Here is a 57112-nt window from a genome sequence, read left to right on the forward strand (position 1 = left end):
TTCTGGAACCGCACGCTCGGCGCGCAGCTGCTGTGCCAGGAGCTGGTGTGGTTTTTCCAGTAGCCGGGCGACAGGCCCTGGCATACCACCTGCTGCGAGCCGGGCCTGCTCAGGTTGCCCGACGCATTGCCCGACGGCGAGGTGCAGATCTCGCACGCCATGCCGGGCTGGCTTTTTACGGTCAGGATGGCGCCAACTGCCGCCGCGCCCCGGGTGGCAAAGCGGCGGCGCGCGGCGCCGGCGAATGCCGGTGTGGCGCTGCCGGCCTGGTCGGCCATGCTGGGGGCTGCGGGTGGCAGCTGAGGGGTATGCTGGTCCCCGTCGTGCTGGTCTTGGTTAGCCACGTCTGTATCCTCGGTGAGCGGTTGGCCTGCGGCCATTATCTGGTGTTGGGTAGAAACTAAGCAATAAGTGTTCCCGCGTCCGGAGGGGAACTCGGCATTGATAATAATCAAAGGCTTAGCGCATATTTTCGCCAGCCTCGCGGCCCTGCAATCAGTCTAGCCCAAAAACTGTAAGAATTCTCGACATTGTCTCACGACAACGCCGAGAAGGTGATCAGAAGTAGCTTTCCGGCACCACCAGCACGTCGCCCGGGCGCATCGGCAGATTGGCCGAGATGTCGCCGTCCTTGAGCAAGTCGTTGAGTCGCACGTTCAACTTCTGTTGCTTGCCGTCCACAGTGCGCAGGATGATGGCGCGGTTCCCGGCCGCGAAATCGGTGACGCCGCCCACGGCGATCAGCACATCGAGCAGCGACATGTCGCGGCGGTAAGGCAGGGCCTGCGGGCGGGCGGCCTGGCCGATCACCTTGATCTGCTCGCTGTACACGCCCACGAAGCCGGTCACGATGACCGTCACCACCGGCTGCTGGATGAATTTGGACAGCGCTTTTTCTATGTCGCGCGCCAGTTCGGTCGAGGTCTTGCCGCTGGCCTGCAGGTCTTCCACCAGCGGGGTGGTGATCTTGCCGTCGGGCCGCACCGGCACGCCCTGCGACACTTCCGGATTACGCCACACGACGATGCTCAGGTTGTCGCCGGGGCCGATCAGGTAGTCGGTGGCGGGCGGCGCTTCCTGCGGCAGTACCTGCTTGGTGGCGCAGCCGCCGAGGGCCAGGGCGGACAGCGCCAGGGCGCCGCAGGCCAGCCATTTCATCATGGGAGTGTTCACGTGCATTTCCTCTTATTTGGTAAAAATTCTTTTAGGCAAGATGCATGGCATTTTATGTAGCATTTTTGCATGCCTATTCTATACCAGCCCCTGCGGCAGTAGCCGCAGCGGGGGCAATATTTTTCTCAGGGCACTTTTCTCTGCAACAGTTCCTGCACGTAGCGCGACGGGATGGCGTAGGTGATGCCGCTGGGGCTGGTGATCGCGGTTTCCTTCAAGCCCTTGATGAATACCATGTTGATGATGCCGACCACGCTGCCGTCGGCCGGGTCGTACAGCGGGCTCCCGCTGTTGCCGGGATAGGCGGTGCCGTCCAGTTGCAAGATGTTGAACGGCGCGCGTTGCAGCGCAGCAACGGCGCGCGCGTCAAGCTGGCGCGAATTGGCCGAGGGCAGGATGATGGGGGTAATGGCCGACAGCATGGCGCGGTGGGTCACCGGATGCAGGCCGAGCACCATGCCCAGCGGGAAGCCGGTGAATGCCAGTTCGCGCCCTTCGCGCAGGCCGGCCGAGTCGCCCAGCTTGAGCGCCGGCAGCGGCGCGCCGCTCAGCCGCAAGTGGGCCAGGTCGTGTTCCTTGTCGACCGCCACCACGGTGGCCGGCCGGAAACTGAAGGCCGTGCCTTCGCCGGCGACCAGCACGCCGAGGGTTTCCTTCTGCTCGCTGTCAGTGAGTTCGGGCACCACGTGGGCATTGGTGATCACGCTCAGGCCGTCGCCCAGCACCACGCCGGTGCCGTTGAAGACTGCGGCCGGACTGCGCAGGCGCTGGTAGCTGCCCACGCCGACCACCGAAGGCTTGACGGCTGCGATCACGCCGCTCAGGTCGGCGGCTGCGGCGCCTGCCGAAAGCGTGCCCAGCAGCGTGAACAGCACGCCGCTGATGATGCTGCAAAGTAATTGTAGTGACGGGCGGAAACGCATAGTGGTCGATGTAGTCGCGGCGCAACAAAGATAGCAGATTTTTGCGGCAACTAGCTGTCTTTCGCACAACAAATATCGGCCAGCTTGTGTCACAATTATGCTTGCCTCTTTGGAAATACTTATTTCATCGGGTTAAATACACAAAGCTGTCTGTCTGCTGCCACACCAGGGGGCGGATGGGGCGCTATTTAGTAGTAACATGGCCTGCAAACTCATGTATCATAGTTGCGATTTGATGCATTTTAAGCAAGTCCGGTGCGCGCACCACCTCACAGACGAGATAGACGATTATGGCGGAATTACAGGCACTGCTCTTAACCTTTCTAAAAGCCATCGGCAAGTACCGGTGGTACGCCGTGGCAATCTCCTGGGTGGTGGCTATCGTCGGCTGGGCCGTGGTGTACCGGCTGCCCGACGATTACCAGGCATCGGCGCGCGTGTACGTGGACACGCAAAGTATCTTGCGGCCCTTGCTGTCGGGCATGACCAGCGTGCCCAATGTGGAGCAGCAAGTGCAGTTCATGCGCCGCACGCTGATCAGCCGTCCCAACGTTGAAAAAGTCATGCGCAGCGTGGACCTGGACATCAAAACCAAGACCGTGCAGGAGCACGAGAAGCTGGTGGATGAGCTGACCTCGCAGATCAAGGTCAGCGGCACCGAGCGCGACGACATCTACACCATCTCCTACAACAATCCCGATCCCAAGCTGGGCAAGCAGATCGTGCAGGCGCTGCTGACCCTGTTCGTGGAAGGCAGCTTCGGCGGCAAGAAGCTGGAGTCGGACAAGGCGGTGCAGTTCATCGAGGACCAGATCAAGAGCTACGAGGACAAGCTGGCCGCCGGCGAGAATGCGCTGAAGGACTTCAAGATCCAGAACATGGGCCTGCTGCCGCGCCAGGGCGCGGACTACAGCAGCACCCTGGCCGACATGAGCGACAAGCTCAACGCGGCGCGCCTGGAACTGGCCGAGGCCGAACAGGCCCGCAACGCCATCAAGCGCCAGATGGGCGGCGAAGAGCCGGCCCCGCTGACGCAGGCCCAGCAGGCGCCGGACGAGGGCATCAATCCCGAACTCGACGGCCGCATCCAGGCCACTGAAAAGAACCTGGACGCGCTGCGCCTGCAGTACACGGAAGAGCATCCGGACATCATCTCCAACAAGCGCCTGCTGGCGCAGTTGCAGCAGCGCAAGAAGGAAGAAGCCAAGAAGCGCGTGCGCAGCGCCGACCCCGGCGTCAACTACAGCCCCATGATGCAGCAGATGAACGTGGCGCTGTCGGTGGAAGAGGCGCGCGTGGCCTCGCTCAAGGCGCGCGTGGATGAATACAATATGCGCCTGGCCCGCCTGCGCAGCCAGAGCACGGCCGCGCCGGAAGTGGAAGCCCAGCTGGCGCAGCTGAACCGCGACTACCAGATCAACAAGGAAAACTACGCCAAGCTGGTGGAGCGCCGCGAAGCGGCCCGCCTGTCCGGCGACCTGACCTCGGCCACCGACATGCTGAGCTTCCGCGTGATCGATCCGCCCACCGCCTCGACCGCGCCGATCGGCCCCAACCGCCCGCGCCTGATGTCCATGGTGTTCGGCGCGGCGCTGCTGCTGGGCCTGGGCGTGGCATTGCTGATGAGCCAGATCCGCCCGACCTTCGTCAGCCAGGCGGCGCTGCGCAGCGCCACCGGCATTCCCATCCTGGGCACCATCAGCATGAACTGGACCGACCAGCAAAAGGTGCGCCGCCGGCGCCGCCTGTATGCCTTCAGCGCTGCGGTGGCAGTGCTGTTTACCGCCTACGGCGGCGTCATGGCGGCCTTGCTGCTGAAACCTATCTGATAGATCCACGGGGAATCCGATGAGCATTATTGAACGCGCGGCCAGCCGCATAGAGCACCCGAAGGACGCGCCCGCCGCCGAGAGCGCCGCGCCGGCCACCGTCCCGGCCGCAGCGGCTGAAGCCGTGCCGCTGGTGGTGGAAGCCGTCGCCGCCGCCCACGCTGCCGCCGCCACTGCGGCGCCTGCCAGCGCCCCCGCGATCGACGCCGCCGCCGCGCACGCGGAAGCCGTGGCGGCCGCCATGGCCGCCGCGCCGCACGCCGGCGCGTATTCTGCCGCCCCTGCAGTCCCCGGCGCCGCCCCTGCTGCGCCGGCTCCGGTGGAAGCCGAACTGGCCGACCTTGCCGCCGCCATGGCCGCCATGGCCGCCACGCCCGGCGCCACTGCGCCTGCCGTTGCTGCTGCACCCGCCGCTGCAGCGGCTGGGGAATCCGCCGCCGCATCCGCCGGGCCTGCTGCCTCTGCTGCGCCCGCCGTGGCCGATGGCGCGCCGCGCCGCGGCCCGCGCCGCGTGGAACTGGACCTGAAGCACATGCAGGACATCGGCTTGGTCACGGCCGCCGGCGGCCGCACCACCCTGGTCGAGGATTTCCGCGTCATCAAGCGCCCGCTGATCAAGCGCGCCTTCGGTCCGCGTCCGGCCGGCGAAAAGCCGGGCAACCTGATCATGATCACCAGCTCCTTGCCGGGCGAGGGCAAGACTTTCTGCTCGATCAACCTGGCCATGAGCATTGCCATGGAGCTGGACCACACCGTGCTGCTGGTGGACGCCGACGTGGCGCGCCCGTCCGTGCTGCGCACGCTCGGCCTGCCGGTCCAGCGCGGTCTGATGGACTTGCTGCTGGACGACAAGGTCGACATGGCCGACGTCATGCTGCGCACCAACGTCGACACGCTGACCCTGCTGCCGGCCGGCACCAGCAACCCGCGCGCCACCGAGCTGCTGGCCAGCCAGACCATGACCTCGCTGGTCTACGAAATCGCCAACCGCTACCCGGACCGTATCGTCATCTTCGATTCGCCGCCGCTGCTGCTCACCAGCGAAGCGCACGTGCTGGCCGGCCACATGGGCCAGATCGTGGTGGTGGTGGAAGCCGAGCGCACCACGCAGCACGCGGTCAAGGAAGCGCTGAGCCAGCTGGAAGGCTTGAGCAACGTCAACCTGATCTACAACAAGACCCGCGAATTCCCCGGCACCGAAACGTATGACTATCACTATGGGTAAACCGCGCCGCAAGGGCTTGGCGGTGGCGGTTGGCCTGGCAGCGCTGTCGTTGGCGCAGCCCAGCCGTGCCGATTGGAGATTCACCCCCAACCTCAGCCTGCGCGAAACCTGGACCGATAACGTCATGCTGGCCGAGGACGGCAAGGAGCAGAGCCAGTTCATCACTGAACTGACGCCGGGCTTCGTGCTGCTGAACCAGGGCCCGCGCATCGATTTCCGCGCCAGCTACAACAAGCATCTCTACAAGTACGCCGACGAGAGCCTGCGCGGCCCGAACGGCCAGGCAGCCAACAGCGGCCAGCAAACCCTGCAGGCCGACCTGAAGGCCAAGCTGATCACCGACACGCTGTTCCTCGACAGCAATGCCACCATCAGCGAGCAGGGCGTGTCCGCCTTCGGCCCGACAGTGGCCGGCGCCCCGGCCAATCCCTACGCGCCCGGCGTGAGCAGCGAGATCAAGACCTGGCGCGTGAGCCCCTATCTGCTGCACCGCTTCGGCGCGCAGGCCAACGCCGAACTGCGCTATGCGCACGACAAGGTCAGCTCCGACCGCAGCGACTTCGGCACCAGCACCAGCGACCTGATGACGCTGAACCTGGCCAGCGGCAACGCTTACCGCCTGATCGGCTGGAACCTGTATTACGCGCGCCAGAACCTGGACGACTCGATCGCGCAAAGCTCAAGCAGCCAGAACCTGATGGGCACGCTGAATTACCTGTATTCGCCGCAGCTGACGCTGACGGTGACGGCCGGCTACGACAAATACGACTACCAGTCGCTGAGCGGCGTGACCAAGGGCAAGAACTGGTCGGTGGGCGGCAGCTGGCGCCCCAGCGGGCGCACCAGCCTGCAGCTCAACGTGGGCAAGCGCTACTTCGGCGACAGCTATTTCCTGGCCGCCATGCACCGCACCCGCACCAGCATCTGGACCCTGAACTACAGCGACGCCGTCACCACCACCCGCTCGCAGTTCCAGCTACCGTCGGCGGTGAACACCTTCGCGCTGCTGGACCAGCTGTTCCAGGCGCAGATCCCGGACGCGGCGGCGCGCCGCCAGGCGGTGGAAGCCTACATCATTGCCGCCGGCCTGCCGCCCTCGCTGGCCAACAGCATCAACTACCTGAGCAACCGCTACATGCTGCAGAAGCAGCTGCAGGCGAGCGCTGCGTTCAACAGCGCGCGCGGCACCCTGGTGCTGGCGCTGGTGAATTCACGCCGCAACGGCCTGTCGCTGACCGACGTGGACGCCGGCCTGCTGGGCGGCAGCAGCAATACGCTGAACGACAACACGCGCCAGAGCAGCGCCACCGCCACGCTGAACTGGCGGCTGTCGCCGCGCACCAGCGTCAACCTGACGGGCAGCGTGAACCGGTCCGAGTCGCTGTCGCAGGACCGTACCGATAACAACCGCTCGGTCCGGCTGAGCATGACGCGCCAGTTCGCCCGCCAGGTGAACGGCAGTGTTGAGCTGCGCCGGGTCAAGGGCGTGACCGCAGTCGCCGGGCGCGACTACACCGAGAACGCCGTGTCGGCGTCCGTGAGCAAGCAGTTCTAGTGGAGTCTGGCAAGGATGTACGAAAGCTACTACGGCCTTAGCGCCAAACCGTTCCGGCTGCGCCCGGACCCGCATTTCTTCTTCGGCAGCAAGGGCCACAAGCGGGCCATGGCTTACCTGGAGTATGGCCTGTCGCAGGGCGAGGGCTTTATTGTCATCACCGGCGAAGTGGGGGCGGGCAAGACCACGCTGGTGCGCAACATGCTCAACACGCTGTCCTCGCAGCAGATCGTGGCGGCCCACATCGTCAACACCGCGCTCAATTCGGAAGACACGCTGCGCATGGTGCTGTCGGCCTTCGGCCTGCCCAGCGAGGACGCCAGCAAGAGCACCCTGCTGACGCGCCTGGAAGCTTTCCTGCGCGCCTGCGACCAGCAGGGCCGCCGCGCGCTGCTGGTGGTGGACGAGGCGCAGAACCTCACGCCGCGCACGGTGGAAGAGCTGCGCATGCTGTCGAACTTCCAGACCGACGACAAGTCGCTGCTGCAGACCTTCCTGCTGGGCCAGCCCGAATTCCGCGCCACCCTGCACAGCCCGGACATGCAGCAGCTGCGCCAGCGCGTGATCGCCACCTACCACCTGGGCCCGATGGACGCGCAGGAAACCCAGGCCTACATCGAGCACCGCCTGCACACCGTGGGCTGGAACAACGACCCGGCCTTCACGCCGGAGGCGCATGCGGCCATCTACGCCTTCAGCGGCGGCATCCCGCGCATGACCAACGCGCTGTGCGACCGCCTGCTGCTGATGGGCTTCCTGGAAGAGCTGCACGAATTCAGCGGCGCCCACGTGGAAGAAGTGATCAAGGACATCGCCAGCGAGTTCCAGGCGCCGCCGGAACCGGCCAAGGTGCAGGTGGACGAGGCCGACATGGCCGTGGTCAACGCGGCCTACCCGGACGGCATGGACGAACGCATGATGCGCCTGGAGCGCTCGATGGGATCGGTGCTCAACATCCTCAAGAAAATCGTCGCCGCGCCGGCCTCGCAAGGCAGCCTGGGCAACCTGGGCAGCCCCAACACGCCGGCCGGCAATGCGGCCGCGCAGGACAACAACGAATGAGCGCCTTCCGCATCCTCTGCGTGGTGGGAGCGCGCCCCAATTTCATGAAGATGGCGCCCATCATGGCGGCGCTGTCGGCGCTGCGCCCGCAGGTCGAGGTGAAGCTGGTGCACACCGGCCAGCACTACGACGTGGCCATGAACCACCAGTACTTCGAGGCGCTCGGCATCCCGTCGCCGGAAATCAACCTGGAAGTCGGTTCCGGCAGCCACGCGCAGCAGACCGCCGAGGTGATGAAGAAATTCGAGCCCGCGCTGGACGAAGTGCAGCCGACCGCCGTGCTGGTGGTGGGCGACGTCAATTCCACCATCGCCTGCGCGCTGGTGGCGGCCAAGAAGGGCGTGCCGGTGATCCACGTGGAAGCTGGCCTGCGCAGCTTCGACCGCGCCATGCCGGAAGAAATCAATCGCGTGCTGACCGACCAGATCTCGGACCTGCTGTTTACCACCGAGGAAAGCGGCGAGGAAAACCTGCTGCGCGAAGGCGTGGCGGCGCACCGCATCCAGTTCGTCGGCAACGTGATGATCGATACCCTGGTGCGCAACCTGCCGCGCGCCGTTCCCGCGGCCGCCATCGTGGCCGACGCCGGCCGGCCCGGCCTGGCCGACGGCGCCGAAGGCTACGCCGTGCTGACCCTGCACCGTCCCTCCAATGTGGACGATCCGGCCGTGCTGCGCACCCTGCTGGAGACGGCGGCCACGATTGCGCAGCGCACGCCGGTGATCTTCCCGCTGCATCCGCGCACGCGCGGCATGATAGAGAAGGCCGGCCTGAACCACCTGGTGGAAACGGACAAGGTGCTGCTGCTGCCGCCCATGGGCTACCTGGAGATGCTGGGCCTGATGAAGCAGGCGCGCGTGGTGCTGACCGATTCGGGCGGCATCCAGGAAGAGACCACTGCGCTGGGCGTGCCCTGTATTACCCTGCGCAACAACACCGAGCGTCCGATCACGGTGGACCAGGGCACCAACACCATCGCCGGGCAGGACCCCGGCAAGATCCTCGCCATCTACGAGGAAGTGATGGCAGGCGGCGGCAAGGCCGGCCGCGTGCCGCGCTTCTGGGACGGCCAGGCCGCCGTGCGTATCGCCGCCGCGCTGCAAGCGTGGATGCAGAACGGATGCAAAACATCATGACAGCCCCAATCCCGACCCGCGCCCCCATCCGCAACGCCATGACCATCGACGTGGAAGACTACTTCCAGGTCTCCGCCTTTGCGCCCTACATCGCGCGCGACAGCTGGCCGGACCGCGAATGCCGCGTGGAAGCCAATATCGACCGCATCCTGGCCATCCTGGAAGCGGGCAATGTGCACGCCACCTTCTTCACGCTGGGCTGGATCGCCGAGCGCTACCCGGCCATGGTCAAGCGCATCGTGGCCGGCGGCCACGAGCTGGCCAGCCACGGCTACGGCCACCTGCGCGCCTCCGACCAGGACCGCGCCGCCTTCATGCAGGATATCAGCAGCAGCAAGGCCATCCTGGAAGACCTGGGCGGCCAGGCCGTGCTGGGCTACCGCGCGCCCAGCTTCTCCATCGGCCACGCCAACCTGTGGGCGCTGGACGCCCTGAGCGAGGCCGGCTACCGCTACAGTTCCAGCATCTACCCGGTGCAGCACGACCACTACGGCATGCCGGACGCGCCGCGCTTCGCCTGGCACCCGGACAATGCCGGCGGCCTGCTGGAAGTGCCCATCACCACCGTGCGCATGGGCGCGCGCAACCTGCCGGCCGGCGGCGGCGGCTACTTCCGCCTGCTGCCGTATTCGCTGTCGCGCTGGATGATGCGCAAGGTGAACCAGGACGACGGCCAGCCCGCCATCTTCTACTTCCACCCCTGGGAGATCGACCCCGGCCAGCCGCGGCCCGACGGCATCAACCTGAAGACGCGCTTCCGCCACTACGTCAACCTGGCCAGGATGGACGGCCGCATCCAGGCCCTCACGCGCGATTTCGCGTGGGACCGCATGGACCGCATTTTCCTGGGCAAGGCATGAGCTCCGTGATCGACGCGGCGCCCGCCGTGGCCACCCTCAAGCTGCTCACCCCGGCCGACTACGGCCGCTGGGACGCCTTCGTGCGCGCCACGCCGCACGCCACCTTCTTCCACCTGAGCGCCTGGCAGACCCTGATCCAGCGCTGCTACGGCCACAAGACCTGGTTCTACTACGTGGAGCAGGACGGCGAGATCCAGGGCATCCTGGGCCTGTGCCAGATCAAGAGCCGCCTGTTCGGCCACTCGCTCAGCTCCCTGCCGTTCTGCGTGCACGGCGGCGTGGTGGCGCTGAACGACCACGCGCGCGCCATGCTGGACGCGGCGGCCGGCAAGCTGGCCGATGAACTGGGCGCGGGCCACCTGGAATACCGCAACATCGAACCGACCGGCAAGCCGGGCTGGCACGTGAAGGACTTGTACGTTACCTTCCGCAAGGCCATCAGCGCCGACCACGAGGAAAACATGAATGCCATCCCGCGCAAGCAGCGCGCGATGGTACGCAAGGGCATCAAGTGCGGGCTCACGGCGGAAATCGACCAGACCGTGGACCGCTTCTTCCACATCTACGCCACCAGCGTGCTGCGCCTGGGCACGCCGGTGTTCCCGAAGAAGTACTTCGCGCTGATCAAGGAGCTGTTCGGCGAGCAGTGCGAAATCCGCATCATCGTCAAGGACGGCGAGCCGGTGGCCGGCGTGATGAGCTTCTTCTGGCGCGACGAGGTGCTGCCTTACTACGGCGGCAGCATGCCCATCGCGCGCGAAGTGGCCGGCAACGACTTCATGTACTGGAACCTGATGGAGGCGTCGGTGGAGCGCGGCGTGCGCGTGTTCGACTTCGGCCGCAGCAAGCTCGGTACCGGCGCCTACGACTTCAAGAAGAACTGGGGCTTCAGCGCCACGCCGCTGGCCTATGAATACCAGATGCACGCGGCCAGCGAACTGCCGGACAACAATCCGCTGAACCCGAAGTACCAGCTGTTCATCAAGCTGTGGAAGAAGCTGCCGCTGCCGCTGGCCAATCTGCTTGGACCGCATATCGTCCGCAGCCTGGGATAGCGCCATGGACAACCTGCTCCTGCTGGTGCACCGGATACCGTACCCGCCCAACAAAGGCGACAAGATCCGCTCCTACCATTTGCTCAAGCACCTGGCGGAGCACTACCGCGTGCACCTGGCCACCTTCGTCGACGACGAGGACGACTGGCAGCACGTGCCGCGCCTGGAAGCGCTGACCGCCAGCGCGCACTTCGCGCCGCTGCATCCGAAGAAGGCACGCGTGCGCAGTCTGGGCGCGCTGCTGGGCAACCGTTCACTGTCGCTGGACTACTACCGCGACGCCGGCCTGCGGCGCTGGGTGGACGACACCGTGCAGCGCGAAGGCATCAGCCGCATCGTGGTGTTCTCCTCGGCCATGGCGCAATACGCCGAGGCTTATCCGGACGCCACCCGCGTGGTCGATTTCGTCGACGTCGATTCCGACAAGTGGCGCCAGTACGCCGAGAAAAAGTCCTGGCCCGTGAGCATGCTGTACGCGCACGAGGCGCGCCAGCTGCTGGCCTACGAGCGCCGCGTGGCGCGCGAGTGCGATGCGGCGCTGTTCGTGTCCGAACCGGAGGCCAACCTGTTCCGCAAGCTGGCGCCCGAGAGCGCGGCGCGCACTGGCCACTTCAGCAACGGCGTCGACACGGTGTACTTCGCGCCCGGCGCCGCCTACGATCATCCCTACGCGGCCGGCGAGCAGGCGCTGGTGTTTACCGGCGCCATGGACTACTGGCCGAACGTGGACGCCGTCACCTGGTTCGCGCAGGAAGTCCTGCCGGCCGTGCGTGCGCGCCATCCGCGCGCCGTGTTCTACATCGTCGGCGCGCGGCCCGCGTCCGAGGTGCAGGAACTGGCAGCGCTGCCCGGCGTGGTGGTCACCGGCACGGTGCCGGACGTGCGGCCCTATGTGGCGCACGCCGCGCTGTGCGTGGCGCCGCTGCGCATCGCGCGCGGCATCCAGAACAAGGTATTGGAAGCGATGGCGATGGCGCGCACGGTGGTGGTGTCGCCGCAGGCGCTGGAGGGCATCCAGGCCGAACCGGGCCGCGAGCTGCTGCTGGCGGCCGATGCGCCGGCCTTCATCGCCGCCGTAAACGGCGCGCTGGACCGGCCCGATGCCGCCATCGGCCGCGCCGCGCGCGCCACGGTGGAACTTCTGTATGGCTGGAACAGCCATCTGGCCCAGGTCCGCGCCCTGCTGGAGAGCGGCCGCCCCGAGAGGAAAGAAGCATGACGTCCAGTATCCTGCCATCGGCCGCCGACGAAGCCGCTGCCGCTGCCGGCACCGCAGCCGGCACCGCGGCGCCCGCGCCGGGCGCGCGCAAGGCCTTGCTGCTGCTGACCGTGGTGGCGCTGCTGCTGCCCTTCGTGGCCTACTTCGCCACCGCGCGCTCCATCGTCGAGATCTGGGACAGCTCCGGCACCTTCACCCACGGCTACGTGATCCTGCCGATCAGCCTGTGGCTGGTGTGGCAGCGCCGCGACGCCATCGCCCAGCTGCCGGCCGCGCCCTATTGGCCCGCGCTGCTGGCGCTGGCAGCCTGCGGCGCCGCCTGGCTGCTGGCCGAATTCGGCGACGTGCAGATCGTGCGCCACTACGCCTTCGTCGCCATGCTGCCGCTGGTGGTGCTGGCGCTGCTGGGCAAGCGCATCGCCTGGGCGCTGGCGTTCCCGCTGGCCTTCCTGCTGTTCGCGGTGCCCTTCGGCGACGTGTTCATCAATCCGCTGATCGGCGTCACCGCCGACTTCACCGTGTGGGCGCTGCGCGCCACCGGCATCCCGGTACTGCGCGACGGCACCAATTTCTCCATCCCCAGCGGCAACTGGTCGGTGGTGGAAGCCTGCAGCGGCGTGCGCTACCTGATCGCTTCCGTCACGCTGGGCTGCCTGTACGCCTACCTGACCTTCCGCAGCACCTGGCGCCGCGCGCTGTTCATCCTGGCCTCGGTGCTGGTGCCCATCCTGGCCAACGGCCTGCGCGCCTACATGATCGTGATGCTGGGCCACCTGAGCGGCATGACGGTGGCGGTCGGCGTCGACCACCTGATCTACGGCTGGCTGTTCTTCGGCCTGGTGATGTTCCTGCTGTTCTGGCTGGGCAGCCTGTGGCGCGAGGACGCGCCTGCGGACGAGCAGAGCGCCCCGGCGCGCGCGGCAGCTGTCGCTGCGGCGTCGGCCGGCAGCGCCCCGTCCAGCCGCTTCGCCGCCGCCGTGCTGGCGATTGCCGCCTGCGTCGGCGTATGGCCGGCCTACGCCGCCTGGCTGGCGCAGCGCGAAGGCGCCGCCGCGCCCGCCGAACTGGCCAGCTTCCAGGGCGCCTGGCCGCAGGCCGCACCGTTCGCGCGCTGGTCGCCGAGCTACCCGGCCGCCAGCGCCGAACTGCAGCAGTATTTCGCCCAGGCCGACGGCCGCCACCCCGGCCATCCGGTCGGCCTGCACCTGCGCTACTACCGCAAGCAGGACCACAACACCAAGCTGATCAGCTCGGTGAACCGCATGGCGGGCGAAAAGGACGCGAACTGGCACAGCGTGGCCTCCGGGCTGCGCGACGAGAACGTGGGCGGCCGCACGATCACCGTGCGCGAAAGCACGCTGGCCGGCGCCGGCGGGCGCCTGCTGGTGTGGAACTGGTACTGGGTGGACGGCCGCTACACCGCCAACGATTACCTCGGCAAGGTGCTGCAGGTGAAGCAGAAAGTACTCACCGGCAGCGACGACGGCGCCGCCGTCATGGTCTTCTCGCCGTTCGAGGACAAGCCGGAGCCGGCGCGCGCCGCCATGCGCGAATTCCTGGCGGCGAACCTGGCGCGGGTGGATGCCACCCTGGACGCGAACAAACGCAAATAACAAGGAAAGCGCGGGAACATCATGTGTGGAATAGTCGGAATCTTTGATACGCGCGGCACGCGCGAAATCGACCGCGCGCTGCTGGCGCGCATGAACGAAACGCAGCACCATCGCGGTCCGGACGAGGCCGACCTGTACATCGAGCCGGGCGTGGGCTTCGGCCACCGCCGCCTGTCGGTGATCGACGTGGCCGCCGGCCTGCAGCCGCTCGGCAACGAGGACGGCAGCGTGATGGTCTGCTACAACGGCGAGATCTACAACTACCGCGAGCTGACCGAGGAACTGAAAGGCCTGGGCCACACCTTCCGCACCCGCTGCGACACCGAAGTGATCGTGCACGCGTGGGAAGAGTGGGGCGAGGAATGCGTACACCGCTTCCGCGGCATGTTCGCCTTCGGCCTGTGGGACCGCAATCGGCAGGTGATGTTCCTGGGCCGCGACCGCATGGGCGTCAAGCCGCTGTACTACACCATGCTGCCGGACGGCTTCTTCGCCTTCAGCTCCGAGCTGAAAGCGCTGCGCACCCTGCCGCAGCTGAACCGCGAGATCGACCCGCAGGCGGTGGAAGACTATTTCGCCTACGGCTACGTGCCGGAGCCGAAGACCATTTTCAAGGGCGCGCTCAAGCTCTCGCCCGGCTTCACCCTGCTGCAGAAGGTGGGCGCGCCCATGGCCCAGCCCAGGCAGTACTGGGACGTGCCGTTCAAGCTGCACGGCGCCATGTCCGACGAGGACGCGCAGGAAGAACTGCTGACCCGCATCCGCGAAGCAGTGAAGATCCGCCTGGTGGCCGAGGTGCCGCTGGGCGCCTTCCTGTCGGGCGGGGTCGATTCGAGCGCGGTGGTGGCCATGATGGCCGGCCTCAACGAAGGCCCCGTGCACACCTGCTCGATCGCCTTCAACGACAAGGCCTACGACGAATCCGAATATGCCTCCATGGTGGCCGCGCAGTACAAGACCGACCACTACACCGAGACCGTGGACACCGACGACTACGGCCTGCTCGACACCCTGGCCCACCTGTACGACGAGCCCTTCGCCGACAGTTCGGCCATCCCCACCTACCGCGTTTGCCAGCTGGCGCGCAAGCGCGTGACGGTGGCGCTGTCGGGCGACGGCGGCGACGAGAACCTGGCCGGCTACCGCCGCTACCGCTACGCCATGGCCGAGCAGAACGTGCGCGGCCGCATCCCGGACAGCCTGCGCAAGCCGGTGTTCGGCACCCTCGGACGCCTGTACCCCAAGGCCGACTGGGCGCCGCGCGTGTTCCGCGCCAAGACCACCTTCGAAGCGCTGGCGCGCGACGCGGTGGAAGGCTATTTCCACGGCGTGACCATCATGTCCGACGCCATGCGCGACAAGCTGCTCAGCCCGAGCTTCCGCGCCGGCCTGCAGGGCTACCGCGCCATCGACGTGATGCGCGGCCACGCCGCCAATTCGCCGACCGACGATCCGCTCTCGCTGATCCAGTACATCGACATGAAAACGTATCTGCCGGGCGACATCCTGACCAAGGTGGACCGCGCGTCGATGGCGCATGCGCTGGAAGTGCGGGTGCCGCTGCTGGACCACAAGCTGGTGGAATGGATTTCCGGCCTGCCGTCGAGCATGAAGCTGCGCGGCGGGGAGGGCAAGTATGTGTTCAAGAAGAGCCTGGAGCAGCACCTGCCGCACGACATCCTGTACCGCAAGAAGATGGGGTTCGCGGTGCCGCTGGCGGCGTGGTTCAGGGGCCCGCTGGCGCAGCGCGTGCGCGACTCGCTGCTGGGGCCGATGCTGGCCGACACCGGGATCTTCAACAAGGCTTTCCTGCACGAGCTGGTGGAGCACCACCAGTCCGGCCGCCGCGACTACAGCGCGCCGATCTGGACCTTGCTGATGTTTGAAGCTTTCCTGCGCAAGGAAATGGCGGCGTAAAAAAGGCGGGTTACGCGGCTTCGCCGCTAACCCGCCCTACGTGAAGACCGCGGTGGCGCGTGAGCCGCCGGCCGTTACGCGGCCTGGGCTGCCGCCGGCAGCGCCAGCGTGCGCAAGCAGATGTCCTCGAATACCCGCGCCGCCTTCTCGTGGCCGAAGCGTTCCTCCACCAGTTGCCGCGCGCGGCGCGCCAAGCCGTCGCGCAAGGCGCCGTCGGCCAGCAGCCGCAGCACCGCGTCCGCCATGGCGGACGGATCGTCGCGCTCCAGGTAATGCACATCCTTCTCCGCCTCCAGGCCCTCGATGCCGATCGCGGTCGACACCACCGGGCAGCCCATGGCCATGGCCTCGAAGGCCTTGATGCGCGTGCCGCCGCCCACCAGCAGCGGAATCACGAAGGCATGCGCCTTGTGCACATAGGTGCGCACGTCATCCACAAAGCCGGTGAACTCCACGTTGGACGTGCTGCGCGCCAGCGCCTGCAGCGAGGCGGGCGGGTTGCGGCCCACGATCACGAAGCGCGCTTCGGGCCGCGCCGCCAGCACTGCCGGCCACACCTGCCCCAGGAAGAACTGGATGCCGTCGATATTCGCGGCCCAGTCCATGGAACCGGTAAACACCACGGTGGGCGGCGTGGCCGCATCCACGGCGGGCGGGTCCTGGTACGAGAAGAAGTCCAGGTCCACCCCGGTGGGTATCGCGTACGACTCGGCCACCTGGTAGGCATCCTTGAAGAAGCGCGCGTCGCGCTCGGAGACGGCGATCACGCTGTCGAAGCTGCGCAGCGCATCGCCTTCGAACTGCGCCATCTTCGCGTGCTGCGAACTCCACAGCCAGCGCCTGTGCGGGCCGCGCGCCTGCTGGGCGTGGCGCGCGAAGATTTCCGCTTCCACGTTGTGCGTGAAGCAGGTGCTGCGCGCGCGCAGGACGGCAGGGCGCAGCACGGCCGAGTGCACGAAGTCGAACACCATCAGGTCGATGTCGGGGCGCTGCGCCAGCTTGCGCACCGCGTCCATGCCGGGCCGGGTCCTGTCGTTGGCCACGTTCACCGGCAGGCTGCCCAGCAGGTCGAAGGCGCGCCGCCACATGGGGCGGTGCGGCGCCGGCTGCCAGGGCACGAACTCGTCGCACACGCCGGCGATTTCCTTGCTCCAGCGGCGCGCCTGCTCCGGCGTGGCCGCGCTCAGCAGGGTCACGTGGAAGGCGCCGCCCTTCAGGCCGCGCAGGATATTGGTGCTGCGGATCTTGCCGCCCGCGTCGTTCGGAAACAGGAACACGGGCGAGATGAAGACCAGTTTCGGCTTGGAACCGTTCACCAGCAGATGCCCTCGTACTGTGCGCCCGGCGCGTCGCGCAGCTCGGCGTAGCCGGACAGGTCGATGATGCGGCGGCCCTTGGCGCGCGAGACGATGGCCTGGCGCGCCTCGGCGTCGGCGTGGCCGATGACGATGATCTCAGCGTCGTGCAGCGCCGCTTCCGGCGTGTCGCGCAGCAGCTTGTCCAGGTGCGGGATTTCCTGCTCGATAAATTCCTTGTTCTTGCCCAGCAGGCGGCTGATCTTCACGAAGCGGTCGAAGATGGCCAGCTCGAAGCCCTTGCCCAGCAGGCGCTCGGCCAGCACCACCAGCGGCGAGTCGCGCATGTCGTCGGTGCCCGGCTTGAAGGCCAGGCCGAACAGCGCCACCTTCTTGCGGCCGTTTTTGGCGATCATGTCGTAGGCGCGCTTGATGTGGGCCTCGTTGCTGTCCAACAGGGCGGACAGGGTCGGAATCGGCACGTCCAGGTCGCGCGCCATGGTCAGGAAGCCTTTCACTTCCTTCGGCAGGCAGGAGCCGCCGAAGGCGAAGCCGGGGCGCAGGTAGGCCGGCGAGATGTTCAGCTGGGTGTCCTGGCAGAAGATCTTCATCACTTCGCGGCCGTCCAGGTTGCAGGCCTTGAGCACGGAGCCGGCTTCGTTGGCGAACACGATCTTCATCGCGTGGAACACATTGCACAGGTATTTCACCGACTCGGCGATCTGCGTGCTGGTGCGCTCGAACTTGCCCGGCAGGCCCTTGTACATCTCTTCCATGGCTTCGTAGCCGGCCTCGCCCAGGCTACCCACCACGGTCTGCGGCGGGTTGTGGAAGTCCTTCACGGAACTGCCTTCGCGCAGGAACTCGGGGTTGAACACCAGCGACAGGCCTTCGCCTATCTTGCGCCCGGACGCTTCCAGCAGGATCGGCAGGATGCGTTCTTCGGTGGTGCCCGGCGGGACGGTGCTGCGCAGGACGATGACGTGCGCGCCCTTTTTCTTGCGCAGGATGGCACCGATGGAGCGCACCACGGCGTCCACCGCCGTCAGGTTGGGCGAGTAGTTGGGGTTGGACGGCGTGGCCACCGAGATCAGCGACACGTCCGAGTTCAGCACCGCGTCTTCCACGTCGTGCGTGGCGCGCAGCTTGCCGGCCGCCACGGCCTGGGAAATGAGCTCGTTGATGCCTTCTTCCACCACCGGCGACTGGCCGTCGTTGATCATCTTCACCTTGAGCGGATTGGTGTCGACACCGATCACTTCATGGCCAAGTTCGGGCAGGCAGCCGCACGATACGGCGCCCACGTAACCCAGTCCGAAAACAGAAATTTTCACGGCAGTCCTTTCAATTGTTGGTGCCGCGCCAGGGCAGATACCAGTCGCGGAAGCGGGACAGACCGGTTTCCAGCGTGGTGGTGGGCGCGAAGCCGACCCAGTCGCGCAGCTTGTCGATGGCCGCGTAAGTGGCAGGCACGTCGCCCGGCTGCATCGGCAGGAAATTCATTTTCGCGTCCACGCCCAGCACCCGCTCCAGGGTCTGGATGAACTCCAGCACGCGCACCGGCTGGTGGTTGCCGATGTTGAAGACGCTGTGCGGAACCCTGCCTTCGGCAACGGGCTGCGGCTTGTGCAGCAGGCGCACCACGCCTTCCACGATGTCGTCGATATAGGTGAAGTCGCGGCTCAGTTTTCCCTCGGCGAAAACGGGGATGGCTTCGCCGCGCATCATCTTCTCGGCAAAGCTGAAGTAGGCCATGTCCGGCCGGCCCCACGGTCCGTAGACGGTGAAGAAGCGCAGGCCGGTGGCGGGAAGGGCAAACAGGTGGCTGTACGAGTGCGCCATCAGCTCGTTGGCCTTCTTGGTGGCGGCATACATCGACACCGGGCCGTCGCAGCGGTCTTCCTCGCTGAAGGGCAGGCTGGCGTTGGCGCCGTACACGCTGCTGCTGCTGGCGTACAGCAGGTGCTGCACCTTGTGGTGGCGGCACGCTTCCAGCATGTGGCCGAACGCCACCAGGTTGGACTGCACGTAGGCGCCTGGATTGTCCAGCGAATAGCGCACGCCGGCCTGCGCGGCCAGGTGCACCACCAGCGCCGGCTGCTCGCGCGCGAACAGCGCCTGCACCTGCGCGCCGTCGGCCAGCTCCACCGTGTGGCATGCGATGCCGGCCGGAGCCAGCAGGGCCTGCACGCGGCCGGTCTTCAGGCGCGGGTCGTAGTAGTCGTTGAAATTGTCGCAGCCCACCACGCTGTGGCCCATGGCCGCCAGGCGCGCCGCGACCGCGCTGCCGACAAAGCCGGCGGCGCCCGTTACCAGCACTTTCTGCCGCTGCGCCTGCGTCACGTCCGCGCTCATGTGTTGGGCGCGTGGTTGATGCGTCCTATGCCTTCATAGGACAGGCCGGCAGCGGTAACCGCCTCCAGGTCGTAGATGTTGCGCCCGTCGAACACCGCCTTGGCGCGCAGGTTGGCGGCCAGGTAGCGGAAGTCCGGCGAACCGAATTCCTTCCACTCGGTGACCAGCACCAGCGCGTCCGAATCGAAGGCCGCTTCCTTGGCCGAGGAGGCCAGGAACAGCAGGTCCTGGCAGCGCGCCTGGCCATGCTCGGCCAGCAGCAGGCGTTCGGCTTCCTTGCTTGCCACCGGATCGTAGGCGCGCACCTTGCAGCCGGCCGCGAACAGGGCGCGGATCAGCACCAGGCTGGGCGCCTCGCGCATGTCGTCGGTGTTGGGCTTGAAGGCCAGGCCCCACAGGGCGACGGTCTTGCCGTGCAGCGCGCCGGCGCTGCCGAAATGGCGCACCAGCTTGTCGAACAGCACATTCTTCTGGCGCTCGTTGACGTCCTCGGTGGCCTGCAGGATGCGCAGCGGCTGGTCGAAGTCGGCGCCGGTGCGGATCAGGGCCTTCACGTCCTTGGGGAAGCAGGAGCCGCCGTAGCCCATGCCCGCGTACAGGAACTGCGGGCCGATGCGCGGGTCCTTGCCCATGCCCAGGCGCACCGCCTCAATGTCCGCGCCCAGCAGCTCGGCCAGGTTGGCCAGCTCGTTCATGAAGCTGATGCGGGTGGCCAGCATGGCGTTTGCGGCGTACTTGGTCAGCTCCGCGCTGCGCACGTCCATCTCGATGAACTTCTCGTGCTGACGGCTGAACGGCGCGTACAGCTGGCGCATCAGCTTCATGGCGGACGGGCTGTCGCTGCCGACGATGATGCGGTCCGGGCGCATGAAGTCGTCCAGCGCCGCGCCTTCCTTCAGGAATTCCGGATTGCTCACCACGTCGAAGCGCACCTCGGCGCCGCGCTTGGCCAGTTCCTCGGCGATGGCGGCGCGCACCTTGTCGCCGGTACCGACCGGCACGGTGGACTTGTCCACCACCACCACCGGCTTGGTGATGCGCTGGCCGATGCTGCGCGCGGCGGCCAGGATGTATTGCAGGTCGGCGCTGCCGTCTTCATCGGGCGGGGTGCCGACCGCGAGAAAGATCACGTCCGCGTGCGCCACCGCGTCGTCGTAGCTGGTGGAAAACAGCAGGCGCTCGGCGGCTGCGTTGCGGGCCACCAGGGTATCGAGGCCGGGTTCGTGGATGGGAATGCCGCCGCTGTTGAGGAGAGCGATCTTGCGCTCGTCCACATCCAGGCACAAAACGGTGTTGCCGACATCGGCAAAACAGGCTCCGGTCACAAGACCGACGTAGCCCGAGCCTATCACAGAAATATTCATATATCGTGCCTGTAGACTGAACGCCAGGGAGGGGCGAGAGGCGGATTGCGCTTGGACGTCCAAGCGTAGCTCTTGCGTAATTGTACTTTCAATTTTATTATCAGTAAACGTGCCGCAGTGCGGCGAAACGCCCACCGGTTCCTACCTTTGACAATGAAGCTACTCACCTTCAGCACCTTATTTCCAAACGAACAACACGCGGGCCACGGCATCTTTGTGGAAACCCGGCTGCGCTACCTGTTGTCCAGCGGCAAGGCCACCTCGCGCGTTGTCGCGCCCGTGCCTTGGTTCCCTTCGAGCAATCCCCGCTTTGGCGAGTATGCCAGCTATGCCAAGGTGCCGCGCCACGAGGTGCGGCACGGCATACAGGTGAGCCATCCACGCTATATCAGCCTGCCCAAGATCGGCATGCGGGTGGCGCCGCTGCTGCTGGCGCGCGCCGCCAAGCGCGAAATCGGCCGCATCCTGGATGAAGGATACGACTTCGACCTGATCGATGCCCACTATTTTTATCCGGACGGCGTGGCCGCAGTGATGCTCGGCAAGTACTTCAACAAGCCCGTGGTGATCACCGCCCGTGGGACGGACATTAATTTAATTCCGCAATATTCATTGCCTAGACGTATGATTTTGTGGGCTGCGCGCAACGCCCAGGGCATGATCACCGTGTGCCAGGCGCTAAAAGATGAAATGGTGCAGCTCGGCGTCGACCCGCAACGGGTGACGCCGCTGCGCAACGGTGTGGATTTACAACGTTTTGAGCCGTTGCCGGAGCGCAACGCCGTGCGCAGCGAACTGGGGCTGAACCGCTACACCTTGCTGTCGGTCGGCTACCTGATCGAGCGCAAGGGCCACGAGCTGATCATCGCGGCCCTGCCTGCGCTGCCGGACGCGGAACTGCTGATCGCCGGCAGCGGCCCGGACCGCGCCAAGCTGGAAGCGCTGGCGCTGCAGCTGGGCGTGGCGGACCGGGTACAGTTCCTGGGTCCGGTGGCGCAGCCGGAACTGAAGCGCTACTACAACGCGGCCGACGCCATGGTCTTGGCCTCCAGCCGCGAAGGCTGGGCCAATGTGCTGCTGGAGGCCATGGCATGCGGCACGCCGGTGGTGGCCAGCAATGTGTGGGGTACGCCCGAAGTGGTGGCCACGCCGGCCGCCGGCGTGCTGATGCGCGAACGCACGCCGCTGGGCGTGGCCGACGCCGTGAAGGCGCTGCGTGCTGCGCCGCCCGAACGCGCCGACACGCGCCGTTACGCCGAGCTGTTCAGCTGGGACGCCACCACCGAAGGCCAGCTGCGCCTGTTCAGCGACATCCTGCAGGGGCGCGGCACGCCGCCGTGGCCGGCTGCGCAGCCGGGTGGCGCGCGCCCGGGAGTGCGCCCATGATGGCCATGCACGCAGCCCTGCAGGCGGACAGCGAGCCGGCCGGCGGGCAGGGCCAGGAACCGGCCACAGCGGAGGCAAAGGGGAACGATACGCGCCCGCTGGTGCTGCACGTGATCCACCACCTCGTGATGGGGGGACTGGAGAACGGCTTGGTCAACCTGATCAACACCATGCCGCCCGAGCGCTACCGTCACGCCATCCTGTGTGTGGAGAACTACAACGATTTCCGCCTGCGCATCCAGCGCGCCGACGTGGAGGTGTACGCCTTGCACCGCTCGCGCATCGGCATCTGGCGTATGCGCCTGGAAATGCTGCGCCTGTGCCGCCGCCTCAAGCCGGCCATTGTCCACTCGCGCAATATGTCCGGGCTGGACGTGCTGCTGCCGGCGCGCCTGGCCGGCGTGCGCGCCTGCGTGCACGGCGAGCACGGCTGGGACGTGGGCGACCTGGACGGCAGCCAGTGGAAGCCGGCGCTGCTGCGCCGCCTGCACGCGCCGCTGATCGACCGCTACATCACTGTCTCGCAAGACCTGGCGCGCTACTTGGCGCGGCGCGTGGGCGTGGCGCAGCCGCGCATCAAGCAGGTCTACAACGGCGTAGACACCGCACGCTTCCTGCCGCGCGCGGCGGGCGCGCTCCGGCTCGCCCTGCCGGACGGTTTCGCGGGCCCGGACGACATCCTGGTCGGCACCGTCGGCCGGCTGCAGCCGGTGAAGGACCAGGCCACGCTGCTGCGCGCTTTCGCGCGCCTGCGCGACACGCAGCCGGCGCTGTGGCCGCGCCTGCGGCTGGCGATTGTCGGCGGCGGCCCGCTGGAGCAGGCCCTGCATGCGCTGGTGGCCGAACTGGGCGTGCAGCAGCAGGTCTGGCTGTCCGGTGCGCGCGACGACGTGCCGGCCATCCTGGCCAGCTTTGACGTGTTCGTGCTGCCCTCGCTGTCCGAAGGCATTTCAAACACCATCCTGGAAGCCATGGCCTGCGGCCTGCCGGTGCTGGCCACCGGCGTGGGAGGCAACCTGGAGCTGGTGCGCGACGGCGAGTGCGGCCGCTATTTCAAACCCGGCGACGTGGACGCCCTGGCCGCCATGCTGGCGGCCTACTGCGGCGACCCCGCGCTGCGCGGGGCGCACGGCGCGGCATCGCGCAAGATAGCAGTGGAGGAATTCAGCATGGCGGCAATGGTCAACAACTACATGGCGGTGTACGACAGCGCCGCGAAGCGCGCATGAGCGGCGCGCGCGATCACAGCGGCATCGCACCGCCGCCCGCTGCCGCCGGCCGGGATGGCGCCACCGATGCTGCCGCTGCTGGCACTGCTACCGCTACTGCTGCCTCCGCCGCCCGCGGCACCGCCTGGCTCATCCACGCGCTGCTGGCTGCGCTGGTGGGCCTGCTGTTCCTCGGCGCGCACGCGGACGGCTCCTACTGGTGGAGCGACGCCCCGCGCCACGCGCTGAACGGCGTGTTCGTGAAAGACCTGGTCGCGGCCGCGCCATGGTCCGACCCGTCGCGCTACGCCTACGACTACTACGCCCAATACCCCGCGCTCACCATCCTGTTCTACCCGCCGCTGTTCTACGCCATCAGCGCCCCCTTCTACGCGCTGTTCGGCGTCTCCGAAGGCACGGCGCTGCTGGTGGTGGCGCTGCATTACGTGGCCTTTGTCTGGGGCGCGTGGGCGCTGTTCCGCTGCTGGCTGCCGGCCTGGCCGGCCGCCGCCGCCGCCGCCATGGTGGTGCTGCTGCCCGAGATCGCCTTCTGGGGCCGGCAGGTGATGCTGGAAGTGCCCAGCCTGGCCTTCTTCATCTGGAGCGCCGCGCTGTTCACGCGCTACCGCCACACCGGCTATGCGCGCCCCCTGCTGCTGTACGGCGCGGCCGCCTTGCTGCTGCTGGCCATGTACACCAAGCTCACCGCCGGCTTCCTGGCGCTGGCCTTCGCCGGCACCCTGCTGTATGAACGCCGCGCCGCTGCGCTGAAGGACCGCCACGTGTGGCTGGCCGTGCTGATTGCCTGCATCGGCCTTATCCCGCTGCTGGTGCTGACCGTGAAGTTCGGCCAGGCCAACATCCAGTCCGCCTCCGGCATCAACGATTCGCTGGTCTCGCGCCGCTCGCTGGCCGGCTGGCTGTGGTATCTGCGCCAGTTCCCCGGCCAGCTGGGCTGGGCCGTGCTGGCGGCCGGCGCGGCCGGCGCGCTGGCCATCGCTGCGGGCGCGGTGCGGCGCCGCAGCCTGGACGGGATCGGCACCCTGAGCCGGGCCGACGCCGTGTTCTGGCTGCTGTGGATGGTGGCGGGCTACCTGTTCTTCTCCGCCATCGACCTGAAGGAAGCGCGCCACAGCGTCTACATCCTGCCGCCGGTGGTGCTGGCCGCAGTGCTGTTGCTGATGCGCCTGCGCCAGCCGCGCTGGCGCGGCGCCGCGCTGGCCGCGCTGACGGCGGCAGTGGCGCTGCAGACCGTGCTGACGCGGCCGGTGGCCTATGTGGGCGGCTATGCCGAGGCGGCGCAGCTGGTGGCGCAGAAGGCGCCGCGGGACAGCAGCGTACTGTTCTCCGGCTACCGCGACGGCTCCTTCGTGTTCAATATGCGCACCCACGAGGAGCGCCGCGACCTGACCGTGGTGCGGGCCGACAAGATCTTACTGAACGTGGCCGTGCGGCGCGAACTGGGCGTCAAGGAGCACGACTTGAGCGAGGAGGACATCCTGGCCCAGATCGACAGCCTGAACGTGAGCTACCTGGTGGTGCAGCCCGGCTTCTGGAACGACCTGGCCGTGATGCAGCGCTTCGAGCGCGTGCTGGCCAGCGGCCAGTTCGAGCCCGTGGCGCGCATTCCCACCCCGAACAACGTGAAGGCCTATGAGACCGAGCTGGTGGTGTACCGCAACAAGGCGCCGTCCGGCCGCCGCGCCGGAACGCGCAAGCTGGACCTGCCCATCATCAACCGTTCCATCGAGGCGGGCAAATAATTTTTTCGCATTGCAACAATTGGAGACAATCCGGGCGGAATCGCTGGCTATACTGAAGTTTCCCAGCGAGCCCCCAGCCCCGCCTCGCGTATCGAAACCCTTACCAGCAAGGATATGCGATGCGCCACAACACCCCTGTCACCCAGAATGAATACGTGCTCGACGACGGCAAGACCATCGTCTCGACCACGGATTTGCAAGGCAACATCAACTACGCCAACCCGTATTTCGTGGAAGTGAGCGGCTTCACGGAAACCGAACTGATAGGCGCGCCGCAGAACATCCTGCGCCATCCGGACATGCCGGCCGAAGCCTTCGCCGACCTGTGGGCCACCATCAAGGACGGTATGCCCTGGACCGGCATGGTGAAGAACCGCTGCAAGAACGGCGACTTCTACTGGGTGCTGGCGAACGTGACGCCGGTGATAGAAAACGGCAGGCCCGTCGGCTATATGTCGGTGCGCACCAAGCCCGGCCGCGAGCAGGTGGCGCAGGCCGAGGCGCGCTACCGCGAGATCAGGGACGGCAACCGCAGCGGCCTGCGCATCCGCAACGGCCGCGTGCTGGAAAGCGGTGTGCTGGCCAGGCTCAACGAGCTGCGCAAGCTGTCGCTGGCCAGCCACCTCGGCATCAACTGCGCCTGGCTGACCGCCAGCATGCTGGTGTTTGCGGTGGCGTTCTGGACCCAGGACAGCCGGAGCGGCGGCTGGCTGGGCGCGGGCGCGCTGCTGGCGGCGACCGTCGTGCTGTATTTCTGGTACAGCCTGCACCGCGCCATGGTCGGCCCGCTGCAGCGCGCCACGGTGGCCGCGCGCAAAATGGCGGGCGGCGACCTGACCGGCGTGATCGAGGTGCCGCGCGACGACGACATGGGCCAGCTCCTGGCCGCGCTGCGCCAGATGAATGTGAACCTGCACAGCATCATCGGCGACGTGCGCAGCAATTTCGACGAGATCAAGCTGGCCACCACGGAAATCGCCAGCGGCAACCAGGACTTGTCCGGCCGCACCGAGTCGCAGGCCAGCAGCCTGCAGCAAACCGCCGCCAGCATGGAGCAGCTCACCACCAACGTGCAGCAGAGCGCCACCAGCGTGGCCAGCGCCAACCAGCTGGCCGAGGCGGCGTCGCAGATCGCCGGGCAGGGCGGCGCCATCGTGTCGCAAGTGGTGACCACCATGGACGACATCAGCACGTCTTCGCGCAAGATCCTGGACATCATCGGCCTGATCGACGGCATTGCCTTCCAGACCAACATCCTGGCGCTGAACGCGGCCGTGGAAGCGGCCCGCGCGGGCGAGCAGGGCAGGGGCTTCGCGGTGGTGGCGGGCGAGGTGCGCAACCTGGCGCACCGTTCCGCCAGCGCCGCCAAGGAGGTCAAGCAGCTGATCGATCTGTCGATCGAAAAGGTGAACGCAGGCACGGTGCTGACCGGGAACGCGGGCGCCACCATGAGCGAAGTGATCAAGTCGGTCCGCCGTGTCACCTCGGTGATGGACGAAATCTCCACCGCGACCAGGGAGCAGGGCAACGGCATCGTGCAGGTGAACCAGGCCGTGATCCAGATCGACGACATCACCCAGCAGAATGCCGCGCTGGTGGAGCAGGCGGCCGCCGCCGCAGCCAGCCTGGCGCAGCAGACCGAATGCGTGGCGCAGGCGATGGCCGTGTTCAAGCTGCACGCACTGGCGGCGCCGCCGTGGCAGCGCGCGCCGGCGGCGGCGCCCGCTGCCACGGCGGCCCCGCCGCGCGCCGCGCTGCGCCAGCTTGCCTAGCGCCGCGCGCGGCCTTCCCGGTGAACCGTGTAAGATAGCGGAGTAATTCACAGGGGAAACTTTTATGCGTCTGACCTTCCTGCTGGCGGCCGCCTGCGCCGCCGCCCACACCCTGGCCGTGGCCGCGCCTGCGCCCGCACCCGCCGCCGATCCGCGCCTGGACGGCGTCAAGCAAGTCGAGCGCAGCGCCTGCATACGCCAGGGCAATACCGGCCCCGGCGCGCCCAGGAACCTCAAGCTGGTGCCCAAGTACTGCGAGTGCGTGGCCAGGACTTACTGGGACGGCATCCCGAAAGCCGAAGTCGACGAAGTCATGAACAACGGCCAGTCCGCGGCCGTGGACCGGCAAAAGGGCGAACGCATGGACGCGGCGCGCGCCGCCTGCCAGGTCAAATGAAGGTCAGCCTGACCGTCCAGGGCTGGGAATTCGACGCCGGCGACGGCAGCACGGTGCTGATGGCGGCACAGCAGGCCGGCATCCGCCTGCCCAGCTCCTGCCGCAACGGCACCTGCCGCACCTGCCTCTGCCACATGGGCAGCGGCACGGTGCGCTACCTGGTTGAATGGCCGGGCCTGAGCGCGGACGAAAAGCGCGAAGGCTACATCCTGCCCTGCGTGGCGGTGGCCGAGTCCGACCTGGCGCTGGCCGTGCCGGCCGCGCGCCGCATCGAGGCGGGCCGCTAGCCTGCTAGCCTGCTGGCTTTAGAGGCCCGGGCCCCGGTCCGCGCCGCCGTCGCCCCGCCTGAGCCTGCTCAGCAAGGCATCCGCGCTCTCGCTCAGCGGCAAGCCGTGCTGGCGCAGCATCTGGATGTGCAGCACCAGGTTTTCCAGCACCAGCTTGGCCGCCACCGCCATCAGCGTCAGGCGGCGGTCCTCCTCGCTGAAGGACTCCATGGCGTCGGCCATCTCCACCAGATGGCTGGCCACCAGGGCGCGCAGGTCCTGCTCCTCGAAAGGCAGGTCGGCAAAATCGATCGGGTCTTCCTGTTCCACTTCCAGCATCAGCGTTTCCAGTTCTTCACGCGTGATCGACATCTGTTGCTCCTGTGGTTGCCCTGAATGCATTTTAGACCTAAGCTGGTCCGGTCCGCGCTAGAATTTCCGGTCCAGGAGCGTCGCTTTGGCACACATCATTTTTACTCAGCAATTAGCCCGCTTCCTGCCCGTGCCCCGGCTCGAAGTGCAGGCGGCCGACCTGCGCGCCGCGCTTGACGCCGCCTTCGCGGACAACGCGCGCCTGCGCGGCTACGTGCTGGACGACCAGGGCCGGCTGCGCGAAAACGTGGTGGTCTTCATCGACGGCCGGCGCAGCCGCGACCGCGCCCGGCTGGACGACGCGCTGCGGCCCGATTCCCAGATCTACATCTTGCAGGCACTTTCAGGAGGCTGACATGGCAGACCGCGCGTATCTCGCAACCCGCAAGGGCTTGTTCGAGCTGGCCGCAAAGAACGGCGTATGGAAACTGGACAGCCACCACTTCCTGGGCGAGCCGGTCAGCCAGGTACTGGCGGACGAGCGCGACGGCACGCTGTACGCCGCGCTCAACCTGGGCCATTTCGGCACCAAGCTGCACCGGCGCGACGCCGGCAGCGCCGAATGGACCGAAGTGGGCGTGCCGGTCTACCCGCCCAAGCCCGAAGGCAGCGAGGACACGACCGACTGGACCTTGCGCCAGATCTGGTGCCTGGAGGCCGGCGGCAAGGACGAGCCGGGCGTGCTGTGGGCCGGCACCTTGCCGGGCGGCCTGTTCAAGTCCGCCGACCGGGGCGCCAGCTGGCAGCTGGTGGAATCCCTGTGGCAGCTGCCCGAGCGCCGGCAGTGGATGGGCGGCGGCTACGACGTGGCGGGCATCCACAGCATCTGCGTGGACCCGCGCGACAGCCGCAGCATCCTGGTCGGGGTGTCGGTGGGCGGCGCCTGGCTCAGCACGGACGGCGGCGCCAGCTGGCAGCTGCGCGCCAGCGGCATGGTGGCCGGCTACATGCCGCCCGAGATGGCCGAAGACGGCGTGGCCCAGGACCCGCACCGCATCGTGCGCTGCGAAGGCGAGCCGGACAAGCTCTGGTGCCAGCACCACAGCGGCATCTGGCGCAGCGTGGATAACGGCGCGCGCTGGACGGAGGTGAAGGAGGTGCAGCCGTCGGCGTTCGGCTTCGCGGTGGCGGTGCACCCGCGCGACGGCGACACGGCCTGGTTCGCGCCCGGCGTGGCCGACCAGCAGCGCATCCCGGTGGACGCGGCCATGGCCACCACCCGCACCACGGACGGCGGCGCCAGCTTCGCGGTGCAGCGCAACGGCCTGCCACAGGAGCACTGCTACGACCTGGTGTACCGCCACGGCCTGGCGGTGGCTGAAGACGGCAAGACCCTGCTGATGGCGTCGACGACCGGCGGCGTGTGGCTGTCGGCCAACGGCGGCGACTACTGGCAGACCATCTCCAGCAATATGCCGCCGGTGTACGCGGTGCGCTTCGGCTGAACGTCCGGAACGGCTAAGCCGCGTAATAGGCCAGGAACATATCCGCCGCCGTCGCGATCACGGCAGCTTCGGCGGCCGGCTCCAGCACCGGCTGGCCCATGGTCACCTGCGGCCAGAACGCGAATGCCTTCAACTGCCCTTGCAGCAGATGCGAGGCAAAGGCCGTGTCCATGGGCTTGAGCTTGCCGTCCGCCTGCGCCGCGCGCAGCCAGGCGTTTACGCCTTCCTCCTTGTCGGCCAGCCTGGCCACCATCTCCCGCGCCCGCTCCGGGTGGTGGATGCCCTCGGCGATGGCGACCCGCGCCAGGTCCAGGAAATAGCTGTCGCGCAGCAGCGCCATCTTGGCGCCCATCAGCTCCAGCAATTGCGCGCGCAGCGGCTGGTCCGCGCGGTAGCGGAAAGCCTGCAGCGCCGCGCTGCTGTCCCATAGCTGCTGCAGGATGTGGGCGAACAGCTCGTCCTTGCTCGGGAAGTGGTTGTAGACCGTGCGCTTGGACACGCCTGCCGTGGCGGCGATCTTGTCCATGCTGGTGGCGTCGAAGCCGTTGGCGCGGAATTCGGCCACGGCGGCGGCCACGATGTCGTGGCGCTTGCGGTCGGTCAGGCGGGAAGCGGGCGGGGTGTGCATGGAAGTATTTTACACCGCATAGTTTACTTTCTCAAAAAATGAAACTACACTGTGCAGTATACTTTTTGAGGCTGGCCGATGAAACGCCTTGCACTGCTCACCTTTTTCCTGGGAACCCTGACCATGGCTTACTGCACCCTGTCCGCACAAGAACTCGAGCACGAATCGCCGCAATACCGCGACGGCAAATTCCGCAACCCGGTGCAGATGCACCAGGCCGGCTTCATGGGCACCCTGCGCATCCTGTACCGGATGGCCTTCGAGAAACCGGCAGACACCGCGCCGGCCAAGGCCGTGCCGGTGCACGCCATCACGCGCGAGCAGCTGCTGGTGGCGAACAACAACAGCGTGTTCCGGCTTGGTCACTCGACGGTGCTGCTCAAGCTGGACGGCCAGTTCTGGCTGACCGACCCGGTGTTTTCCGAGCGCGCCTCGCCGTTCCAGTGGCTGGGTCCGCAGCGCTTCCACCAGCCGCCGATCAGCATTGCCGAGCTGCCGCCGCTCAAGGGGGTGATCCTGTCGCACGACCATTACGACCACCTGGACCACGCCGCCGTGCTGGCGCTGGCGGCCAAGACCGAGCACTTTTTGGCGCCGCTGGGCGTGGGCGACACCCTGGTCAAGTGGGGCGTGCCGGCAGCCAAGGTGCAGCAGCTGGACTGGTGGCAATCCACCGCCGTGGACGGCGTGCGGCTGACGGCCACGCCGGCGCAGCACTTCTCCGGCCGCGGTCTCACGGACCGCAACAAGACGCTGTGGGCGTCCTGGGTGATCCAGGCCGGCGGGCAGCGCATCTTCTTCAGCGGCGACACCGGCTACTTCAAGGGATTCAAGGAGATCGGCGACAAATACGGCCCCTTCGACCTGACCATGCTGGAGACCGGCGCCTACGACCCGCAATGGCCGGACGTGCACATGCAGCCGGAACAAACGATGCAGGCCCACATCGACCTGCGCGGAAAGCTCCTGATGCCCATCCACAACGGCACCTTCGACCTCGCGCTGCACGCCTGGAACGAACCGTTCGACCGCATCAGCGCCCTCGCCGAAGCACGCGGCCAGGCGCTGACCACCCCCGAAATCGGGCAGCAACTCAACCTGCGCCACATCCCCGCCACCGGCAAATGGTGGCAGCAAGTCCTCTGACCCAACAAACTGAGCCGCATTTTGCCCACCCCGGGGTCTGACCCCGAAGTTGGCAGTATGCGGCTCAGGCTGCTTGTAGGCGGTGTCCTGTCGGTGTCAGGTTGCGCCGGATCGCGATAAAGCCGAGTCCTACATCTGCCCCGGCTGGGCGCGCGGTGCCGCACTTCGGGGTCAGACCCCGGGGTGGGGGAAATGCGGCTCAGGCTGGTTGTAGGGGGGAGTCGGGGGCGGGTCAGACGATGACGTTGATGAGGCGGCCGACCGTTTGGCCCTGGGCGTTGAGCTGGGGCGCGCGCGGCAGGGCGTCGGCGCTGGCGGGGACGGGTTTGGCGATGGCTTTGTCGAGCTGCACGGGGGCGGGCGCGGTGGCCGTGGCGCTGCCGGCATGGCGGCTTTCTTGTTGACGGGTGCTGAGCTGCTCCTGGTCCTTGGCCAGCTGCACCCGGCTGCCCTGCAGGCGGCTGGCGTCCTGGTCCACGCGTGTCTGGTCCTGCTGCACTTTGCGTTCGGCAGCGGCAACCGCATTGCGCAACGTATCGACGGACGTGACGGTAACCACGGTGCACCCCTCGGAGCGGACTTAACTCAAGCGTAGGCGAAAACTGGCTGACGTGCAATAAAAAAAGGCAAGGCCGGAGGGGATCGGCCTTGCCCAAGACTACAGGGAGTAAGTTTGCTGAGCGCCTGTCAGAAGCGGTACAGCAGCGAGCCTTCCACCGCGCGGCCGAACAGCGGACGCGCATTGATCGGGCCGCTGTTGCCGCTGGTCAGGCGCGAGTTGCCTTCCGTCAGGCCCAGCTCGTTGTTGACGTTGGTGGCCGCCACCCGGATCTCGATCTTCTCGCCCAGCGAGAACAGGGCGCCCAGGTCCACCGTCTTGTATGACGGCAGATATTGCAGGTTGGCCTGGTCGGCCCAGCGGTCGCCGATCTTGGTGAAGGTGCCGTACAGCTTGACCGAGTTGTCGTCGCCCAGCGGGATCTTGTAGGTCGGCGTGAAGCGGAACTGCAATTTGGGCTGGCGCTGAACAGTCTTGCCTTCGGTGGCGGGATTGTCCTTGTATTCGGACTTCTGGTAGTCGCCCGTCAGGGTCAGGGTCAGGTTGCGCACCGGGCGCACCGACACTTCCCACTCCAGGCCGTTGCCCTTGGAGCCGCTGGTGGAGTTCAGGATGCTGCCGTTGGACAGGATCTGCTGGAAGGCAATGCCGTCGAACTCGGTGTGGAAGGCGTTGATGTAGGCGCTGTACAGCTCGCCCACCGTCTTGAAGCCGATTTCCAGCTGCTTGATCTTGGGCGTGGGCAGGAAGCTGCGGTCGTCCACGTTCTTCTGGCTGCCGGCGTTGCGCAGGTCGTCGAAGGAAATGAAGGTGTGGCCGGTGTTGGCGCGCGCGAACACGCTGGCGTCCTTGCTCAGCTTGTAGTTGCCGCCGATGGTGAAGGAACTGGCGGTGTCCTTGCGGCTGAGCGCAGTGTACGAGCCGGACGGCATCGAGGTGCCGTTGTTGTACACGGTGAGCGGGTTGTTGTCGGTGTCGCCGGCGATCAGGTTGGACACCGTGCCGTCGATCTTCTGCCGCTCGCGGCGCGCGCCCGCATCGACCTTGATGCGGTCGTTCACTTTCCACTCGTTGCTGATGTAGAAGGCGGTGTTGCTGCCGTCGTAGGAGGCGTTCGGCGCGTAGAACACATTGCCGTCGGTGCCGTTGTTGGACACCACCACGCCATTGTTGAGCTTGACGTTGATCAGGCTGGCGTTCGGCACTGCCGTCATCAGGTGGCTGTTGCCCAGGTACCAGACGTCGTCCGACGAGTAGTTGGCAAAATAGGCGCCCACCGTGACGGTGTTGCCCTTCATCCATTCGCGGCTGATGCGCAGCTCGTCCGTGAACGATTTCAGCTTTTTCTCCACCGCCCACAGGCCGGCCTGTACCACTTGCGTGCTGTCGGACACGGCGCCGCCGCCGTTGGTGAAGGTGGCCGCCGCCGACGTGGCCGGACGGCCCGCCGCCGCCAGCGTGGCGGCGTTGCCGTTGGCCGCGGCGATGGCGGCCGCATTGTAGGCGCCCATGCTCAGCGGGTTGTTGCCGGTAAACATGGCGATGGTGTTCATGTCCGCGTCGAAACGGTTGAACTTGTTGGACACGGTCCAGCCGTTGAAGGTCTGGTCGAACTCGGCGCCGAACACATTGCCCTTCAGGCCGCGGCCGTCGCCCAGGTCGTAGGTCAGGGTCTTGCCGGGCGCCGCTTCGATGGTGAAGCGGCGCATTTCGCCGCTCATCAGGGTGCCCTTGAGCGGGTCGAAGCCGGGGAAGGCGCTGATGCTGCGGCCTTCGTTGGCCGAGATCAGCGGCACCCCGGTGTAGAAGGCATTCTTGTCGCTGGTGCTGCGCGCATACAGGGTCAGTTCGCCCTGGTCCAGCTTGCGGGTCAGGGTGGCGGTGATCTGGTGGCCGTCGTCGGCCGGGAAGCCGGCGTCGCGCACGCCGTGCGCGGTGCGGTAGAAGCCGCCGACGCTGCCGTACCAGCCCTCGCTGATCTTGCCGCCGTAGTACAGGTCCACGCGGCGCAGCTCGCCGGTGCCGGCGGTGAAGCGCAGCGTGCCTTCCGGCGTGTCGTTGCCCTTCTTCAGGATGAAGTTCATGGTGGCGCCCGGCTGGCCGCTGGAGAAGATGGTGCTCGGGCCGCCGCGCAGCACTTCCACGCGCTCGATGGTGTCGTCCAGGCGGAAGGCGGACGAGCCTTCGAAGAAGGACAGGGTGGGCACGGGATAGATGGGGTTGCCCTGCATTTGCACCGAGACGAAGGGCGAATCGGAGCCGGACGGGAAGCCGCGTACTTCGATATTGGCGCCGGACTGGCCGCCGGTGGCTTCGGCGTACACGCCGGGCACCAGCTTCATCACGTCGGCGGTGCTGCTGGGCGAGGCCTGTTTCAGCTGTTCTTCATTGGCGGTGGTGATGGAAAACGCGGAATCGAGCTTGCGCACGCCGCGCGAGGCCGCCACGCCGGTCACCACCACTTGTTGCAGTTCGGCGGCCACGGAATCCTTGGCCGGGGCGGGCTGGGCGGCCGGCGCCGCTGCCGTTGCAGCCTCCTGCGCCTGCGCCGTGTTCATCAACGTCAGGACGGCCAGCGTCACGGACGACAACAGGAACTTGTTCGAGCTGTTCATATGCTTCTCTTTCTTATCGAGGTAATCGTGCAGTCTCCTGGACATGATGCCACTGTCCACACGCTTCGCAGAGGTCTGTGCTGCGAAAGTGTAGCCATTAAATCCACAAATGATATCGATGTCAATCAAAATGTTATCGATGTCATTTTTCTGTTGCATCCGAAAAAAATCTGGCATAATGGGTTTCAGAACTGACGAAAAGACAAATGCATGCCTGCACCTAAGACTGGAATCCGCAACAGCGACGCGGGCCTGACCATGGAAGACCTGGCCAAACTGGCCGGCGTATCGAAGATCACGGTGTCCCGCGCGCTGCGCGACAGTCCGCTGGTGACGCCGGAAACGCGCGAAAAAGTGCGCCAGATCGCCAGCGAGCAGGGCTACCGCCTGAACGTGAGCGCGCGCAACCTGCGCATGCGCCGCAGCTATTCGGTGGCGGTGGTGGTGGAAATGACGCCGGCCAAGGGCCGTCCGATGTCGGACCCTTACCCGCTGGAGCTGTTGGGCGGCATCACGCAGGAATTGACGACGGCCGGCTACAGTGTGGTGCTGACGTCCAAGCAGCTGCTGGACACGGCCCCGGTGCAGGGCGCGGACGGCATGATTTTGCTGGGCCAGGGTTCGCATGGGGAAGCTGTGCACGCGCTGCAGCGCACCGGCCTGCCGCTGGTGGTGTGGGGCGCGCCCGAACCGGGCGGCGACTACGTGGTGGTGGGCTCGGACAACCGCGCCGGCGGTGTCAGCGCCGCGCAACGCTTTATCGACCAGGGCCGCCGCAAGCTGGTGTTCCTGGGCGACGTGGACCACGCCGAAGTGCAGGAGCGCTGCGCAGGCTTTATCGACGCCATGGGCGGGCAGGGCACGGTGCACATCATCCGGCCCAAGGCCTTCACCTTCGAGGCGGGTTTCGACTGCATCTCGGCGCTGCTGAAGAAGAAGGGGCCGGTGTTCGACGGCGTGTTCGCGGCCAGCGATTCGCTGGCCATGGGCGCCATCCGCGCGCTGGCGGAAAAGAATATGCGGGTGCCGGAATCGGTGTCCGTGATCGGCTACGACGACACGCCCAGCGCCGCCAGCTTCGTGCCGCCGCTCACCAGCGTGCACCAGTATCTGCGCGACGGCGGCGTGTTGCTGGCAAAGAAAATGCTGGGCCTGATCGAGGGCCAGCCGGTGCAGTCCGAAATGCTGCCGACCATGCTGATGGTGCGGCAGACTTGATCCCGTAGCAACCCAGCCTTCGGGCTGGTTTTTTTAAAGCCCGGCTCCAAACCGGTTTGAATCATCGAAAAGGACGCATCGTGCCCTCTGACGCCCCACAACACACCTATCCGCTGGAACCCTGGTGCATCCGCGAGACCGCCTTCGACACGCAGTCGCACTTCCTGGATGAAACCTTGTTCGCGCTGGGCAACGGCTATATCGGCCTGCGCGGCACGCACGAGGAAGGCTACACCGGGCCCAAGGGTACGTCGCTGGACGGCAGCTACCTGAACGGCTTCTATGAATCGGAAGCCATCCACTATCCGGAGGCGGCCTACGGCCTGGCCAAGACCAACCAGTTCATGCTGAACGTGCCGAACGCCAAGGGCATCGCGCTGTGGCTGGAGGACGAGCGCTTCGATCCGCTGCAAGGCACCCTCGACAGTTACGAACGCGTGCTGGATTTCCGCACCGGCGTGCTGCGCCGCACCCTGGAATGGACCTCGCCGCAGGGGCGCCGCGTGGCCATCGCCAGCCGCCGCCTGGTCAGTATGACGGACAAGCACCTGTTCGCCATCGAATACGAAGTGACGCCGCTGAACTTCTCCGGCAAGGTGGTGCTGGTGTCCAGCGTGGACGGCGCCGTGAAGAACCTGGAAGCAGGCGACGACCCGCGCGTGGGCTCGGCCGTGAGCGGCCGGTCGCTGGCGCTGGTGGGCGCCGAACAGGCGCCGCACTACTCCGCGCTCACCCAGCGCACCGTCAACAGCGGCTTCCACCTGGTGAGCGCGGTGCGGACCGACGTGCGCGGCGTGTTCGAGCTGGCGCAGCGCAGGGTGGGGGAGGACGGCCAGCGCCTGGAGCAGGCCTACACCGTGGCAGCCCTGCAGGGCGAGGCGGTACGCCTGACCAAGTACGGCAGCTACCACACCTCGCGCGACTATCCGCAAGCCGAGCTGCTGCCGCGCGCCCAGTCCACCCTGGCCGCCGCGGCCGCGAAGGGTTTCCGCGCGCTGGCGCAGGAGCAGGAACAATACCTGGCCGACTTCTGGCAGCACGCCGACGTGGAGATCAGCGGCGACGACGCGCTCCAGCAAGGCATGCGCTTCAACCAGTTCCACCTGCTGCAGTCGGCCGGCCGCGACGGCAAGACCAACATCTCCGCCAAGGGCGTGACAGGGGAGGGCTACGAAGGCCACTATTTCTGGGATACGGAAATCTACATCTTCCCCTTCTTCCTGTACTCGAAGCCCGAAATCGCCAAGAAGCTGCTGGAGTACCGCTACGCAGGCCTGCCGCTGGCGCGCGAGCGCGCGCGCCAGATGTCGCACGCCAAAGGCGCGCTGTACCCGTGGCGCACCATCGCCGGCGTGGAATGCTCGGCATACTACCCGGCAGGCACCGCGCAATATCACATCAATGCGGACATCGCCTATTCCATCAAGCTGTACATGGATGCGACGCAGGACGAGGCTTACCTGCTGCAGTACGGCGCCGAGATCGTGCTGGAGACGGCACGCATCTGGATGGGCATCGGCGCCTACGACCGCGCCGGCCGCTTCTGCATCAACGAGGTGACCGGGCCGGACGAGTACACGGCGCTGGTGAACAACAACTACTACACCAACGCGATGGCACGCATGCACCTGAACTTCGCAGCGTCCATCGCCGAGCGCCTGGCGCTGCAGCAGCCGGCCGACTTCGCGCGCATCGCCGCCGCGGTGCAGCTGGACGCGGACGAAGCCGCGCAATGGCGCCGCGCCGCCGCGCAGATGCTGCTGCCGTACGATGAAGCGCTGCAAATCCACGCGCAGGACGACAGCTTCCTCGACAAGAAGGTGTGGGACTTCGCGAACACGCCGAAGGAAAATTATCCGCTGCTGCTGAACTACCACCCGCTGGTGATCTACCGCCACCAGGTGTGCAAGCAGGCCGACGTGGTGCTGGCACTGCTGCTGCTGAGCGACGAGTTCCAGCCGGACGACAAGAAGCGCGACTTCGACTACTACGAGAAGGTGACCACGCACGATTCCTCGCTGTCCTCCTGCATCTTCAGCATCATCGCGGCGGAAGTGGGCTACCACGACAAGGCCTACGACTACTTCATGGAGACCGCGCGCCTGGACCTGGACGACACGCACGGCAATACGCACTACGGCGTGCACACCGCCGCCATGGCCGGCACCTGGATGGGCGTGGCCTACGGCTTCGCCGGCATGCGCGTGGTGGATGGCGCGGTGCGCTTCGCGCCTACTTTGCCGAAACAGTGGCAGCACTACCAGTTCAAGCTGCACCTGCGCGGCTGCCTGCTGCAGGTGCGCGTGGAAGCGGGCCGCACCGTCTACACCTTGCTGCAGGGGGAGTCGCTGGCGTTCGCCCACCGTGGCCAGCCGGTTGAACTCAGCGCCAGCGCCAACGTGAAGGAAATCGCATGAGCAGCAATTCGACATTCGACGCCGTGATCTTCGACCTGGACGGCGTCATCACCGACACCGCGCGCTATCACTACCTGGCCTGGAAGCGCCTGGCCGAAACGCAGGGCGTGCATTTCGACGAAGCCTTCAACGAGCACCTGAAAGGCATCGACCGCATGGGCTCCCTGGAACTGATCCTGGCCTCGGCGGGCCGCAGCTACTCGCAGGAGGAGAAGCTGGCGCTGGCCGATGCGAAGAACAAGCACTACGTGGAGCTGATCGCCTCCATGTCGCCCGCCGACCTGCTGCCAGGTGCCGTGCAGGCGCTGGACGCCTGCCGCGACGCGGGCCTGAAGATCGGCCTGGCCTCGGTCAGCAAGAACGCCTTCGCCGTGCTGGCCATGCTGGGCATCACGCGCAAGTTCGACTACGTGGTGGACGCGGCGAAGATCGAAAAGGGCAAGCCGGACCCTGAGATCTTCCTGAAGGCCGCCTCGGCGCTGGGCGTGTCGCCGTCGCGCTGCCTGGGCGTGGAGGACGCGGTGGCGGGCGTCGCCGCCATCAAGGCTGCCGGCATGACGGCGCTCGGCGTGGGCGACCCTGCGGTGCTGACGCAGGCGGACCGCGTGATCCCTGGTCTCGACCGCTTCAGCCTAAGCCTCGGCTACGCAGAATAAAACTACAATCATAAAAATACCGGAGACCACATGAATAAGCAGCGCATCCTGTTCGCCCTGTTTTTGATTTACTTCGTTTTCGCCATCCTGCTCAACAGCGTGGGCACGGTGATACTGCAAGTGATCGGCAACTACGGCGTGAGCAAATCGGGGGCCAGCGTGCTGGAAGGCTTCAAGGACCTGCCGATCGCGGTGGTCTCCTTCCTGGTGGCGTCTTTCCTGCCGCGCATCGGCTACAAGAAGGCCATGCTGGCCGGGCTGGCGCTGGTGACTTTCGCCTGCATGGCCATGCCGCTGGTGCCCGGCTTCCTCACCACCAAGCTGCTGTTCCTGTGCGTGGGCGTGGCGTTCGCGCTGGTGAAGGTCTCCGTGTATTCCACGCTGGGGCTGATCGCCTCGGACCGCAAGCAGCACGCCAGCATCATGAATACGCTGGAGGGCTTCTTTATGGTGGGCGTGCTCAGCGCCTACTGGGTGTTCGGCTACTTCATCGATTCGGACCATCCGCAGTCGCAAAGCTGGCTGCAGGTGTACTGGGTGCTGGCGGCGCTGTGCGCGATGACCTTCGTGCTGGTGCTCACCACGGAGTTCGACGAAAGCACCGCCGCGCTGCCGCCCGAGCGCAGCCTGGCGCAGGACTTCGCCGCCATGCTCAAGCTGTTCTTCAAGCCCCTGGTGTGCGTGTTCGTCATCACCGCCTTCCTGTACGTGCTGATCGAACAGAGCGTGGGCACCTGGCTGCCGACCTTCAACAACGAAATCCTCAAGCTGCCGGCAGCCATGAGCGTGCAGGTCACCAGCATCTACGCGGCCTGCCTGGCGGTGGGACGGCTGTCGGCCGGTGTCTTGATGCGCAAGCTGAACTGGTATCCGGTGATGAACGGCTGCGTGCTGGGCATGGGCGCCATGGTGCTGCTGGCGCTGCCGCTCACGCACGACATTGCGCACGACCCCTACGTCACCTGGTCCACCGCGCCGGTGGCGGCTTTCCTGTTTCCGCTGATCGGCCTGTTCATGGCGCCGATCTATCCCGGCATCAATTCCGTCATGCTGAGCTCCCTGCCGAAGAACCAGCACTCGGCCATGACCGGCCTGCTGGTGATCTTCTCGGCGCTGGGCGGCACTACTGGCTCGCTGATCACGGGTTATGTATTCGGCAACTTCAGCGGTCATTTCGCCTTCTACCTGACCCTGGCGCCCATCTCTATCATCTTGATTATGTTGTATTTTTTCAAAAGGTCTGTGGATGCGGGGGCGGATGGCTATGGTGGCTCGGCTATAATCACCGGTCAGCATTGAAGCCTCCGCCATGAATCTGAAGAGTCTTGCCAACCTGCTTGGCATGTCCAAAACCACCGTAAGCCGCGCACTGAACGGGTATCCTGAAGTGAACGTGCACACGCGCGAGCGTGTGCTGGCCGCTGCCCGGGAGGCGGGCTACGAGGCCAATCCGCTGGCGCGCGGACTGGCGGTGGGGCGCACCAATGTGTTCGGCATCATCTACCCGCTGCTGCCGGCGGACCTGGGCGACGCCATGTTCCTGCACACGGTGGGCGGCATGACGGAAGCGCTGGAAGCGCGCAAGATGAACTTCATCATCGGTCCGGTGTCGGCCAACAACGAGCTGGCTTCTTACGAACAGATTGTGCGCGGGCGGCGCGTGGACGGCCTGGTGGTAAGCCGCACCCTGGTGCGCGACGAGCGCATCGCCTTCCTGAGCAAGGCCGGCTTTCCCTTCGTGGCGCACGGCCGCACCGAGCTTGACTCGCCGTACGCCTGGTTCGACTATGACAACGAGGCCGGCATCCGCCTGGCGGCGGCATGCCTGCTGGAGCAGGGACACCAGCGCATTGCCCTCCTGAGCGCGCCGCTGGACATGAACTTCGCCCGCCAGCGCAAGGACGCCTTCCTGGCGGCTCTTGCCGCCGCAGGGCTGGGCACCGATCCGCGCTACCTGATTTCGGACACCATCGACCGCCGCAGCGGCTACCAGGCCATGCAGCTGCTGCTGGCCTGTTCACCGCGGCCGACCGCCGTCATTGTCGACAACCATCTGTCCGGCGTGGGCGCAGTGCGCGCGCTGCTGGATGCGGGAGTGGAAATCGGCAAGGATATGTCGGTGATTGTATGGGGCAGCCTGGGCGACACGCTCACCGGCGCCAACGTCACCACGGTGGACCAGCCCGACCCGGCGGGCGCCGGCGCGAAGATGATCGACATGCTGCTGGCGCTGTCCTCCGGCACGCCGGCCCAGCAGCTGCAGGTGTTGTGGCAACCCGTCCTGCTCCCCGGCGCCACCGTCGGCCGCTGCCCGGTCTAGGGCCGGTACCAGCCGCTGGGAAGCGACTACCCGCTACTTGCGCCGGCGGCGCGGGGGCGGTTCGGGGTCTGGGTCGGGTTCGGATTCGGTTGCCAGGCGGTGCGAGACGGCGAAGATGTCGGCGAAAGTGCGGCGGCGGATTTCGTTTTGCAGCAGCTCGGCCAGGGTGACCGGGTCGAGAAGTCCGAGCTCGCCGGCGTCGTGTGCCAGCTGGTCGGGTAAGGAGATGTGTATGGTCGTCATGGGCCCTCCGGTTTGACCCAGCATAGGCGAAGGCCGGAGGCCGATATTGATTATTGTCCTGCTGAGTTCACTTAGAGATCGCCCGGCGCCTCCGGCTCGGTGAGCGCTTACCTGGCAGTAAAGCGGAGGCGGTTGCCAAACGGATCCCACACCGTCATCTCGCGTCCCCAGTCGCGCTCCTCGATGCCGGGCCGCATATTCGGATACTGCCTGGCGTTCAGCTCCGCATGCAGCGCATCCAGGTCGTCCACCTGGACCAGCAAGGCCATGCCCGGCGACCCGTCACCGTGGTGCTCGCTCAAGTGCAGCGTCAGCTCTCCGCGCCGCAGCGCCATGTAAAGCGGTGCATCCGGCTCGAAGCGGTGTTCCCAATCCACTGCAAAGCCCAGGAAATCGACATAAAACTCTCGCGCCTTGGCCTCGGAAAAGCTGCGCAGGATGGGGATGGCTGGTGACAGCTGCATGACGCTCCCTATGTAGACGGCGCCGCAGCGGCTGCTGCGGCGCCAGGGAGTATTACATATTGCGGCGGTACTGGCCGCCCACTTCGAACAGCGCGCTGGTGATCTGGCCCAGCGAGCAGACGCGCACGGCGTCCATCAGTTCGGCGAACACGTTCTCGTTGTCGATGGCGGCTTTCTGCAGCGCGGCCAGCGCGGCCGGGGCTTCGGCTGCGTGGCGCGTGTGGAAGTCTTCCAGGCGCTTGAGCTGCGACTGCTTTTCATCGTCGGTGGAACGCGCCAGCTCGATCGGCGCCGGGACGTCGGACGCCTTCGGATTGCGGAAGGTGTTCACGCCGATGATGGGCAGCGTGCCGTCGTGCTTCTGGTGCTCGTACAGCATGGACTCTTCCTGGATCTTGCCGCGCTGGTAGCCGGTTTCCATCGCGCCCAGCACGCCGCCGCGCTCGGCGATGCGCTCGAACTCCTGCAGCACCGCTTCCTCCACCAGGTCGGTCAGTTCTTCCATGATGAAGGAGCCCTGGTTCGGGTTCTCGTTCTTGGCCAGGCCCCACTCGCGGTTGATGATCAGCTGGATCGCCAAGGCGCGGCGCACGGATTCGTCGGTCGGCGTGGTGATGGCTTCGTCGTAGGCGTTGGTGTGCAGCGAGTTGCAGTTGTCGTAGATCGCGATCAGCGCCTGCAGGGTGGTGCGGATGTCGTTGAAGTCGATCTCCTGCGCGTGCAGCGAACGGCCCGAGGTCTGCACGTGGTACTTGAGCTTCTGCGAGCGGTCGTTGGCGCCGTACTTGTCGCGCATGGCCACGGCCCAGATGCGGCGCGCCACGCGGCCCAGCACCGTGTATTCCGGGTCCATGCCGTTGGAGAAGAAGAACGACAGGTTGGGCGCGAAATCGTCGATGTGCATGCCGCGCGCCAGGTAGGCTTCCACGAAGGTGAAACCGTTCGACAGCGTGAACGCCAGCTGCGAGATCGGGTTCGCGCCCGCTTCGGCGATGTGGTAGCCGGAGATGGACACGGAGTAGAAATTGCGCACCTGGTGGTGCACGAAGTATTCCTGGATGTCGCCCATCACCTTGAGCGAGAACTCGGTCGAGAAGATGCAGGTGTTCTGGCCCTGGTCTTCCTTCAGGATGTCGGCCTGCACGGTGCCGCGCACGTTCTGCAGCACCCAATCCTTGATCTTGGCCGCTTCGTCCGCGCTAGGCTGGCGCTTGTTCTCTTCCACGAACTTGTCCACCTGCTGGTCGATGGCGGTGTTCATGAACATGGCCAGGATGGTTGGCGCCGGACCGTTGATGGTCATCGACACCGAGGTGCTCGGGCTGCAAAGGTTGAAGCCGTCGTACAGCACTTTCATGTCGTCCAGGGTGGCGATCGACACGCCCGAGTTGCCCACCTTGCCGTAGATGTCGGGGCGGATCGCCGGGTCGGCGCCGTACAGCGTGACCGAGTCGAACGCGGTGGACAGGCGCTTGGCGTCCATGCCGGTGGAGACCAGCTTGAAGCGGCGGTTGGTGCGGAAGGCGTCGCCTTCGCCGGCGAACATGCGGGTCGGATCTTCGCCTTCGCGCTTGAAGGCAAACACGCCGGCCGTGAACGGGAAGGAGCCCGGCACGTTTTCGGACATGAGGAAGCGCAGCACTTCGCCGTCATCCTCATAGCGCGGCAGCGCCACCTTGCGCACCTTGGTGCCGGACAGCGTGTGCGAGATCAAACGGGTGCGGATTTCCTTGTCGCGGATTTTCACCACGTAGTCGTCGCCCGCGTAGGCGGCCTGCATGTCGGGCCACTGGGCCAGCAGCTTCTTGGCGCCCGCTTCCATGGCGCTGTCGCGGTCCGCGATCAGGGTGTCGAAGTCGGCGCCCAGGTCGATGCCCTTGGCTTCTTCCAGCATGCGCTTCGATGCGCGCAGCTGCTGGCGTTCGCGCGCCAGTTTCACCTGCTTGGCGGTGTTCTTGTGGTAGCCGCGCACGGTGTCCGAAATCTCGGCCAGGTAGCGCGCGCGCGCCGGCGGCACGATCACGTGCTTGCCGCTGCTGAAGCGCACCTCCGACTTGGGCAGCGTGCCCGGTTGCGTCTTCATGCCGAATTCAGCCAGCTTGGAGACCAAGCCTTGATATAGCGCGGTCACGCCGTCGTCGTTGAAGCGCGACGCCTGGGTGCCGTACACCGGCATTTCTTCCGGACGCTTGCTCCACAGTTCGCGGTTGCGCTGGTACTGCTTGGCCACGTCGCGCAGCGCGTCCAGCGCGCCCTTGCGGTCGAACTTGTTGATGGCGATGAAATCGGCGAAATCGAGCATGTCGATTTTTTCCAGCTGCGAGGCGGCGCCGAATTCCGGCGTCATCACGTACATGGACACGTCCACGTGCGGCACGATGGCGGCGTCGCCCTGGCCGATGCCGGAGGTTTCCACGATCACCAGGTCGAAGCCGGCCACCTTGCAGGCGGCGATCACGTCCGGCAGCGCCTGCGAGATTTCGGAGCCCGCTTCGCGCGTGGCCAGCGAGCGCATGAACACGCGCGACTGGCCGGCCCACGGGGCGATGGCGTTCATGCGGATGCGGTCGCCCAGCAGCGCGCCGCCGGATTTGCGGCGCGACGGGTCGATGGAAATCACGGCGATGTTCAGCGCGTCGCCCTGGTCCAGGCGGATGCGGCGGATCAGCTCATCGGTCAGCGAAGACTTGCCGGCGCCGCCGGTGCCGGTGATGCCCAGCGCGGGCACCGGCAGGTCTTCGGCCGCCGCGCGCAGTTCGGCGCGCAGCTCGGGGGAGGCTTTCTCGTTTTCCAGCGCGGTGATCAGCTGGGCCAGCGGGCGGTGGCGGTCCGCCACGCTGCCTTCGCGCAGCGGCGCCAGCGCGGTGGGGGAATACTGGGACAGGTCGATGTCGCACTGCTGCACCATCCACTGGATCATGCCGACCAGGCCCATGCGCTGGCCGTCTTCCGGGCTGAAGATGCGGGTCACGCCGTAGGCATGCAGGTCCGCGATTTCTTCCGGCACGATCACGCCGCCGCCGCCGCCGAACACCTTGATGTGGGCGCCGCCGCGCTGGCGCAGCAGGTCCAGCATGTATTTGAAGTATTCGACGTGGCCGCCCTGGTAGCTGGAGATGGCGATGCCCTGCACGTCTTCGGCCAGCGCGGCGGTCACCACCTCGTCCACCGAGCGGTTGTGGCCCAGGTGGACCACTTCCACGCCGTTCGACTGCAGGATGCGGCGCATGATGTTGATCGAGGCGTCGTGGCCGTCGAACAGCGAGGCGGCGGTGACGAAGCGTACCTTGTTAGCCAGCTTGGCCTGCTCGGGCACGGCGGCGAGTTTCGGAGCGGAGAGGTCGTTCATGGGTGTCCTTGTCGTTTCTGGAACGAGAGAATTTTTATTATATGACGTTTACGTTAACGTCAAGTCAAGCGATTTTGCGGCGCATCGGCGGGTTACGCGGCTGCGCCGCTAACCCGCCCTACGGATATGCAACGGTTGCCCGTAGGGCGGGTTAGGCGCAGCCGTAACCCGCCAAGCGGTCACGCGGCGTTCTTGTGCCCGCCGCCCAGCACCGCCAGCAGGCGCGCCTTCTCGGTACGGAACTCCGCCACCGCTTTTTCCTTCACGTGGCCGAAACCGCGGATCTTCTCCGGCAGTTGCGCCAGCGCCACTGCCGTCTCGTAGTTGCCGGCATTCAACTGCGCCAGCACGGTGCCGACCAGCTCGCGGTACTCGCCGATCAGCGCGCGTTCCATCTTACGCTCTTCAGTGTAGCCAAAGATGTCGAACGCGCCGCCGCGCAAGCCTTTCAGCTTGGCCAGCATCTTGAACGCGCTCCACATCCACGAGCCGAATTCGGCTTTCACCAGGTGGCCCTTGGAGTCCTTCCTGGCCAGCAGCGGCGGCGCCAGGTTGAACTTCAGCGAGAAGCTGCCCTCGAACTGGGACTGCAGCTGCTCGACGAAGCGGCCGTCCGTGTACAGGCGCGCCACTTCGTATTCATCCTTATAGGCCATCAGCTTGGACAGCGATTTGGCCACGGCCATGGACAGCTTGTTGCCCAGGTTCAGATTCGCATCCTTGGCGCGCACCTGCTGCACCAGCGCTTCGTACGACGCGGCGTAGCCTGCATTCTGGTAGCCGGTCAGGAACTCCACGCGCTTCTTGATCACCGACTCCAGGCTTTGCGGCATCTGCACCACGATGGCCTGGGTCGGGATGGCGGTCTTCTCCACGCGCTTCAGGTCCACGGCGGCGCGGCGGCCCCACAGGAAGCTCTTCTTGTTCGCTTCCACGCCCACGCCGTTCAATTCGATGGCACGCAGCAGCGACGCTTCCGTCAGCGGGATGCGGCCGCGCTGCCAAGCGTAGCCCAGCATGAACAGGTTGGCGGCGATGGAGTCGCCCATCAGCGCGGTGGCCAGTTTGGTGGCGTCGATGAAGTCGGCGCTGTTGTACTGGCTGGCACCGACCGATTCCTCGATCAGCGCGCGCACTTCGGCGGCCGGGTACTGCCAGTCGGCCTGCTGCGCGAAAGTGCCGGGCGGCTGCTCGTGCAGGTTGACCACGGCCAGCGTGCGGCCCGGACGCATCTTGGACACGGCATCGGCCGCGCCCGCGGTCAGCATGTCGCAGCCCAGGATCAGGTCCGCCTCGCCGGTGGCGATGCGCTGTGCGCGCAGGTGGGCCGGCGACCGGGCCACCTTCACGTGCGAAGTGACGGAACCGTTTTTCTGCGACATGCCGGTCATGTCCAGCACCGAGGCGCCTTTGCCCTCCAGGTGCGCGGCCATGCCCATCAGCGCGCCGACGGTGATCACGCCGGTGCCGCCGATGCCGTTGATCAGGATGTTGTACGGCTGATCGCAGGCCGGCAGCACGGGCTGCGGCAGCTCGTCCCAGCCGTCGCCCGCATTCTTGTCCTTGCTCACGCCGGTCTTCGATTTCTTCAGCGTGCCGCCTTCCACCGTCACGAACGACGGGCAGAAACCCTTCACGCACGAATAGTCCTTGTTGCAGGACGACTGGTCGATGGTGCGCTTGCGGCCGAACTCCGTTTCCTTCGGCAGGATGGACACGCAGTTGGACTGCACGCCGCAGTCGCCGCAGCCTTCGCAAACGGCTTCGTTGATCACCATGCGCTTGTTCGGGTCCGGGAACTCGTTCTTCTTGCGGCGGCGGCGCTTCTCGGCGGCGCAGGTCTGGTCGTAGATCAGCACCGTGCAGCCTTCAATTTCGCGCAGTTCGCGCTGCACCGCGTCGATCTCCTTGCGGTCGTGCAGCGAGACGATGGAGGGCAGGGCGGAGCGGTCGGTGTAGCGGCTCAGGTCTTCGGTCACCAGCGCAATGCGCTTGATGCCTTCTGCGGCCATCTGCTGCGCGATCATCGGCACCGAGACGGTGCCGTCCACCGGCTGGCCGCCGGTCATGGCCACGGCGTCGTTGTACAGGATCTTGTAGGTGATGTTCACCTTGGCCGCCACGGCGGCGCGGATGGCCAGGTAGCCGGAGTGGAAATAGGTGCCGTCGCCCAGGTTCTGGAACACGTGCGGCACTTTCGAGAACGCGGCCTGGCCGATCCACGGCGCGCCCTCGCCGCCCATGTGGGTGGTCAGCTTGTTGTACTCGGGGTAGATCGAGGTGGCCATCACGTGGCAGCCGATGCCGGCCAGCGCGAAGCTGCCCTCCGGCACCTTGGTGGAAGTGTTGTGCGGGCAGCCGGAGCAGTAGAAGGCTGGGCGGAAGGGCGTGTTGATGGCCTTCTTCAGCACCGCGTCCTTGGCGTCCAGGAAGGTCAGGCGGGCCTTGATCTGGTCCTGGATGTTGGTGTCGGTGATGTACTGCCTGACGCGCGATGCGATCACGCGCGCCACCTGCGACACCGAGAAGTCGGCTTTCGGCGGCAGCAGCCATTCGCCGCGCGGGGCCACCCATTCGCCCTTGTCGTCGAACTTGCCGATCACGCGCGGACGCACGTCGTCGCGCCAGTTGTACAGTTGCTCCTTGAGCTGGTACTCGACGAACTGGCGCTTCTCTTCCACCACCAGGATCTCGTCCAGGCCCTGGGCGAATTCGCGCACGCTGTCCGGCTCCAGCGGCCACGGCATGGCCACCTTGAACAGGCGCAGGCCGACGGTGGCGGCCATGGCTTCGTCGATGCCCAGTTCTTCCAGCGCTTCCAGCACGTCCAGGTAGGACTTGCCGGAGGCGATGATGCCCAGCTTGGCGTCTTTGGAATCGATGGTGGTGTGGTTCAGCTTGTTTTCGCGGGCGTAGGCCAGGGCGGCGTAGATCTTATAGTCCTGCATCAGCGCTTCCTGGTTGCGCGCCTGCTGGCCCAGCGGGATGGACGACAGGCGGGCGTTCAGGCCGCCCTCCGGCATGACGAATTCCTTGGGCAGCCTCACTTGCACGCGGAAGGGATCGGCGTCGATCGAAGCCGACGATTCCACCGTGTCGGCCAGCGCCTTGAAGGCCACCGCGCAGCCGGAGAAGCGCGACATGGCCCAGCCGTGCACGCCCAGGTCCAGGTATTCCTGCACATTGCAGGGATACAGCACCGGGATCATGCAGGCCGAAAAGATGTGGTCCGACTGGTGCGGCAGGGTGGACGAATAGGCGCCGTGGTCGTCGCCGGCCACCAGCAGCACGCCGCCGTGCCTGGAGGTGCCGGCGTGGTTCATGTGCTTGAAGACATCGCCGCAGCGGTCCACGCCCGGGCCCTTGCCGTACCACATGGCGAACACGCCGTCGTACTTGGATTCGCCGATCAGGTCCACCTGCTGCGAGCCCCACACGGCGGTTGCCGCCAGGTCCTCGTTCACGCCCGGCACGAACTGCACGTTGTGCTTGTCCAGGTGCGGCTTGACTTTCCACAGGGTCTCGTCCAGGCCGCCCAGCGGCGAGCCGCGGTAGCCCGAGATGAAGCCGGCGGTGTTGAGGCCGGCGGCGGCGTCGCGGATCTGCTGCATCATCGGCAGGCGCGCCAGGGCCTGGATGCCGGACAGGAAGATGCTGCCGGACGTGGCGGTGTATTTATCGTCGAGCGTGACGGTGGTCAGGCGCGAAGGTGCCTGTGCTGGTGCCGTATGTTCGGCCATGGTGATGTCTCCAAATGGTGTTCGGGTGGTTCGCCGGTCTTGCGCCGCGCCGGGTAAGGCACAAGCAAGTTCAGCCGTAACGCCGCCGGTGGACGGCGCTACCAATGTTTCAGTGTAGGGCTTAGTTGACGTATACGGAAATACCGAATGCCGATGGAGCCATAAGAAAAAATGATACCCCTGCAAACCCAAAATGGGGTCAGGGTTAGTTTTCGCGTCCGCGAAAACTAACCCTGACCCCATTTTCAGAGCAGGCGGGCGCCGAGCCAGTAGTGGCTGTGGCAGAGGTCGGCTGCGACCTGGCAGGCCAGGCGGCTGATGGCCGCGCTGGCGTTGGTGAGGGGGATGTTCTTGGAGCCGCACAGCACCACGGTGCGCGAGATGGCGGGCCGTTCGATCGGCAGCGCCACCATGGCGCCGCGCTCGATTTCGGCCAGCACCGGGGCCACCGGCAGGATGGTGGCGCCCATGTCGGCCAGCAGGGCGGACTTGAGGATGGCGATGGAGTTGATTTCAATCACGTTGGCGGTAGCCAGCCCGGCGCCGCGCGCCACGCTTTCGATCCGCGGCCGCACGCCGTGCTGCGGCCCCGGCAGGATCAGCTGGGCCGCCAGCGCTTGCGCCAGCGTGACCTTGTCGCGCCCGTCCGCCCATTGCGAGCCGGCGCGGCAGATGAAGCGCAGCTCTTCTTCCACCAGGGGCGTGCAGACGAAAGGCGTGAGCTGGCCGTCGTCGAACAGCACGGCCAGGTTGACGCGGCCGGATTTGAGCTGCTCGGCCAAGTTGCCGGTCAGCTCTTCCGTCAGCTGCAGGGTGATCTCGGGGAACTGGGCGCGCGCAGCCGACAGCAGCGGCAGCGCCAGCGCGCCCGAGATGCTGTGCGGCAGGCCCAGCGTGACGCTGCCGCTGGGGCGTTCGGCGGACTGCGTGACGGCCGACTTGGCGTCCGCCACCTGCTTCAGGATGGCTTGCGCGTGCTCGTAGAAGACCTTGCCGGCGTCCGTGCTGAGCACGCCCTGCGCGGAGCGGTGCAGCAGCTGCGCGCCCAGCTCTTCCTCCAGCTGGCGCAGCTGCTGCGTGAGCGCTGGCTGCGCCACGTGCAGCACCGTGGCCGCGCGCGACAGCGAGCCGTGGTCGACGATGGCGACAAAATACCGGAGTTGGCGTAATTCCATGTGGCGTGTTGGTATGTTCAGGACAAAACGGTAAATCCGGCGGGAAACTATTTGTTATACTGATTCTAACCTTTCCCATCGTCCACCGCGCTCGCAGGTCCTTGTATGCTCAAGAAAGTCGATTCTTCCCAGCTGGCCGTCGGCATGTATATCCATGACCTGAGTTGCGACTGGATGACCCATCCCTTCATCCGCAACCGCTTTGTCATCAGCAGCGAGGAGGAGATCCGCAAGATCCGCAAGGCCGGCATCCACGACGTGGTGATCGACAGCGCCAAGGGCCTGGACGTGCAGGACGCGCCCACGCTGGAGGAGGCCAACCGGGCCACCGAGCGCGAACTGACCGAGCTGGCCGCCAAGCCGGCCGTGGTGACCCGGGTGCCGCTGGGCGAGGAGCTGTCGCGCGCGGCGCAGATCCGGCACCAGGCCTCCAGCCTGGTGCGCACGGTGATGCGCGACGCGCGCCTGGGCAAGGCCATCGAGATCGGCCAGGTGCAGCCGGTGGTGCAGAACATCACCGAGTCCATCCTGCGCAATCCGGGCGCGCTGGTGGGCCTGCTGCGCATCAAGAACAAGGACGACTACACCTTCCTGCACTCGGTGAGCGTGTGCGCGCTGCTGGTGGCGTTCTGCAATTCGCGCGGCATGGACCCGGAAGTGACGCGCCAGGCCGGCCTGGGCGGCTTGCTGCACGACACCGGCAAGGCCCTGGTGCCGGATGCGGTGCTCAACAAGCCGGCCGCGCTCACGGACGAGGAATTCGCCATCGTGCGCAAGCATCCGCGCGACGGCTTCGAGATCCTGCGCCAGTCGCCCGAGGTGAACGACATCGCGCTCGACATCACCCTGCACCACCACGAGCGGCGCGACGGCAGCGGCTATCCGGACAAGCTGTCCGGCGACGCCATCAGCGAGCTGGCGCAGATGGCGGCCATCGTCGACGTGTACGACGCCATCACCGCCGACCGCTGCTACCACAAGGGCATCTCGGCGGCGGCCGCGCTGCGCAAGATTTATGAGTGGAGCAAGTTCCACTTCAACCCGCAGTATGCGCAGGAATTCATGCGCTGCGTCGGCATCTACCCGGTGGGTACCATGGTGATGCTGGAGTCGGGCCGCCTGGGCGTGGTGGTCGAGCCGCATGAAACCAATCTGCTGGCGCCCAAGGTGAATGTCTTCTTCCACACCAGGACCAATGTCTACATCAAGCCGGAGACGGTGGACCTGGCGCGCGGGCTGGGCTTTGGCGGCGGCGACAAGATCGTCGGCCACGAGTCGCCGGCCAAGTGGAAGGTGGATCCGATGCGGTTTCTGACGCTGGCGGGGTAGGCCTGGGCTAGAAGAACTCGGCCTCGTCGTTCGACTCGATCACCTGCAGCAGGCCGCCGCTGACCAGTTCGTCGTAGTGGCAGACCTTGTTGCGGCCGTGGCTCTTGGCGTAGTACAGCGCCTGGTCGGCCTGGCCGAGGATGATCACCGGCGCCTGGTAGGCGCTGATGCTGACGTAGCCTATGCTCACCGTCACCTTGCCCACCTGCGGGAATTCGTGCGCTTCCACATTGGCGCGGAAGCGGTCGATGATGCGGTGCGCGTTTTCCTGCGAGGTCGAGCGCAGCAGCACCACGAATTCCTCGCCGCCGAAGCGGAATACGCGGTCCTGGGCGCGGAAGGAGGACGTCAGCAGGTTGGCGATCAGGATCAGCACCTCATCGCCGTACAGGTGGCCGAACTTGTCGTTGACGTGCTTGAAGTGGTCCACGTCCACCACGGCCAGCCACTGTTTTTCCTGGTCGTTGTGCTGGCGCCGCTCCAGTTCGCCAGGCGGCAGCGCCAGCGCGTCCTGCTCGGCGGTGCTGGCCTGCAGCATCTTGGCCAGCTGGTCGTCGAAGGTCTTGCGGTTGAGCAGGCCGGTCAGCGAGTCGCGCTCGCTGTAGTCGAGCAGGTTCTGGAAGTTGCGGTACACGCTGACGATGCCGCCCACGATGTGGATGGTCTCGCTGGTGTAGGGCGTGGGGTTGACGATTTCCAGGCAGGTGTTGGCCTTGTCGCCCAGCCAGATTGGCAGCCACAGCGTGTGGTTGCCGTCCGCGTCGACCTGGTCGGCGGACGCCTCGTGGCGCGCGATGCAGTCGGCCAGGGCCGGGAACATGCTGATGGGATCGCCGGCGCAGGACGGGTCGGCGTGTTCTTCCATGCGGGCCGGACTGCCGCTCACGATGATGGCGCGCGGACGCACGAAGATCTGGCCGCGCACGGACGTGAGCGAGAGCACGCGGGTCTGCCGCGCGCCCGCCAGCTCCTGGACGGCGGAAATAACCGACACGTCCAGCATCGTGTGATCGCGGTGGCCAGTCATGTCCACCATGTGTTTCAGTAGGGAATCCATCGTCGTTCTCTGATCACGGCACCAAGGCGTACAGTGCTCCTAAGCACGAGGCCTTTCCAAAAGACAGCTAAGCAGAATAATACCTTTTTGTATTATAGGCAATTCCAGACTGCGATATTTCTGCTAAAACGCCACGATTCTACCCCCCAATGACGGGCACAAGCGCCCGCCACTGCGGCCATCTATCAAAAGTTTGATTTAAAACAGTTTCGTTAATACCACACCGTGCGCTGCATCGGGGCCAGAATGATTCCGTGTGGAAAACTTGCGCACAATCAACGTCGCTAAAACTCGCAGGAATATAGTGATTCCAATGGCCGCCGGACTGCAGACCGGCTGTGCCAGGGCGTAGCTTTGATTTCCTTTCAAGGGGTACATCATGAACAGCTTTATGCAGGCAGCCCGTAATTTCGCCCGGGATGAGGAGGGTATCACCGCAATTGAATACGGCTTGATCGCGGCGGTCATGGCCGGTGCGATTGCCGCCGCGTTCGGACCGCTCAGGACCGCCATCGAGGCGGCCTTCACGGAGATCGTCACCGCCATGAACGTCACCTGACGCCTGGCCGGCGCGCCGGTTTCCGGTCCGGCGCGCCTTTTCCGCCGGAGGCCCCCGATGTGGACTGCGACCGAAGTTTTATTGCTGTGGCTGGTTCTGCAAGCAGCCGTCACCGACCTGGCCCTGCGCAAGATTCCCAATGTGCTGGTGCTGGGCGGCCTGCTGCTGGCGCTGGCGCTGCACCTGCTGGCCGGGCCGCCGTGGACGCTGCTGTCGCACTGGCTGGCGGGCTTGCTGGCCGGTTTTTTCCTGTTTTTACCGCTCTACCTGCTGCGCGGCATGGCCGCCGGCGACGTCAAGCTGATGGCCATGGTGGGAGCCTTCACCGGCCCCTTGCAGGCGCTCGACATTGCCCTGCTCAGCTTTGCGGCCGGTGGCGTGCTGGGGCTGCTGCTCATGGCCGCCAGCGGCCAGTGGCGGCGCGGCCTGGGCAATCTGCGCGCCATGCTGTTGCCTTTGCTGCTGCGCCTGGCCGGCGTGCCGCTGCAGCCGCTATCGCTGCAACCGGGCCGGAGCGTGGGCGGCATGCCCTATGGCGTGGCGGTGGCGCTGGGCACCCTGAGCGTGGTGCTGGCGCCGCACTGCCGCGCTCAGGCTTTGCTGTAGCTCAATATCGGCCTTGCAAGCCATTGCTAGTATCGATTCCTCACCGCAACACTTTATCAGGAGAATCGCCATGATGGACTTTGCCACCGTACTGCCCGCCACCCGCGGCGAGGAGGACGAGGACGGCGCGCTGCTGCCGCCGCAGCCCAGGACCGTGCGCGAGACGGGACTGGAGCTGCAGCTGATCGTGGAGCTGGCCGCCAAGGCCATCTACGTGGCGGGGCGCACCCATTTGCCCATCCTGGCCACGCGGCTGCGGCTGTCCATCAATGTGCTGCGCGAAGCGCTGGACTTCATGGTGGCCGAACAGCTGGCCGAGGTGGCCTGGCGCGGCGACGCCGACATCGATGTGCAATACCAGCTGACCGGCGCCGGCAAGCAGCGCGCGGCCGGCTGGCTGGAGCGCGCGCCTTACCAGGGCCCGGCCCCGGTCCCGTTGGAAGCCTGGCGCGCCATGGCCGCACGCCAGTCGGCCCAGCTGGCCGCACCCAGCGCCGAGGACGTGGAGGCGGTGTTTGGCGAGGCCGGGCTGGAACCGGCGGTGCGCAACCTGATCGGCGCGGCCATGCACGCGGGCCGGTCCATGCTGCTGTACGGTCCGCCCGGCAGCGGCAAGAGCACCCTGGCGCGCAAGCTGGGCCGGCTACTGCAGGGCACGGTGCTGGTGCCGCACGCGGTGGCGGTGGGGCAGGAGATCGTGCAGCTGTACGACCCGGCGCTGCACTTGCCGCCGGCCCTGCCGCCGGGCGCGGCCGGGCGCCAGCCGCTCGAGCGGCGTAGCACGGACACGCGCTGGGTGCTGTGTCAGCGCCCCGTGGTGCAGCTGGGCGCCGAGCTGGACGAATCCATGCTGGAACTGCGCCACGACGTCTATTCCGGCTGCTACCAGGCGCCGCCGCACTGCAAGGCCGCGCACGGCCTGTTCATCATCGACGACCTGGGCCGCCAGCGCATGAGCGCACCGGCCCTGCTGAACCGCCTCACTCAGCCGCTGGACGCGGGCCAGGACCAGCTTTCGCTGCAGGGCGGCCACAAGTTTTCCATGCCCTTCGGCGCCATGCTGGTGTTCGCCACCAACCTGGCGCCGCAGGCGCTGCTGGACGGTTCAGCGCTGCGCCGCCTGGGCTATAAGATCCACGTGGGCGCGCTCAGCGAAGCCAGCTACCGCACCCTGTTCCGCCAGCAGTGTCGCGCCGCCGGCGTGGCGCTGGACGACGCCGGCCTGCGCTACCTGATCGAGGAATTGCACCGCGCCAGCGGCCAGCCGCTGCTGGCCAGCTATCCGCGCGAGATCCTGGGCCGCATTGCCGACTTCGCCGGCTACGCGGGCCAGGCGCCGCGCCTGACGGTGGCCGCGCTGGACCAGGCGTGGTCCAGCATGTTCGCCGCCTGCGCCAGCGCCGCCGCGCCCTGCCTGGCCGAAGACGAGGCCGAGCAAGCCTTGCTCAGGGCGAGGGCGCCATGAAAAACCGGCGCGCTTACCTGATGCTGGGGCTGGCCGTGGCGCTGGGGCTGGCGGCGGTGCTGCTGGCGTCGCGCTGGCTGCTGCGCCAGGCGCCCGGCACGGCCGGCCGCATTGTGGTGGCCGCCGCCGATGTCAACCTGGGCCAGCGCCTGGCGCCGGACATGGTGAAGCTGGCCGACTGGCCGGCCGACGCGCTGCCGGCCGGTGCGCTGCGCGAGACCGCCAAGCTGAACGGGCGGGTGCTGAAGACCAGCGTGCTGCGCGGCGAGCCGCTGAGCGAGGCCAAGCTGGCCCCGGCCGGCACGCTGGGCGGGCTGTCGGCGCTGATCGCCGAGGGCAAGCGCGCCATCACGGTGCGGGTCAACGACGTGGTGGGCGTGGCCGGCTTCGCGTTGCCCGGCAACTTCGTCGACATCATCGTGCACACCCAGGCCGGCGAGCGCCAGCACGAGCGCGACATTTCCAAGATCGTGCTGGAGCGCATCCTGGTGCTGGCGGTGGCGCAGGAAGTGAGCCGCGACGACACCAAGCCGCGCGTGGTCAATGCCGTGACGCTGGAGGTGACGCCGGAACAGGCCGAGCACCTGGACCTGGCGCGCAGCGTGGGCACCCTGTCGCTGGCGCTGCGCAACCAGGTCGATCCCAGGCCGGGCGTGACCGGCGGCGCCACCAAGGGCACGCTGCTGGGCATCCACGAGCCGGCGCAGGCTGAAGCCGCGCCCGCCCCCGCCCCCGGGCCGGTGCAGCCGGCCAAGGCTGCGGCCCCGCGCGCCCAGCTGGCGGCAGCGCCCGCGCGCCACTGCATCGGCGTCATCAACGGCCTGCACAGCAGCCGCGAATGCCTGTGAGGCGCGCCATGAAAGCCCCGACCTTCCTGCTTCTGCTGGTGTGCTGCGCGCAGCCGGCGCAGGCCGCGCGCGCGCCAGGCGCCGCTCCAGCGGCCACAACCATAACCACGGCCGCGGCCACGGCCACGGTCCCAGCCCCGGCCGGCCCTGCCGCATCGTCCAGCGCCGCTGCCGCTGCTGCGCCGCGTGGGGCGCCCGCAGCCGCCGTACCGCAACGGGCCGCTGCGGAGGTGCCTGCCGCCCGAACAGCGCTGCCCGCCAACGACGGGCCGCGCTGTTCGGGCGACATCCCGCCGCAGCACAGCATGGCGCTGCAGCCGGGCAAATCGACCTTGCTGCGCCTGCCCGAGGCGGTGGCGAGCCGCAGCATAGGCAACCCGGCCGTGGCGCAAGCCATGCTGGTGGCGCCGGACACCCTGTATTTGGCGGGGGTGGACATCGGCAGCACCAATATGGTGGTGCAGCTCAAGAGCGGCAAATGCAGCCTGGTCGACCTGGTGGTGGGCATGGACGTGGCCGGCCTGCAGGCCACGCTGGCGCAGCTGATGCCGCATGAGAAAAATATCCGCGTCACGGCCGCGGCCGATGCGCTGGTGCTGAGCGGTACGGTGGAGGACGGCGCCACCCTGCTCAACGTGCTGGAGCTGGCGCATGCCTATGTGCGCCGCCCGGTGCAGGCGCTGGCCAGCCCGCGTGCGCCGGAAGACAAGGCGCCGCAGGCCGCGACCGTGGCGGCGGCGCCGGCCGGCGCGGTGCCGGCCGTGGCCGGCCTGAGCCTGAGCCGGGTGGTCAATCTGCTGTCGGTGACCGCGCCGCAGCAGGTGATGCTGGAGGTGAAGATCGCCGAGGTGTCCAAGACCCTGCTCGACAAGCTGGAGGCTGGCGTGATGCTGCACTACGCCGGCGGCGGCTGGGCTGCCACGGTGCTGTCCAATTTCCTCACCGGCACCGCGGGCAGCCGGCTCGACGTGGGCAAGGGCGACAAGCGCCGCTTCACGCTGGACGCGGAGCGCAAGGACGGCCTGGTGCGCATCCTCGCCGAGCCCACGGTGATGGCGATCAGCGGCCAGGAAGGCAGCTTCCTGGCCGGCGGCAAAATTTTCATCCCGGTGGCGCAGGAGCGCGACAAGGTCACCCTGGAGGAAAAGGAATTCGGGGTCGGCCTGCGCTTTACGCCCACCGTGCTGGCGGGCGGGCGCATCAATTTGCGCGTGGCGCCGGAAGTGTCGGAGCTGTCGCGCGAAGGGGTGGGCATTTCGGCCAATGGCTTCAACGGCGGCGCCATCCTGCCGCTGATCACCACGCGCCGCGCCACCACCACGGTGCAGCTGTACGACGGCCAGAGCTTTGCCATCGGCGGGCTGATACGCAACACGCAGAACACCAGCGTCAAGGGCGTGCCGCTGCTGGGCGAGCTGCCGGTGCTGGGCGCGCTGTTCCGCAGCACCGATTTCCAGCATGACCGCAGCGAGCTGCTGTTCGTGATCACGGCCCACCTGGTCAAGCCGCTGCCGCCCGGCCAGCCGCT

The 57112-nt window shown here is 66.6% G+C and carries 47 protein-coding genes (2 of these 47 cut by a window edge); 30 read left to right on the forward strand and 17 right to left on the reverse strand.

Annotated elements, in window-relative coordinates:
* The 3 genes from ASC94_RS22805 to ASC94_RS22815 form a co-directional block, all read right to left on the reverse strand.
* Positions 1-344: the 5' portion of a hypothetical protein gene (locus ASC94_RS22805; RefSeq protein ID WP_157201550.1), read on the reverse strand. 283 nt of this gene lie to the left of the window's left edge; 344 of the gene's 627 nt are visible here — the first part of the coding sequence; the start codon lies at positions 342-344; its stop codon lies beyond the left edge, outside the window.
* Between the two features lie 214 nt (positions 345-558).
* Positions 559-1161: an XrtA/PEP-CTERM system exopolysaccharide export protein gene (locus tag ASC94_RS22810; RefSeq protein ID WP_373888135.1), complete on the reverse strand. Its 603-nt coding sequence runs from the start codon at positions 1159-1161 to the stop codon at positions 559-561.
* 137 nt (positions 1162-1298) lie between these two features.
* A complete protein-coding gene (locus ASC94_RS22815; RefSeq protein ID WP_082616762.1) occupies positions 1299-2096 on the reverse strand; it encodes a serine protease in 798 nt (265 codons plus the stop codon).
* A 290-nt stretch (positions 2097-2386) separates the two neighbouring features.
* Here ASC94_RS22815 and ASC94_RS22820 point away from each other — a divergent pair, with 290 nt between their 5' ends.
* Genes ASC94_RS22820 through ASC94_RS22865 form a run of 10 tightly spaced genes read left to right on the forward strand, consistent with a single transcriptional unit; the run spans position 2387 to position 15567 of the window.
* Positions 2387-3925, forward strand: a complete 1539-nt coding sequence (locus tag ASC94_RS22820; RefSeq protein WP_056401058.1) for an XrtA system polysaccharide chain length determinant — start codon at positions 2387-2389, stop codon at positions 3923-3925.
* Between the two features lie 19 nt (positions 3926-3944).
* On the forward strand, positions 3945-5150 hold the full coding sequence (locus ASC94_RS22825; protein ID WP_373888134.1) for an XrtA-associated tyrosine autokinase: 1206 nt from the start codon (positions 3945-3947) through the stop codon (positions 5148-5150).
* Positions 5143-6705 carry a TIGR03016 family PEP-CTERM system-associated outer membrane protein gene (locus tag ASC94_RS22830; protein ID WP_056401061.1) on the forward strand — a complete coding sequence of 521 codons (1563 nt, stop codon included), beginning with the start codon at positions 5143-5145 and terminating at the stop codon, positions 6703-6705. The genes ASC94_RS22825 and ASC94_RS22830 overlap by 8 nt, the downstream gene beginning before the upstream one ends.
* A gap of 15 nt (positions 6706-6720) precedes the next feature.
* The gene (locus tag ASC94_RS22835; RefSeq protein ID WP_082616764.1) at positions 6721-7767 is read left to right on the forward strand and encodes an XrtA/PEP-CTERM system-associated ATPase; all 1047 of its coding nucleotides are present in this window, start codon (positions 6721-6723) and stop codon (positions 7765-7767) included.
* A complete protein-coding gene (wecB, locus tag ASC94_RS22840) occupies positions 7764-8903 on the forward strand; it encodes a non-hydrolyzing UDP-N-acetylglucosamine 2-epimerase (RefSeq protein ID WP_056401064.1) in 1140 nt (379 codons plus the stop codon). Before ASC94_RS22835 ends, wecB begins: the two co-directional genes overlap by 4 nt.
* The gene (locus ASC94_RS22845) at positions 8900-9763 is read left to right on the forward strand and encodes an XrtA system polysaccharide deacetylase (protein ID WP_056401068.1); all 864 of its coding nucleotides are present in this window, start codon (positions 8900-8902) and stop codon (positions 9761-9763) included. The genes wecB and ASC94_RS22845 overlap by 4 nt, the downstream gene beginning before the upstream one ends.
* A complete protein-coding gene (locus ASC94_RS22850) occupies positions 9760-10818 on the forward strand; it encodes a FemAB family XrtA/PEP-CTERM system-associated protein (RefSeq protein WP_056401069.1) in 1059 nt (352 codons plus the stop codon). Before ASC94_RS22845 ends, ASC94_RS22850 begins: the two co-directional genes overlap by 4 nt.
* 4 nt (positions 10819-10822) lie before the next feature.
* Entirely contained in the window at positions 10823-12037 is a 1215-nt protein-coding gene (locus ASC94_RS22855; RefSeq protein ID WP_056401553.1) for a TIGR03087 family PEP-CTERM/XrtA system glycosyltransferase, read from the forward strand.
* Entirely contained in the window at positions 12034-13650 is a 1617-nt protein-coding gene (gene xrtA / locus ASC94_RS22860) for an exosortase A (protein ID WP_082616765.1), read from the forward strand. The genes ASC94_RS22855 and xrtA overlap by 4 nt, the downstream gene beginning before the upstream one ends.
* A gap of 21 nt (positions 13651-13671) precedes the next feature.
* On the forward strand, positions 13672-15567 hold the full coding sequence (locus ASC94_RS22865; protein ID WP_056401072.1) for an XrtA/PEP-CTERM system amidotransferase: 1896 nt from the start codon (positions 13672-13674) through the stop codon (positions 15565-15567).
* A 74-nt stretch (positions 15568-15641) separates the two neighbouring features.
* Here ASC94_RS22865 and ASC94_RS22870 read toward each other — a convergent pair whose 3' ends face one another.
* From ASC94_RS22870 to ASC94_RS22885, 4 genes are read right to left on the reverse strand one after another with little or no spacing between them, the layout of a single operon-like run.
* Entirely contained in the window at positions 15642-16883 is a 1242-nt protein-coding gene (locus ASC94_RS22870) for a glycosyltransferase family 4 protein (RefSeq protein WP_056401075.1), read from the reverse strand.
* Positions 16880-18196 carry a nucleotide sugar dehydrogenase gene (locus tag ASC94_RS22875; protein WP_056401078.1) on the reverse strand — a complete coding sequence of 439 codons (1317 nt, stop codon included), beginning with the start codon at positions 18194-18196 and terminating at the stop codon, positions 16880-16882. Before ASC94_RS22875 ends, ASC94_RS22870 begins: the two co-directional genes overlap by 4 nt.
* Before the next feature lie 10 nt (positions 18197-18206).
* Positions 18207-19217 (reverse strand): NAD-dependent epimerase/dehydratase family protein, encoded by a 1011-nt coding sequence (locus tag ASC94_RS22880; RefSeq protein ID WP_056401081.1) that lies wholly within the window; start codon positions 19215-19217, stop codon positions 18207-18209.
* The gene (locus tag ASC94_RS22885; protein ID WP_056401083.1) at positions 19214-20581 is read right to left on the reverse strand and encodes a UDP-glucose/GDP-mannose dehydrogenase family protein; all 1368 of its coding nucleotides are present in this window, start codon (positions 20579-20581) and stop codon (positions 19214-19216) included. The genes ASC94_RS22880 and ASC94_RS22885 overlap by 4 nt, the downstream gene beginning before the upstream one ends.
* Positions 20582-20734: 153 nt before the next feature.
* Here ASC94_RS22885 and ASC94_RS22890 point away from each other — a divergent pair, with 153 nt between their 5' ends.
* The 6 genes from ASC94_RS22890 to ASC94_RS22915 all read left to right on the forward strand — a co-directional run bounded on the left by ASC94_RS22890 (position 20735) and on the right by ASC94_RS22915 (position 27394).
* Positions 20735-21967, forward strand: coding sequence for a glycosyltransferase family 4 protein (locus tag ASC94_RS22890; RefSeq protein WP_056401085.1), 1233 nt, complete (start codon positions 20735-20737; stop codon positions 21965-21967).
* Positions 21964-23196 (forward strand): TIGR03088 family PEP-CTERM/XrtA system glycosyltransferase, encoded by a 1233-nt coding sequence (locus tag ASC94_RS22895; protein ID WP_229417379.1) that lies wholly within the window; start codon positions 21964-21966, stop codon positions 23194-23196. The genes ASC94_RS22890 and ASC94_RS22895 overlap by 4 nt, the downstream gene beginning before the upstream one ends.
* On the forward strand, positions 23193-24938 hold the full coding sequence (locus tag ASC94_RS22900; RefSeq protein ID WP_082616766.1) for a glycosyltransferase family 39 protein: 1746 nt from the start codon (positions 23193-23195) through the stop codon (positions 24936-24938). Before ASC94_RS22895 ends, ASC94_RS22900 begins: the two co-directional genes overlap by 4 nt.
* Positions 24939-25057: 119 nt before the next feature.
* On the forward strand, positions 25058-26710 hold the full coding sequence (locus tag ASC94_RS22905) for a PAS domain-containing methyl-accepting chemotaxis protein (protein WP_056401088.1): 1653 nt from the start codon (positions 25058-25060) through the stop codon (positions 26708-26710).
* A 64-nt stretch (positions 26711-26774) separates the two neighbouring features.
* A complete protein-coding gene (locus ASC94_RS22910) occupies positions 26775-27107 on the forward strand; it encodes a hypothetical protein (protein WP_056401090.1) in 333 nt (110 codons plus the stop codon).
* Positions 27104-27394 carry a 2Fe-2S iron-sulfur cluster-binding protein gene (locus ASC94_RS22915; RefSeq protein ID WP_056401093.1) on the forward strand — a complete coding sequence of 97 codons (291 nt, stop codon included), beginning with the start codon at positions 27104-27106 and terminating at the stop codon, positions 27392-27394. Before ASC94_RS22910 ends, ASC94_RS22915 begins: the two co-directional genes overlap by 4 nt.
* 18 nt (positions 27395-27412) lie before the next feature.
* On the opposite strand, the gene ASC94_RS22920 is transcribed toward ASC94_RS22915, so the two are convergent.
* Complete coding sequence (locus ASC94_RS22920; protein ID WP_056401097.1) at positions 27413-27745, reverse strand: hypothetical protein; 333 nt, start codon at positions 27743-27745, stop codon at positions 27413-27415.
* Between the two features lie 85 nt (positions 27746-27830).
* Between ASC94_RS22920 and ASC94_RS22925 the strand changes: the two genes are divergently transcribed.
* Together ASC94_RS22925 and ASC94_RS22930 are read left to right on the forward strand one after the other, a co-directional pair.
* Entirely contained in the window at positions 27831-28100 is a 270-nt protein-coding gene (locus ASC94_RS22925; RefSeq protein WP_056401100.1) for a MoaD/ThiS family protein, read from the forward strand.
* Position 28101: 1 nt separating this feature from the next.
* A complete protein-coding gene (locus ASC94_RS22930; protein WP_056401104.1) occupies positions 28102-29190 on the forward strand; it encodes a sialidase family protein in 1089 nt (362 codons plus the stop codon).
* Positions 29191-29203: 13 nt separating this feature from the next.
* Here the strand turns inward: ASC94_RS22930 and ASC94_RS22935 are convergent, their stop codons facing one another.
* Positions 29204-29818, reverse strand: a complete 615-nt coding sequence (locus tag ASC94_RS22935; RefSeq protein ID WP_056401108.1) for a TetR/AcrR family transcriptional regulator — start codon at positions 29816-29818, stop codon at positions 29204-29206.
* 123 nt (positions 29819-29941) lie between these two features.
* Here ASC94_RS22935 and ASC94_RS22940 point away from each other — a divergent pair, with 123 nt between their 5' ends.
* Positions 29942-30964: an MBL fold metallo-hydrolase gene (locus ASC94_RS22940; protein ID WP_056401566.1), complete on the forward strand. Its 1023-nt coding sequence runs from the start codon at positions 29942-29944 to the stop codon at positions 30962-30964.
* A gap of 232 nt (positions 30965-31196) precedes the next feature.
* Here the strand turns inward: ASC94_RS22940 and ASC94_RS22945 are convergent, their stop codons facing one another.
* Positions 31197-31523: a hypothetical protein gene (locus tag ASC94_RS22945; RefSeq protein WP_056401113.1), complete on the reverse strand. Its 327-nt coding sequence runs from the start codon at positions 31521-31523 to the stop codon at positions 31197-31199.
* A gap of 128 nt (positions 31524-31651) precedes the next feature.
* A complete protein-coding gene (locus ASC94_RS22950; RefSeq protein WP_056401116.1) occupies positions 31652-34138 on the reverse strand; it encodes a TonB-dependent siderophore receptor in 2487 nt (828 codons plus the stop codon).
* Positions 34139-34348: 210 nt separating this feature from the next.
* Here ASC94_RS22950 and ASC94_RS22955 point away from each other — a divergent pair, with 210 nt between their 5' ends.
* The 5 genes from ASC94_RS22955 to ASC94_RS22975 all read left to right on the forward strand — a co-directional run bounded on the left by ASC94_RS22955 (position 34349) and on the right by ASC94_RS22975 (position 40749).
* Positions 34349-35356 (forward strand): LacI family DNA-binding transcriptional regulator, encoded by a 1008-nt coding sequence (locus ASC94_RS22955; protein WP_056401119.1) that lies wholly within the window; start codon positions 34349-34351, stop codon positions 35354-35356.
* 80 nt (positions 35357-35436) lie between these two features.
* Positions 35437-37773 carry a glycoside hydrolase family 65 protein gene (locus tag ASC94_RS22960; RefSeq protein ID WP_082616768.1) on the forward strand — a complete coding sequence of 779 codons (2337 nt, stop codon included), beginning with the start codon at positions 35437-35439 and terminating at the stop codon, positions 37771-37773.
* A complete protein-coding gene (gene pgmB, locus ASC94_RS22965; RefSeq protein ID WP_056401124.1) occupies positions 37770-38429 on the forward strand; it encodes a beta-phosphoglucomutase in 660 nt (219 codons plus the stop codon). The genes ASC94_RS22960 and pgmB overlap by 4 nt, the downstream gene beginning before the upstream one ends.
* Before the next feature lie 30 nt (positions 38430-38459).
* On the forward strand, positions 38460-39728 hold the full coding sequence (locus tag ASC94_RS22970) for a sugar MFS transporter (RefSeq protein ID WP_056401127.1): 1269 nt from the start codon (positions 38460-38462) through the stop codon (positions 39726-39728).
* A 10-nt stretch (positions 39729-39738) separates the two neighbouring features.
* Entirely contained in the window at positions 39739-40749 is a 1011-nt protein-coding gene (locus ASC94_RS22975; protein ID WP_056401130.1) for a substrate-binding domain-containing protein, read from the forward strand.
* Positions 40750-40782: 33 nt separating this feature from the next.
* Here the strand turns inward: ASC94_RS22975 and ASC94_RS22980 are convergent, their stop codons facing one another.
* The 5 genes from ASC94_RS22980 to ASC94_RS23000 form a co-directional block, all read right to left on the reverse strand.
* Positions 40783-40992, reverse strand: a complete 210-nt coding sequence (locus ASC94_RS22980; protein ID WP_056401133.1) for a hypothetical protein — start codon at positions 40990-40992, stop codon at positions 40783-40785.
* Positions 40993-41099: 107 nt separating this feature from the next.
* Positions 41100-41456 carry a glyoxalase superfamily protein gene (locus ASC94_RS22985; protein ID WP_056401135.1) on the reverse strand — a complete coding sequence of 119 codons (357 nt, stop codon included), beginning with the start codon at positions 41454-41456 and terminating at the stop codon, positions 41100-41102.
* Between the two features lie 52 nt (positions 41457-41508).
* Entirely contained in the window at positions 41509-44805 is a 3297-nt protein-coding gene (gene icmF, locus ASC94_RS22990; protein WP_056401138.1) for a fused isobutyryl-CoA mutase/GTPase IcmF, read from the reverse strand.
* Positions 44806-44984: 179 nt separating this feature from the next.
* Positions 44985-48545: an indolepyruvate ferredoxin oxidoreductase family protein gene (locus ASC94_RS22995; protein ID WP_056401141.1), complete on the reverse strand. Its 3561-nt coding sequence runs from the start codon at positions 48543-48545 to the stop codon at positions 44985-44987.
* Positions 48546-48790: 245 nt separating this feature from the next.
* Positions 48791-49720 (reverse strand): LysR substrate-binding domain-containing protein, encoded by a 930-nt coding sequence (locus ASC94_RS23000; protein WP_056401143.1) that lies wholly within the window; start codon positions 49718-49720, stop codon positions 48791-48793.
* A gap of 105 nt (positions 49721-49825) precedes the next feature.
* On the opposite strand from ASC94_RS23000, the gene ASC94_RS23005 reads away from it, so the two are divergent.
* Complete coding sequence (locus ASC94_RS23005; protein WP_056401145.1) at positions 49826-51049, forward strand: HD-GYP domain-containing protein; 1224 nt, start codon at positions 49826-49828, stop codon at positions 51047-51049.
* Positions 51050-51056: 7 nt separating this feature from the next.
* Here ASC94_RS23005 and ASC94_RS23010 read toward each other — a convergent pair whose 3' ends face one another.
* The gene (locus ASC94_RS23010) at positions 51057-52106 is read right to left on the reverse strand and encodes a GGDEF domain-containing protein (RefSeq protein WP_056401146.1); all 1050 of its coding nucleotides are present in this window, start codon (positions 52104-52106) and stop codon (positions 51057-51059) included.
* Positions 52107-52485: 379 nt separating this feature from the next.
* Between ASC94_RS23010 and ASC94_RS23015 the strand changes: the two genes are divergently transcribed.
* From ASC94_RS23015 to ASC94_RS23035, 5 genes are all read left to right on the forward strand, one after another.
* On the forward strand, positions 52486-52665 hold the full coding sequence (locus ASC94_RS23015; protein ID WP_056401149.1) for a Flp family type IVb pilin: 180 nt from the start codon (positions 52486-52488) through the stop codon (positions 52663-52665).
* Between the two features lie 57 nt (positions 52666-52722).
* Entirely contained in the window at positions 52723-53271 is a 549-nt protein-coding gene (locus tag ASC94_RS23020; protein ID WP_056401151.1) for a prepilin peptidase, read from the forward strand.
* Positions 53272-53341: 70 nt separating this feature from the next.
* Entirely contained in the window at positions 53342-54736 is a 1395-nt protein-coding gene (locus ASC94_RS23025; protein ID WP_229417380.1) for an ATP-binding protein, read from the forward strand.
* Positions 54733-55584 (forward strand): Flp pilus assembly protein CpaB, encoded by an 852-nt coding sequence (gene cpaB / locus ASC94_RS23030; RefSeq protein WP_056401154.1) that lies wholly within the window; start codon positions 54733-54735, stop codon positions 55582-55584. The genes ASC94_RS23025 and cpaB overlap by 4 nt, the downstream gene beginning before the upstream one ends.
* 8 nt (positions 55585-55592) lie before the next feature.
* Positions 55593-57112, forward strand: partial view of a type II and III secretion system protein family protein gene (locus tag ASC94_RS23035; protein WP_082616769.1) — the 5' portion only. Its footprint extends 76 nt past the window's final position; 1520 of the gene's 1596 nt are visible here — the first part of the coding sequence; its start codon is at positions 55593-55595; its stop codon lies beyond the right edge, outside the window.

Source organism: Massilia sp. Root418 (assembly GCF_001425265.1).
Taxonomy (GTDB): domain Bacteria; phylum Pseudomonadota; class Gammaproteobacteria; order Burkholderiales; family Burkholderiaceae_D; genus Rugamonas.

Excerpts from the sequence above, each read along its gene's own strand:
- ASC94_RS22935 (WP_056401108.1), bottom strand. The coding sequence starts at position 29,818 with ATGCACACCCCGCCCGCTTCCCGCCTGACCGACCGCAAGCGCCACGAC.
- cpaB (WP_056401154.1), top strand. The coding sequence starts at position 54,733 with ATGAAAAACCGGCGCGCTTACCTGATGCTGGGGCTGGCCGTGGCGCTG.
- ASC94_RS22855 (WP_056401553.1), top strand. The coding sequence starts at position 10,823 with ATGGACAACCTGCTCCTGCTGGTGCACCGGATACCGTACCCGCCCAAC.
- ASC94_RS22970 (WP_056401127.1), top strand. The coding sequence starts at position 38,460 with ATGAATAAGCAGCGCATCCTGTTCGCCCTGTTTTTGATTTACTTCGTT.
- ASC94_RS23005 (WP_056401145.1), top strand. The coding sequence starts at position 49,826 with ATGCTCAAGAAAGTCGATTCTTCCCAGCTGGCCGTCGGCATGTATATC.
- ASC94_RS22900 (WP_082616766.1), top strand. The coding sequence starts at position 23,193 with ATGAGCGGCGCGCGCGATCACAGCGGCATCGCACCGCCGCCCGCTGCC.
- wecB (WP_056401064.1), top strand. The coding sequence starts at position 7,764 with ATGAGCGCCTTCCGCATCCTCTGCGTGGTGGGAGCGCGCCCCAATTTC.
- ASC94_RS22830 (WP_056401061.1), top strand. The coding sequence starts at position 5,143 with ATGGGTAAACCGCGCCGCAAGGGCTTGGCGGTGGCGGTTGGCCTGGCA.
- icmF (WP_056401138.1), bottom strand. The coding sequence starts at position 44,805 with ATGAACGACCTCTCCGCTCCGAAACTCGCCGCCGTGCCCGAGCAGGCC.
- ASC94_RS22885 (WP_056401083.1), bottom strand. The coding sequence starts at position 20,581 with ATGAATATTTCTGTGATAGGCTCGGGCTACGTCGGTCTTGTGACCGGA.
- ASC94_RS22820 (WP_056401058.1), top strand. The coding sequence starts at position 2,387 with ATGGCGGAATTACAGGCACTGCTCTTAACCTTTCTAAAAGCCATCGGC.
- ASC94_RS22835 (WP_082616764.1), top strand. The coding sequence starts at position 6,721 with ATGTACGAAAGCTACTACGGCCTTAGCGCCAAACCGTTCCGGCTGCGC.
- ASC94_RS22895 (WP_229417379.1), top strand. The coding sequence starts at position 21,964 with ATGATGGCCATGCACGCAGCCCTGCAGGCGGACAGCGAGCCGGCCGGC.
- ASC94_RS22880 (WP_056401081.1), bottom strand. The coding sequence starts at position 19,217 with ATGAGCGCGGACGTGACGCAGGCGCAGCGGCAGAAAGTGCTGGTAACG.
- ASC94_RS23010 (WP_056401146.1), bottom strand. The coding sequence starts at position 52,106 with ATGGATTCCCTACTGAAACACATGGTGGACATGACTGGCCACCGCGAT.
- ASC94_RS22940 (WP_056401566.1), top strand. The coding sequence starts at position 29,942 with ATGGCTTACTGCACCCTGTCCGCACAAGAACTCGAGCACGAATCGCCG.
- ASC94_RS22910 (WP_056401090.1), top strand. The coding sequence starts at position 26,775 with ATGCGTCTGACCTTCCTGCTGGCGGCCGCCTGCGCCGCCGCCCACACC.
- ASC94_RS23020 (WP_056401151.1), top strand. The coding sequence starts at position 52,723 with ATGTGGACTGCGACCGAAGTTTTATTGCTGTGGCTGGTTCTGCAAGCA.
- ASC94_RS23025 (WP_229417380.1), top strand. The coding sequence starts at position 53,342 with ATGATGGACTTTGCCACCGTACTGCCCGCCACCCGCGGCGAGGAGGAC.
- ASC94_RS22915 (WP_056401093.1), top strand. The coding sequence starts at position 27,104 with ATGAAGGTCAGCCTGACCGTCCAGGGCTGGGAATTCGACGCCGGCGAC.
- ASC94_RS22975 (WP_056401130.1), top strand. The coding sequence starts at position 39,739 with ATGAATCTGAAGAGTCTTGCCAACCTGCTTGGCATGTCCAAAACCACC.
- ASC94_RS23000 (WP_056401143.1), bottom strand. The coding sequence starts at position 49,720 with ATGGAATTACGCCAACTCCGGTATTTTGTCGCCATCGTCGACCACGGC.
- ASC94_RS22980 (WP_056401133.1), bottom strand. The coding sequence starts at position 40,992 with ATGACGACCATACACATCTCCTTACCCGACCAGCTGGCACACGACGCC.
- ASC94_RS22850 (WP_056401069.1), top strand. The coding sequence starts at position 9,760 with ATGAGCTCCGTGATCGACGCGGCGCCCGCCGTGGCCACCCTCAAGCTG.
- ASC94_RS22845 (WP_056401068.1), top strand. The coding sequence starts at position 8,900 with ATGACAGCCCCAATCCCGACCCGCGCCCCCATCCGCAACGCCATGACC.
- ASC94_RS22920 (WP_056401097.1), bottom strand. The coding sequence starts at position 27,745 with ATGTCGATCACGCGTGAAGAACTGGAAACGCTGATGCTGGAAGTGGAA.
- ASC94_RS22930 (WP_056401104.1), top strand. The coding sequence starts at position 28,102 with ATGGCAGACCGCGCGTATCTCGCAACCCGCAAGGGCTTGTTCGAGCTG.
- xrtA (WP_082616765.1), top strand. The coding sequence starts at position 12,034 with ATGACGTCCAGTATCCTGCCATCGGCCGCCGACGAAGCCGCTGCCGCT.
- pgmB (WP_056401124.1), top strand. The coding sequence starts at position 37,770 with ATGAGCAGCAATTCGACATTCGACGCCGTGATCTTCGACCTGGACGGC.
- ASC94_RS22950 (WP_056401116.1), bottom strand. The coding sequence starts at position 34,138 with ATGAACAGCTCGAACAAGTTCCTGTTGTCGTCCGTGACGCTGGCCGTC.
- ASC94_RS22825 (WP_373888134.1), top strand. The coding sequence starts at position 3,945 with ATGAGCATTATTGAACGCGCGGCCAGCCGCATAGAGCACCCGAAGGAC.
- ASC94_RS23015 (WP_056401149.1), top strand. The coding sequence starts at position 52,486 with ATGAACAGCTTTATGCAGGCAGCCCGTAATTTCGCCCGGGATGAGGAG.
- ASC94_RS22815 (WP_082616762.1), bottom strand. The coding sequence starts at position 2,096 with ATGCGTTTCCGCCCGTCACTACAATTACTTTGCAGCATCATCAGCGGC.
- ASC94_RS22955 (WP_056401119.1), top strand. The coding sequence starts at position 34,349 with ATGCCTGCACCTAAGACTGGAATCCGCAACAGCGACGCGGGCCTGACC.
- ASC94_RS22995 (WP_056401141.1), bottom strand. The coding sequence starts at position 48,545 with ATGGCCGAACATACGGCACCAGCACAGGCACCTTCGCGCCTGACCACC.
- ASC94_RS22890 (WP_056401085.1), top strand. The coding sequence starts at position 20,735 with ATGAAGCTACTCACCTTCAGCACCTTATTTCCAAACGAACAACACGCG.
- ASC94_RS22905 (WP_056401088.1), top strand. The coding sequence starts at position 25,058 with ATGCGCCACAACACCCCTGTCACCCAGAATGAATACGTGCTCGACGAC.
- ASC94_RS22985 (WP_056401135.1), bottom strand. The coding sequence starts at position 41,456 with ATGCAGCTGTCACCAGCCATCCCCATCCTGCGCAGCTTTTCCGAGGCC.
- ASC94_RS22865 (WP_056401072.1), top strand. The coding sequence starts at position 13,672 with ATGTGTGGAATAGTCGGAATCTTTGATACGCGCGGCACGCGCGAAATC.
- ASC94_RS22810 (WP_373888135.1), bottom strand. The coding sequence starts at position 1,161 with ATGATGAAATGGCTGGCCTGCGGCGCCCTGGCGCTGTCCGCCCTGGCC.